We start from the raw sequence: 57671 nt of genomic DNA, 5'->3' as shown, positions 1-57671 counted from the left end.
ACGTCAACGCCATCATGGAGGTCCCGTGACCGTGGATGAGTGGCTCGCCGCGCTCTCGGCCGAGCTGCGTCGCCGCCAGGTCGACCCGTCGGGCCCGGTCGGCGAGGCCGCGGTCCATCTGCGGGACAGTGGACAGGCGCCGTTGTCCGTCTTCGGCCCACCCGCCGCGTACGCCCTGGCCGTCGTGGAGAGCCTGCGCGGCACGACCGCCGCGGCCCGGCGCCGACCGCGCAGCGACGTGCGGCTCGAGGCCCGCGGTATCACCAAGAAGTACGGCCGCAGAACCGTGCTCAACGGCGTCGATCTCAGCGTGCACGCCGGCGAAGTGGTCGCGATGATCGGTGCCAACGGCTGCGGCAAGAGCACGATGCTGCGCATCTGCGCAGGGCTGACCAGGCCGAGCTCCGGCGAGGTCCGCATCCACGGCAGGGTGGGCTACTGCCCGCAGGCCGGCGGTACCTCCGACTACCTCACCGCCGACGAGCACTTCGTCCTCGTCGGGGCCGGACGCGGCGTTCCGCGCACCGCGGCGAGGGCGGAAGGTCGTGCCCGGGCGGCAGCTCTCGACTGGCCGCACGTCGCGCGCGACGGTCAGGCTCGGCACCTGTCCGGCGGTACCCGGCAGAAGCTCAATCTCGTCCTCGGTGGTCTCGGCGACCCGGACGTGCTGCTGCTCGACGAGCCGTATCAGGGCTTCGACAACGGCACCTACCTGGACTTCTGGCAACAGGTGTGGCGCTGGCGCGACGCCGGCAGTGCGATCGTCGTCGTCACCCACCTGCTCGGCGAGCTCGACCGGGTGGACACGGTGCTCGATCTGACTCCGAGGGGCGAACGGTGACGAAGACTCTGACGGTTGCCGAAGCGGCTCTGCGGGAGATCGCCCGGCGCCGCGGTGTGCTGCTCCTGTTGGCGCTGCTCCCGCTGGCGTTCTACTTCAGCCGTCGCGGTACGGAGTACTGGCAGTCGGTGCGGTTCGTCAGCCTGGGCATCGGGTGGACGCTGAGCACGGCAGCCTTGTTCGCCGGTAACGCGGCCCGCGGCATCGAGCCTCGCCTGCGGCTCTGCGGCTACGCCACCTACCAGCTGTACCTGGGCCGCCTCGCCGCGCTCTGGGCGGTGGGCTTCGCGCTGGCGACGCCCTACTTCCTGTTGATCCGCTTCGATCTGGACGACGTCCGCTACGACGGCATCGCGCTGATCCTGCTGCTGACCGTGGTGGTCGCTCCGCCGCTAGGGCTGGCGGTGAGCGCGGTCCTGCCCCGGGAGCTCGAGGGGATGCTCGTGCTGCTGACGATCGTCGCGATGCAGATGATGCTCGACCCGGACGAGGCGGTCGCGCACGCGCTGCCTTTCTGGTTCACCCGGGAGATCGGCGAGTACGCGATTCAGAGCAACGCCGGGGCGGATCACGTTGCTCGTGGCTTGGTGCACACGTCGGTCGTCCTTGCGGTCGTGCTCGCGCTGGGCGGATGCGCGGCGGCCGTGCGGCTCCGGCGCCAGGTGCCCCTGACGGCAAGTCCGAGCGGCCCGTCCGGTCCGACCATCTGACCGCCCGCTGGACAGGGCCTGACTGGACCGGCCCCAGCCGGATCGGGCCCAGCCGGCAGGGCCCGACCGAAGCGGGCCCTGCCGGAGCGGGAGAGCAGCGCCGGGTCGGGCGGGGTAGCGGCGCCGCAGCCAGTGGGAGTGGGTCAGAACGCCTTGCCGGTGGCGGCGGATCCGCGGCGGGCGAGTTCGATGAAGCCGTAGGTGCCTTTCTCGCGGAACTCGGCAGCTGCCTCGACCACCGCGCCGATCGCTGCGAACGCGAAGCTGCCCCCGATCGAGACCCGGCTGACGCCGAGTTCGGCGAGCTCCGCTACCGGCGGCGCGCCGCGGTACGCGAGGACGTTGACCGGCCGATCGACCGACGAGACGACCGCGCGGATGTCCTCGGCGCTGGTCAGCCCCGGCGCGTAGAGCACGTCGGCCCCGGCCTCCTGGTACGCCTGCAGCCGGGCGATCGTGTCGGCGAGATCGGTGCGCCCGTACAGGTAGTTCTCGGCGCGCGCGGTCAGCACCACGCGCGTCGGTCCGGCGTGGGCGGCCTCCGCGGCGGCGGCGATCCGGTCGGTAGCCGCGGCGAGGTCGTAGATCGGGTCGTCGTCGCGTCCGGTGGAGTCCTCGATCGAGCAGCCGGCCAAGCCGCTGCCGGCCGCCGCTGTCACCAACTCGGCCACCGCGTCAGGGGCGTCGGCGAAGCCGTTCTCGAAGTCCGCGGAGACCGGCACGTCGGTCGCGGCAGCGATCGCGGCGGCGTGTGCGAGCGCCTCGTCCCGGGTCACGTGGCCGTCGTGCCGGCCGAGCGTGGCCGCGAACCCGCTGCTGGTCGTCGCCAGTGCGGAGAACCCCAGCGCGGCGAGCAGGGCGGCGGAACCGACATCCCAGGGATTCGGCAGGAGGAGCGGACGCTCGCTGTGGTGAAGGTCGAGGAAGTGCTGCGCCTTGGCAGCGGGGTTGGTGGTCGGCGACTCGCTCATGACGGCACCGTAGCGACGCCCACCGACAGAACTCGCGCGGGATGTCTTCCCGGAGGGGCGCGATGCGGTGTGACGGGCCGGGTTGCTTCCCGGACGGGTGTGCGGGGCATGGGTGGTTTCCCGAGATGGCGCCCGCAGCGTGCCGTAGTGGGATCACTTCCGGAAGGCATCCGTAACGTGCCGGGGGATTCTCGGGAATGGCGTGCATGCCCTTGCGGTGGCTTCGGGAGGCTTGTGTCGCGGTGTCGGACGGCGCGGTTTCCGAGAGGGCCATGCGCGACGTACCCGGTGGGGTGTTCCCAAGAGCGTTATCGAGCTGCTGTCGGCGTCGTCCTCCCAAATGGGTGTGCCTCGCACCCCGGGCGGGGCGGTTTTCCCGAAAGCGCGCGCCAGGCGCCCCGGTGGGGTTCTTGTCGAAAAGGCGCGCCAGAAGCCCCGGTGGGGGTGGTCTTCCCGAAAAGCGGCCTCGCGAGGCTCCCGTGGGGTGGCCTTCCGAAAATCGCGCCACCTGACGGCGCGTTCGTCGAAGAATCCACACGCGACACGGGAAAGCCCACTCATTCCAACGAGTTGGGTAGTGTTGGTGCATGGCCCGCACCGAATACCTCAACGACCCCGCAGCTCCGGCGCCCAACTCCATCGTGGTGGCCGCGACCGCCTTCGTCGCCGAGACCGACGGCCGGATCCTGCTGATCCAGCGAGCCGATACCGGCCGGTGGGCACTCCCCGGCGGGGTGCTGGGACTCGGCGAACGCGTGACCGACACCGCCGTCCGCGAGACCAGGGAGGAGACCGGCATCGACATCCTGATCACCGGCCTGATCGGCATCTACAGCAATCCTCGGCACGTGCTCGCGTTCAGCGACGGCACAGTCCGCCAGCAGTTCTCGCTCTGCTTCCGTGCCCATCCACTCGGCGGCTCACCGTCTCCCAGCGCGGAGTTCCTCGACGTCCGGTGGGTCGACCCGGGGACGCTCCGCGAACTGGACATCCATCCGGACATGCTGGTGCGCATCGGGCACGCGCTGTCCAACCGACCGCTGCCCTACCTCGGGTGACGCCCACCCTCGGCAGACGTCGGGGCCACCGGGGTGCGAGGCTTCAACCCGAAACGCTGACCTCGACGAAGGGTGGCCGGGAGTGGCCGAGCAGATTCGGGCGGCGCGGCCCGCTGGCGACAGTTGGATCGACTCCGCCGAGCACCGGGCCTGGCTGGACGTCGAGCGCGACCGGTTGTTCGACTTCGCGGCCGGGTCGCGCCACCCGGCGGGGTTCGGCTGGCTCACCGACGACGGGACGCTCGACGCGGAGCGTCCGCTCGACCTGTGGCTCACCTGCCGGATGACCTATGTGTTCGCGCTCGCGACGCTGCTCGGTCGCCCCGGGTCCGCGGAGCTGACCGACCACGGCCTGGCGGCGCTTACCGACCGCTTCCGCGACCAGGAGCACGACGGGTGGTTCTCGTCGATCACCGCGGACGGCCCCGTCGACGACGGGAAAGCCGCCTATCCGCACGCGTTCGTCGTGCTCGCGGCCTCGTCGGCGGTCGCGGCCGGGCGTCCGGGGGCTGAAGCGCTGCTCACCGACGCGCTGGCCGTGAACGAGCAGTGGTTCTGGCGCGAGGACGACGGCATGGTCGTCGACGCGTGGGACCGGCGATGGTCGACGCTCGACCCGTACCGCGGCGTCAACGCGAACATGCACACGGTGGAGGCCTACCTCGCGGCAGCCGACGCGACCGGTGACCTGGTGTGGCAAGCGCGGGCCGACCGGATCACCCGCCGAGTGCTGGGCTGGGCCGGCGCGAACGATTGGCGGATCCCGGAACACTTCGACGAGGGCTGGAATCCGCTGCTGGAGCATCACCACGACCAGCCACGCCACCAGTTCCAGCCGTACGGAGCGACGATCGGTCACGGTCTGGAGTGGTCACGACTCTGCCTGCACCTGGCGGAGGCGTTGGCGGCGGCCGACCCGTCCGCGGACGTCACCGCCCTGCGCGATGGCGCGGTCGCGCTGTACGACCGGGCGGTGGCCGACGGGTGGGCGGCCGACGGTGCGGTCGGCTTCGTCTACACCACGGACTGGTCCGGGCGGCCGGTCGTCCGGGACCGGCTGCACTGGGTCGTCAACGAGGCCACGAACGCGGCGGCCGCGCTCTGGGTCGCTACCGGCGACCGCCGGTATGAAGCGCCGTACCGCCAGTGGTGGGACTACGCCGAGCAGTACCTGATCGACCGCGAGCGCGGCTCGTGGCGCCACGAGCTGGACGAGCGGAACGCACCGTCCGCGTCGGTGTGGAGTGGCAAGCCGGACGCGTACCACGCGGTGCAGGCGACGCTGATCCCGCAGTTGCCGCTGGCACCGTCGCTGGCCGCCGCGCTCGCCCGGGGCTGAGGCTCGTTCGAAGTGCGGCCCGCTCGGGGCGGGGCTCGCTCGGGGCGGGGCTCGCTCGGGGCGGGGCTCGCTCGGGGTTGAGGCTCGCCCCGGGCTGACGTGTGCCCGCCCTCAGCTCTCGTCGAGGCCGCCCGTGGGTGACCAGGCCGCGCGGCTGAGCGCCCACGCCGCTGCCTGCTCGTACACGGCCGCGGCCAACCAGGCGACGACGAAGCGTCGGCCCTCGTCGTCGGCGAGTCGGCCGAACGTGTCGCGGCGGCCCGGTCGCGCGGCGGCGTTGAGCGCGGTGAGCAAGTCGGCCCCGGTCTCCCAGCGGGTCGTCCGCAGGAGCTGCTGGTCGGAGCGGGCGAACGCCTGAACCGCCCGGCCCCCCTCGACCGTGCGATCGAGGTGCCGTCGGAGCAGGCGCAGAACCGGGTCGCCGGTGAGCGGCGCGGGGTCGCCCGAGGCGGGCGCCGGGTTGTCGGGCGCGGTCGCCGGGGCGTCCGAGGTCGGCGCGGGGTCGGCCGGGTACGGCCCGGCGGCCCCGGTTCCCGCGCTGGTGATCATGCTGCGGTGCAGGCGGTCGTAGCCCAGGTCGACGTGGCCGCCCCAGGCGGCCGGTAGCCGGATTTCCGGTGTGTCGAGTACGAAGTCGGCAGCCTCCGCCGGATCGGACGCGGCGACTGCGGCGCTCACGGCGGCGCGGTGCGGCGCCACCGCGAGGGCGTGCAGCAGCCCTGGCCGGGCCGGATCCGGCCGGCCGATCACGTCGAGCTGGACGCCGCTTGCGTCCGCGAGCACCCGCAGGTTGTCGCGGTAAGCCAACTCCGGGCTGTCGATCGTGATCGCGAGCGTGACCAGCTGCCCGTCGGAGGTGAGCGCGAGCACGCCGTCGGCCGCCGAACCGACGATCTCTGCCCGGAGGAACAGCAGGTCGGCACCGGCCGGCCGGTCCTGAACCGGAAGCTCCAGCGCGGCGAACGCCCGGTCGAGCTGGGCGTCGATCGGCTCGTCCCAGAGCTCGGCGAGCGGCGCCTCGTGCCAGGCGGCTCCGCCGGCCCGCACCGCACGGACGCTGCGGCCGGCCCCGAGCTGCCGGGATTCACTCGCGGTGGCTCCGGTGACCAGCAGCCCCGCGCGGGCCAGTTCCCGGTGGCTCAGCAGTCCGCCGCCGAGCGGGATGCCGGCCTGGGCGGTAGCCGCCGCGCGCCGGACGTCGCCGGGGTAGATGTCGGCGACCAGCCACAGAACACCGTCCCGGTCGGCCACGTAGGTGGCGGTGCCCGCGTGACCGGAGCCGGCCAGCACCGGCACGGCGCAGAGGCCGACGAGCCGCAGACTGCCCCGTGCGGTGTACTCGCGACGGGCGGTGCCGAGCAGAGGTGCCACGTCGCCGTTCGGGAGCGCGGGATCGCGGAGCCGATGGGCGAGCAGGAGCAGGGCGCGCAGGTCGTCGGTCACCGTGCCCAGCCGGTAGTGGGGAGCGTCGGACCGGGCGTCCTGCAGATGGGTGGCCACTTGGCGCGCACCGGCGGCCAGGTGGTGAAGGCCGTGCGCGCGGGCATCGTGGGCGGCCCGCAGGAGCGAGGCGCGGAGCACGACGCCGCTGCCGGTGACGCCTGCCGTGAGGACGGCGCCGGCCGCCTTCCAGACGGCGTCCGCCGCGGCGCGCTGGACCGCGGTCAGACCCGGAGTCGGCTCCGCGGCCGACCCGGTCGAAGCGCGCCCGGTCTCCGCTGGCGTGGCGTCGGCAGGCCCGGTTGAAGGCCGCCCTGCTTCGGCTGGCGCGGCTTCAGCCGGCGTCGTTTCGGCTAGCCCAACCTCGGTAGGGCCCTCCTCGGCCGGGCCGACTTCGTCGACGGGGGCCGCCACCGGGGCGGCCGACAGCACGGCGGCACGGTGCAGACAGGCCGGGGCGAGCAGGCACGTGCACCGCGCGTCGGTCGCCGCGCGCACCACACCGTCGACCGTGTGCAGGGTGACGGCCGTCGACTCGTCGACGGTCACCGTCCACTCCGGCCCGTCGGCGTCCACCGCCCAGCCGGACACCTTCGCCACCGCCGCGTCCAGCCGCTTCCGGAGCCGTCCGGGCAGCGCGTCGACGGCGTCGACCAGGACCAGCGCGTCGACCGGGGGTAGTGAGCCGCTCATCGGACGTGCTCTCCGACCCACCGCGCCAGCTCCAGCGGGCTGAGCGCGGCGACCGGCATACCGGCGGCGACCAGCCGCTCGGCGATCGGTACCGAGTACCGCGGCTTTCCGGCGTCGTCCAGGCTCGCGCAGCCCAGCAGCGTGCAGCCCGACTCCGCCAGGGCCCGCACCTCCGACAGCAGGCCACCCACGCCGAACCCCTCCTCGAAGTCACTGATCACCGCGACCAACGTGCGGGTCGGCACGGTGACCAGCGAGCGGGCGTACCGCAGTCCGGCGGCGATGTGCGTGCCGCCGCCGACCCGCACCTCGAGCAGCAGACCGAGCGGGTCGTCCACCCGGTCGGACAGGTCGATGACGTCGGTCGAGAACGCGACGAAATGCGTGGTCAACGCCGGGACGCCGGCGAGCACGGACGCGGTCAGCGCCGACCAGACCACCGAGGCCTCCATCGAGCCGGACACGTCGACGACCAGCACGAGACGCCAGTCGACGCTGCGCCGGGCCCTGGTCCGGAACACCGGCCGCTCCGGGACGACGACCACCCGGCCGTCGTCGGCGCGGTGGGTGGTGGCCAGGTTCGCCCGGAGCGTCCGGGGTAGGTCGAGCGGCCCGCCCGGCCGGTACGTCGGGCGCGGGGACGCCAAGCCGGTCAGCGCGGGCCGAATCCGGGTCGCGAGCTGCTGCGTCAGCTCGGCCACCAGCCGGGCGACGAGCGGCCGCAGCCGGGCGAGCGTCCCCTCCGGAACACCGCCGACCAGCGACAGCACGGTCTGCAACAACTCGACGGAGGGCCGCACTGAGCCCGGGTCGAGTTCCAGCGCCGCGTCGGTCCGGCCGGCCTCGACCGCCCGCCCGAGCACCTCCTCCCGGACGCCCGGCCCGAACAGCGCCGCGAGTTCCTCGGACCACTCCCGGGCGGTGGGGTAGGACGCCTGGCGGCCGGCGCGCGCGTCGGCGTCGTCCTGGGCGCCTTCGCCGCGGCCCGCGCCGTACAGCTCGTCGAGCGCACTCGCATACCGTGCCGCCCGGGCGCCTCGGACTCCGGGCCGGCCCAGCACCAGCCGCCACCGGTCGAGCGGGTCGAGGTCACCCTCGACGCCTCGCGCGGCCGCCGAACCAAGCCCCGCCGGCGAGGGCTCCGCCGACGGGGATCCACCCGACGAGACTCCCGCCGACGAAAGCCCCGCCGAAGCGGGCCCCGAGGGCGTGGACTCGGCCGCTGGGGCACCGCCGCCGAGCGGCAGGTGAAACCGCGTCACCGCCGCGCGACCGGCGCGATCCGCGAGGAGGCGATGCAGCAACGCCTCGGGGTCGGGCACGACGTCGATATCGGCCGACGGCTCACCGAGCCGGTCGGTCACCACCGTGAGCAGCCGATCGCGGCCGGCCGGGCTCAGCACCGAGAAGCCGCCCCGCAGCGCCGGCAGCCGGTCGAGGAACTCCTCGTCGGCGAGCGACTCGATCCGCGCGAGCAGCGTGTCCAGCACCGCGCCGCCGGTCTCCAGCAGCGGGCTGGACGCCGCCAGCAGGCCGGTCAGCCGTCCCTGCAGCACTCGGCGCCGATCCGCGTCGGTCGCGTTGTCGACCCAGGACGCGATCCGCTCGCCGAGCCATGGTGGCTCCTTGCTGCCGAGGAGCACCTGCGTGACGCTCGCGGCGGCGGCGATCAGCGGACTGCCGTCGACCGCCAACCGCTCCAGGGCGTCGGCCAGCCGTAGTCCGGCGTCGTTGCGCAGCGCGAGGGCGACCAGGGCCCGGGCGTCGGCGACGTCCGTGGAGCCGGCGAGGCCGTCGAGCTGACGTACCGCGGCGGCTCGCACCACCTCGGCCGTCCCGTCGAGGTCGCCGGGCCGGGGAAGGGCCGACGGCGCAAGCCCGGGTACGTGGCCGAGACGGACCTGGTCGATCGTGGCCAGCGCGTCGAGCAGTTCCGGGAGCGTGCCGGTGGCCGGTGCCACCAGCGCCAGCGTTGCCAACCGCTCGGCTGCCAAACCGACCAGCGCGCACCCGGCCGCGGTGGCGAACGCCTCGACCACCTCGGCCGCGGTCGGCCCGCCGGCGTCGACCTGGCGGCGCAGCCGGAGTCGCAGCGCGCCCTCGGCGGCCTGTGCCGGCGTGACGCCCTGGACACCGGCGACGTCCAGGGACGCCTCCGTGGACGGGGTCCACCCGGCGGTCCACCGCGTGGTCAGCCCGGCGAGACCACCGACACCGGTGACCTCCGCCTCGGTCGCATAAGGCACCCGGCACACGGTGAGCCGCCGCAGCGTGATCTCCCGGCGGCGGTCGAGATCGGAGCGCAGCGGGTCGAGCCGCAGGTCGCGGGCGGGCTCGCCCGGCCCGGGTAGCCGAAGAGCAGCCAGTTCCCGTTCGACCGCGGACCGCAGCCCCGAGCGCGGCGCCGCCGGTGCCACCCGGCCGCGACGCTCTCCGACCAGTACCCGCTCCATCGCCCGGGCCACCACCCGTCCGCGCCCCAGGACCTCACCCTGCGCGAGGACGCTCTGCACCGCCTCGACCAGCTCGCCGCGGCCGGGCGCCGGGAGGTCGCGGAGCCGGGCCAGCCCTGTCGCCAGTTGGACCGCCTCCCGTGCTTCCCCCGGACCGGCCGGGTGGCCGGCGGCGCGGACCTCGGCGGTGATGCCGACCAGAGCGGCGATCGCGGCGTCCTGAACGGCTGCGGCGTCGCCCCCGGCGGCGAGAACCTCCTGCTGCCACTGCGGATCGCGGATGCCGGCCGGATAGCCGGACCGCTCGTCGAGCAGCGCGAATGTGTACGGCACGAGCGACGTGACGATCTCGCTGCCGGGCGCCGGCTCGGTGGTGGGCGGTGGAGACGCAGGTGCGTCTGGATCCAGGTGCAGGGCGGGGGCGTGGAACGCGCCGACGACGGCCGCGATCCGACACGGCCCGGACGCCAGCGCCTCGGCCACGCAGCGCCGCATCCACTCTTCGCGGCGTAGGTCGATCGGGTCGACGCCGCCCCCGCGCCGCGCGTCCGTGCGGAACGCCCAGCCCACCAGCAGCGCGGCCCGCCGCACCGCTTCCGGTGTCGAGCCGGGGGCCCTGGCCTCGACGGCCCGGTCCCAGAGATCGTCGTCGGAGCGTCCGCTGTTGCCTGCCCGCAGCGCGTCGGCCAGCAACGGACCGCCGACCGGCCCGATCTCCTCGACTGGCCCGGCCTCCTCGCTCGGGGAGTCCGGCGCGAACCCGCGCTGGTGCCAGCCGCGATCGACCAGCGGGAGGTCGCAGGCGACGACCCGGACGCCGTTCCGCGCCGCCCACCGCACCGCTGCGAGCTCCGGCGAGAAGTCGGCGAACGGGTAGAACGCCAGGGCCCCGTCGCCGCCGTCGGCACCGGCCAGCGCCACCGGCGCGACGGTCTCCGGATCGGCCAGCCACGGCAACCACTCGGCGAACTCCGCCGGAAGCTCGACCAACACGACGTCCGGCCGCGCCTCGTCGAGCAGGTGGGGCACCACCGCGGCGAGTGCGGGGGAGTGGTGCCGTACCCCGATCAGGTAGGGCACGGTCTGCGCCGCGAGAGCGGAGACCGCCCCCGCTGGGTCAACCGACGGCATTCCGCAGTTCCCAGAGCTGCCGCCAGAGCCGCGACCCCTCCTCCGCACGCCGTCGGACGGCACCGTCCCAGTAGCCGAGCAGCGTGGCGGCGTCCGCCGGGTCGTCCTTGGCCGCCACCCCACGGAGGTGACCCGGCAGGAGCGACAGCACGTCCCGGTCGCCGGGGAAGTAAGCCGCGGCCAGCGCGAGCGAGGTCGCTACCGCCACCGCTTCGGCCGTGCTCATCACCGTGGACGGGCGCTGGACCTGCCAGCCCTCCACCGACTCGCCGGACCGCAGGTCGCGGAACGCGGTCACCAGAGCCTCCAGCACCGCGTCGTCGACGCCGAACGACGCTCCCGACCGCGCGACGGTGGTGGTCGCCTGGCGCTTCACCAGGGCGATCTCGTCCGCGAGTGTCGGGATCGGACCCACCGTCTCGACGTTGAACCGCCGCTTGAGCGCCGCCGACATCTCCGAGACACCACGGTCGCGGATGTTCGCGGTCGCGATGACCGTGAAGCCGGGCGCCGCGGCCACGCTCGAGTGTGCGGTCGCAGCCAGCTCCGGCACCGCGATCCGCCGGTCGGAGAGGATCGAGACCAGCGCGTCCTGGACCTCGGGGAGACACCGGGTCAGCTCCTCGATCCGCACGACCGCGCCGGTGCGCATTCCGCTCAGGACCGGGGACGGCACCAGCGCTTCCGGGCTGGGCCCGTTCGCCAGGAGCAACGCGTAGTTCCAGCCGTAGCGGAAGTGGTCCTCCGTCGTTCCGGCGGTGCCCTGGACGACGAGCTCGCTGGTGCCGCTCACCGCCGCGGCGAGCAGCTCGGACAGCATCGACTTCGCGGTGCCGGGCTCGCCGACGAGCAGCAGGCCGCGCTCTCCGGCGAGCGTCACCACGCAGCGCTCCACCAGCGCCCGGTCACCGACGAACTTCGCGCTGATGACCAGGCGATCCGAGCCGACGCGAAGGGCGTCGCCGCCGCTGCCCAGTACGAACGTCACCACCGCGCGCGGCGTCAGCCGCCAGCCCGGCGGCCGAGGGCCGCCGTCGTAGCGGGCGAGGAACGCCAGCTCTTCGGCGTAGGTGTACTCCGCCGGGTCGACCTGCCGGGCGGCGCCGGATACGGGGTCGGTCGCGGTGCTCATCGGCGCCTTCCGGTCTGCAGCGTTTCGAAGCGCGGTTCGTCGCCGCCACGCACCCGGGCCCAGGCGGCGGCGAACAGGGCGGGAACCGGGTGGAGGGGGACCACTCGGCTGAGGGTCGGCACCCCGTTCGGCAGGCCGAACAGCGGGCTCTTCCACGCCTCGATCGGCGGCAGCGGCGACTTCAGCGCCAGCCAGCCACCTGGCAGGAACAGCGTCCGCCCGGCCCGTGCCCGCTTGGCCTCGGTGACCAGCGGTGTCGCGGCCAGCTCGGCCCGGGCCTTCTTGAGCCGAGCGGGCTTCCACCCGGTCCAGCGGGCGACGTTCCGGTCGGTGGGGTCGGGCAACGCGAGCAGCTGAAGGTAGAGCGTGGCCGCGTCGGCGCTCAGGCCGAGCGCCGTCGCGACCTCGGTGACCAAGTCGGGCACCGAGCGGCTCGGGTCCTGCGGTGGTCCGGCGGCCGGGTCGATCGCGGCCGCTCCGTCGAGCAGCACGGGCAGCCAGTCGGAGAGCAACACCCGGAGGGCAGCGATCTCGTCGCAGTGCTGGGCGCGGGCCTCGTACGCCCGGAGCGCCGGGTCGTCCGGGCCGGTGATCAGCGCCGGCCGCAGGCGCACTCGCCGGCCGTCGGCCAGGTCGGGCGTGACGAAGGGCCCGAGTTCGACCCGATCGTCGTTCGGAGCGCTCCGATCGACCGGCGAAGTTCCCAGGTCGTCGGCGAGCGCAGCCCAGTCTTTCTCGTCCAGGTACTGGAGCGAGACCTCGTACTCCGGCTCGGACAGCCGAGCGCGGTAGAGCCGGAGCACCTCGGGCAGCGCCTGCCGGAACCCGTCGTCGACCGGGACGTGGTAGGCCAGCCAGGGCAGGGCCTTGGCCAGCACCGTGACGACGTCGGCAGCGGTGGGGTTGCGGAAGTCCTCTGCGGATTCGATCTGCCCGGCGGCGTCCCGACGGGTCGGCGCGATCCATCCGCACGCCTCCGGCGATCGGAGGCCGTTCACGACGTCGAGGGGGCGTGGTCGCCAGGTCAGCCCCGCCTTGCTGAAGGCGACGAGCACCTCGTCGGAGACGGGCGTGCGCCGACCGCGTGCCCGGTACCACTCGGCCACACCGCCGAGAGCCGGGCCGTCGTCCCAGATCCGGCTCGGGTCGGCGGGCAGCAGGCTGCCCACCAGCGCGGCCCGCCGATTGTTGCCGTGGCCCCAGGCGTCGTTCACGATCTCGAGAGCCGCGACCGGTATGCCGATCTCCTCGGCGGCGGCGCGCACCGGCTCGCCGGGCTGAACGAGGCCGAACAGCAGCAGGAGCGCCTCGGCGCGGCTGAGCCCGGCGGCGCGGGACAGCTCGTCGACCAGCTCCGGACGCCACTCGATCGGCCCGCGCTCCCGCGCCGCCGCCACGTAGGACCGCACCGTCTCGGCGTCGAACCCGGCGAGCAACGAATGGTCGTAGGAGATCTGGACGCCCGGCACCGGCGCGAACTCGCCGTCCGGCTGGTACTCCAGCAGGCAGACGCTCCACTGGGTCTGCCCGAGGAAGGTCTGCTCGTTCTCGCTCAGCCGCAGCACCCGGCCGCCGTTTCCGTTCGCGTGCAGACGGTCCGGGCCCGGCTCGGTCTCGGTCGTCCCGATGATGCGGCGCAGCCGACCGCCCGGGGCCAGCAGCCCCAGATCGGCGAGCAGTTCCGCGAACTCGAGCAGCGCCTCACGCTCCGAGACCGCGACCGGCAGCACGAGCGAGCGGTACAGCGGGGACACCGCGCGGTAGAGCGCGGCCGGGAAGACGTCGAGCGCCTTGAACCAGTCATGGTCGCCCTCCAGGTCCCCCGCGTGCGGAGGGACCCCGTCCACCAGGGCGCGCCCGACGGTCGTCAGCAGCCGGACCGCCTCGTTGCCGCGGTTGTAACAACGGGGGATCAGCAGCGCGAGGCCGTCCATCAGCGGTCCATCGGCGGGCTTGCCCTCGGCGGCCGCTGCCGAGGCCCGCGGCTCCCCGTCCGTCGCAGACGCGAGTCCGGCGCTGAGCCCGGCGAGCAGCGCGGCCCGCTCGGCGGCCTTCGCCACCACGCCGACCACGCCGTTGACCAGATCGGGATGGGTGAGGGCCGGAAGCACGTCCGCGATCGCCGCCCGGATCGCCCCGGGGCACTCCTCGACGACCCCGGCTTGTCCCGCGAGCTGGGCTTGTCCGGCGGCCAGGGCTTGCCCGGCGATCAGGGCCGGCCTCGCCACCAGCGCTCGTTCCGCGGCCAGGGCCTGCTGTGCAGCCTCGTGGTCGCGGGCACCGGCGGCGAGCAGCACCGCGGCCTGCTGGTCGGTGAGCGCGCGGAGCGCGGCCGACCCGGAGAGGTCCCGGGGGCGCAGATGATGCCAGCCGTGCAGGTCAGGCATGAGCGGCGTGCCCGCCGCGAACGTGTCGCGGAACTCGCCGACGCCTACCACCGAGACCACGAAGCCGTCCCGGTCCAGAATCGTCAGCGTGTGGTCGCGCCACGCCTGCCTACTGACCACACCGAACACGGCGTCCGAGCCCGGGAAGCGCACCGCGCCGGTCAGCGAGCCCTCCTCCGGCGTCCGGAGCCGGATCGATCGTCCGTCGATGCCGGTGCCGACGGACTCGCCGTTGTCCGTGGTGCGTACCCGCCAGCCCACCAGACCGTCGGCGCGCCCCATCGGGCTGACGCCGCCGCCGGGCGGCGCGATCCGCAGCCTGCTCGCGGAGGCATCGAGCCGCTCCCCGTCGACCGCATCCGCCTCGAAGAACGCCGGCAGCGATGCCCGGCCGCGCTCGCCGGTGGCCGGGTCGTACTCGAACACAGTGCTGTTGCCCTGGTCGTCCTCGCCGAGGACCCAGTACGACCGGCCGTCGGTGAACACCCGCCCACCTACGTCCTGGGACCGGTCACCCACGTGCAGCGGCCTGCCCCCCGCGGTGCGGCCACCGCCGGGCAGCGGTAGCGAGCCGTCGGCCGGCTGCCACGCCGCGAACGGGAGCTTGGTGATCACGTCGCCGGGCGTCCCGCTCCAGTACGCCGACCGGTCGGGTCCGGTGTCCCACGACACCAGGAGCTGGCCGTCGACGTAGCGGAACGCGGTGAGCCAGAGATAGCCGCGCTGATCGGACGGGATCCGGAGCGTGTGGCGCAGCACCACGCCGTCGGTGTCGAGCACCGCGACCTGGGCGCCGTGCCGCAGGACGAAGTGCGGCCACTGGCCGTACTGGTTGATCTGCTCGTCGTCGTCGGACCGAGGCGGCGGCACCGACTCGGTGACGTACTGCTCGAGCGCGGGCCAGCCGTACTCGTCGACCAGCCCGGACCGGAGCGTCCGGCCGAGCACCGGCGCCAGGTCATGGGCCCGGATCCGCGCGGCGGCGGCCGGGTTCAGCGCGAGCAGACGCCCGTCGACGACCTTGTCGAGCCGCTGGAACTGTCCCTCCAGCGTCGGCAGGCCTTGCCGCTCGATCGCGTCGGCCAGGTCGTCGAGGAAGTGGGTGAGTGCGACCCGGAGCCCGGGGGACCCGAGGACCTGCTCCACCACCGCGGGTGAGGGCCGCCGCGGCAGCCCGTTCTCCGCCGCGGCCACCAGCGCGCCGAGGAAGCGGGGGTCGGCGGCGAAAGCGGCCAGGTCTCGCCGCCCGTCGCTCTCGTCAGCGAGCCACTGGTGGACGTTCACCTGGAAGTCGTCGCTCGGGTCGGCCACCGGCAGCCCGAGCGCGAGCGCGGTGTCGTAGAGGTCGAGATCGGACTGCCAGTCCTGCTCCAGCCGCAGCGGAACACCGTCCGCCCGGATCCGGTCGGCGGCCCGCTCGAGCAGCGCGTAGAGCGCGGTGGACCGGTTGGTCGCCCGCCAGCGACGCGAATTGCGGTGCTTGGCGAACCGGTGGAACCACTCGGCGACCCCGTCGGTGGGCTCGGCGGCCGGGTCGCCGCTGCCCGCCGGTGCCACCAGCGCCTCGGTCGCACCGGCCGCGGTCAGCAGGTCGATCCAGGCGTCGGTGTCGAGGTGCTCGGGGAAGAACGTGAGCAGCCGCCCGCGGACCACCGCGTCGTCGGCCGCCAGCCGGATCAGCGCCGGTCGATAGGCCTTCCAGAACGCCTCCGGTGCCTTCGGCAGCGTCGGCGCGTCGAGCAGATCGCGGAGCACCGCGCCGTCGGCGTCGGCCTGGTTGAGGCCGGCCGCCTTCGCCAGCCGACGCAGATCGGCGACCATCCCCGCGTACGGGGCCAACCCACCGAGCGTGCGCTCCACGCAGAGACGCCGGAAGCGCTCGTACGCCGCGGCGGGTTCGCTGCGCGCCGCCAGGGTGCGGGCGTGCGCGGTGAGCGCCTTCGCGGTGAGCGCGCCGGCGAGTGCGAACTCCAGGAACACCGCGTGCTCCCGGTCCTCGTCGATCGCGAGGGCGTAGGACTGCTCGGCCTCGCGGGCCTTGCCGAACATCATCGCGGCGTAGGAGGGGCTCTCCGCGGCGATGAAGGCCCGCCCGGCCTCCTCGTAGTAGGTCGGCAGGAAGTGTGGCACGGCCGCGGCCAACCGCCGGCCGAGCTCGTCGAAGCCCTCTTTCGCCGGGCCGACGCGGGACTTCGCGATCCGGGCCAGCCGCTCGATCTCCTTGACCAGCGCCAGCGCGTGGTGGCCGTTGGCCGGGTCGTGGACCAGCGCCCACGCAGGGAACCCGAGAGCCTGCCTGCGGACCGTGCCGACCTCGACCGACCGCTCCGGCGTCGCGAAGCCGAGGAACTCCATCGAGAGATCTTCGGCGGCGTGCAGCGTGCCCGGCACGAGCCGGACCACCCTGCGGTCGTCCAGCACCGGGTGCCGGTAGGCGCGCGTGAACAGCGCGTCCACCGTGTCGGACTGCGCGACCGGAGTGCCGGCCGGTAGGACCGCGCCCGCGTCGAGCAGCGCGTCGACGGGCGCGCTCATGCTGCGGCCTCCTTCTCCACGACGCGGCCGGCGTAGAGGCCGGCGGCCATGCGATTGCCTTCCGACCAGGCCACCGGGCCCACCTCACCGAGCGGCAGCGCGACCCCGTCGGGCCGGGTGAAGATGAGGTCGCCGGTCTCGGTCGGGTAGTACGGATCGTCCGAACCGACCCACGAACGTGCCTCGACGACCGCACCGTTCTCGAACACGCGGCACACGGAGTACCCGCCACGGACGCGGTAGCCGGCCTGGGCGGCCCGGGCGGTGAGGTGGCGCAGCTCCTCGTAGTGGCCGCCGGAGTAGGTGGAGACCCGCGTCGTGGCCGGGTCGAGGTCGGCCGGGCGGGCCCAGACGTCGCGGAACAGCTGGTCGATGGCTTGGGTGAACTCCAGCTCGGCGGCGAACTCACGGAGGTCGTCGATGTCGTCGAGCAGGACCGGGTGCGGGATCAGGAGCTGCTCCGCGTCGAGCCGGACGGTTTCCCCGTCGAGGTCGACGATGCCGATGCCCTTCTCGCCCGCGTCGCGGAGGAAACCGACCTGGTCACCGTCGGGCGTGGTGACCACGAGGTTGCGGGCGGCGGACGCCCACGCGTCGTCGGCCCAGACCTCGGCCAGCAGCGCGGCGGGCACCAGGAGCGAACGCACCATCCAGCGTTCGACGTCGGCCCGGCACTGCGTTTCGTGCCGGCTCAGCCACTCGGTGAGTTGTTTCAGGCCCTGGACAACGGGATCTTCGCGGACCGCCTTCGGTACCGAACGCAGCGTCTTCCCCGCCGCGTTCCGGCAGACGAGGGTGTCGCCGTCCAGCGTCACCTCGTAGCCGCCCGCCACCGCTAACCAAGCCATCCAGCAACTCCCCTCCACGACGGAACGGCTGGAGGCTAGCGAGCCGGTGCGACAGTTCGGTGACCGGATCCGGCGCCGTCCAGAATCGACGGCTCCCGCCCCGCTACGGTGAGGCGCATGTCGGAACCGAACGCGGCGCGGGCGCTCGGTAGCGCCGATCAGCCGAACGCAGCCCGGATGTACGACTACTTCCTCGGCGGCTCGCACAATTTCGCCGCCGACCGGGCCGCCGCGGACGGGCTGCTGGCGGTCGCGCCGGACGCGCGATCCAACGCCAGGGAGAACCGCGCGTTCCTCCGCCGGGTGGTCGGCTACCTGCTCGACCAGGGTGTCCGGCAGTTCCTCGACCTCGGGTCCGGCATCCCGACCGCGGGTAACGTCCACGAGATCGCCCACGCCAGGGACCCGCAGGCGCGCGTCGTCTACGTCGACGTCGAGCCGATCGCGGTGGAGACCAGTCGCCGGCTGCTCGCCGGCAACCCGTGCGCCGAGGTGGTCCACGCCGATCTGCGGAACCCGGCCGCCGTCCGGGACCTCGCCACGCTGCTCGACCCGGCCGAGCCGATCGCCGTGCTGGCGATCTCGGTGCTGCACTTCGTTCCGGAGAGCGACGCCCCGGCCGACGTCCTCGGCGCCTACCTGAAGCCCCTGGTCGACGGGAGCTACCTGGCGCTCTCGCACGTCGTCGTCGATGCCGTGCCGCCGGCCGAGACCGAGGACGGCTTGGCCGTCTACGCCCGCACCGCCACCCCCGTCACGCTGCGCGACTCGGCGCAGGTCACCGCGTTCTTCCACGGGCATCCCCTGGTCGAGCCCGGGTTGGTGCCGGTGTCCCGGTGGCGGGCCGAGGCCGAGGCCGAGCCGTCCGCGATCCACGGAGCGGTCGCGCGTGTCACGCGGTGACGAGGTCACCTGCTGATGGCAACTAGGGAAACCCCTGATTTCCCTAGTTAACCGCTATGTTTTGTGTCTCAACCTCGTGACAATCATTGACCGCCTGCCCGGGCGGTGTTTCGCTGAATATGTGCGGCCTTACCAGCGCGTCCGCTGTCACGTGAACCTCCCGTGGCGAGTTCGCGCTGTCCGCTCCGCGGGTAGCCCTCTCCCGAGCCGGCCGCGAGAGGAACCGTCATGACAGCCGCCACCGACCGTCCGGTCGAGCACGTGACCGCAGACGTCCTGGTGGTCGGCGGCGGCGCGGCGGGAACCTGGGCCGCACTCGCGGCGTCCCGGGCGGGCCGGTCGGTGGTGCTCGCGGACAAGGCCTACACCGGCACCAGCGGTGCCGCAGCGGCCGGCAACGCGGACGTGTGGGACGCGGCGGCGGACTGGGACGCGCAGGAGACCGAGGTCGGGCGCCGGGAGAGCCTCGGCGACGGCCTGGCCGACCGGGTCTGGCTGGAGCGGGTGGTCGAGGAGGTCCGCGCCCGCCTGGGCGAGTGGGAACAGGTCTCCGGAGAACGCACCCTCCCGGGATCGGCCCACCTGCGGTGGCAGCGGTCGCGCCTGCAGCGCCGTGGCGTCCGCATCCTCGACGACAGCCCGGTGCTCGAACTGCTGGTGGACGCGGACGGCGCGGTAGCCGGCGCGCGCGGCGTGCACCGTCGGAACGGCGGCGGCTACGAGGTACGCGCCGGAGCGGTCGTGTTGGCCACCGGCGGCTGCGGGTTCGAGGCGCGCTCGGTGGGGTGCGACGTGAACTCCGGCGACGGGGCCTTGTTCGCCGTCGAGGTCGGCGCGGACCTGTCCGGGACGGAGTTCACCGCGGTCCACCCGGTGACGTCCGAGCCCAACCCGGTGCTGGCCACGGCGTTCTCCCGATGGGCCCGGTTCTACCGGGCCGACGGCTCGCCGGTGCCGGGTACGACCGGCGTCCGCGGCCGGTCGGTGCTGGCCAAAGCCGCACTGACCGAACCGGTGTACTGCCGCCTCGACCGCGCCGACCCACGGATGCGGACGGCTCTGCGGCTGGCACAGCCCGCGTTCTTCGCTCCCTTCGACGCCGACGGCCTCAACCCGTTCGAGGACCTGTTCGAGGCCCCGGTGATCCTCGAAGGCACGGTCCGGAGCAGCGGCGGAGTGCTGGTGCGCGGCGACGACTGCGCGACCGGCGTCCCCGGCCTGTACGTGGCGGGCGACGTGGCAGCGCGGGACCACGTGTTCGGCGCGACGCCGGGAACCGGCGCGGAGAACGCGGCCTGGGCGATCGCGTCCGGCAGCTGGGCCGGAGCCGGAGCTGCTGCGTTCGCGGCCCGGCAGGGTGACCTGCACGCCTCCCGGACGGTCCGCCCGACCGGGACGGCCGGGCTGCGCCCGACCGGTACCCCCGGGGCGGCCGACGACTACCGCGACGTGATCCGGACCGTACAAGCCGAGGTCCTGCCCTACGATGTCGGTCACCTGCGGGACGGCGACCGGCTCAGCGCCTCCCTGGCCGAGTTGGACGCCACCTGGGCGCGCGTCCGCGCGTCGCTCGACGGGGTCGGGGCCGACGCCGTCCGGGCGCGCCGGGCCGCCGCGCTGCTCGCCGCGGCCCGTTGGCTGCACGGCGCGGCGCTGGCCCGCACCGAGAGCAGAGGCGTGCACCAGCGGTCCGACTTCCGGGCGCTGGACCCGGCGCAGGCACACCGGATCAGCGTCGGCGGACTCGACCAGATCTGGACGCGCTCGGGCACGGCGCAACCCCTGCGTACCGTCACCACCCGCCTGCCGGTGTTAGCCGCAGCCGCTCAGCGGCTGTAGTCGTAGAAGCCGCGGCCGGACTTCTTCCCCAGCAACCCGGCGTCGACCATGCGCAGCAGCAGCGGCGGCGGGGAGTACAGCGGCTCCTTGAACTCCTCGTACATCGACTCGGCGACCGACTTCGTAGTGTCTAGGCCGATCAAGTCGATCAGCCGCAACGGGCCCATCGGGTGGTTCGCGCCGAGCACCATGCCGTTGTCGATGTCGTCGGCCGACGCGAAGCCGGACTCGAACATCCGGATCGCCGACAGCAGGTACGGGATCAGCAGCGCGTTGACGACGAAACCGGCCCGGTCCTGGGACCGGACCACGGTCTTGCCCAGCCGCTCGGTGGCCAGCTCCTCCACCCGCTCCCGGGTCTCGTCCGAGGAGAGCAGCGACGGGATGATCTCGACCAGCTTGAGCACCGGCGCCGGGTTGAAGAAGTGCACGCCGATGACCTGGGTCGGCCGGGCGGTCGCCATCGCGAGCTTCATGATCGGGATCGAGGACGTGTTCGACGCGAAGATCGCGTCCGGCCGCGTCACGATCTTGTCCAGCTGCGCGAAGATGTCGATCTTCAACGGCTCGACCTCGGCCACCGCCTCGACCACCAGGTCACGATCGGCGAAATCGTCGATCGACGTGGTGTAGCGGATCCGGCCGGCGGAGGCCTCCCGGTCGGCGGCGGTCAGCTTGCCCGCCTTCACTCCCCGGTCGAGCGAGTGCTCGATCCGGCGCTGCCCGGCCTCGAGTGCCCCGGCGTCCACCTCGGCGACGACGACGTCGAGGCCGGCTCGTGCGCACACCTCGGCGATGCCCGAGCCCATCAGCCCGGCGCCGACGACGCCCACCCGCTCGATCCCGCTCATATTTGCTCCTTCCGGTTGCCTCAAGACCTATCACGCTGGTGGCAACTGGCTTACCGACGGCGGCTCTGTGTACTGAGTCGTAACGCCCGCCCGGACTCGTTGGGGCGTGTACTCTCGTAACTCGCCGCTACTCGCGCCGCATCGCTGCGGAGTCGGGTCCGTGCGGCGGTAGCGGTGTCGACGAGTGGGGCCCGATGGGTGGGTTCGTGAGCGTGCCCGACGTGTCGGGCGGTCGATCGACGCCCTCCGGGGTGTCGACCGGAATGCCCGAGGTGCCCGGCCTGGTGCTCCTCGGTGAGCTCGGCCGTGGCAACGACACCGTCGTCTACCGTGCCCGCCGGGAGAACTCCGGCGGCCCCGCCACTCCCGACTACGCGGTGAAGGTGCTCGGCATCGCCGCGAGCGTCGGCGCACACGCCCGGCAGCGGTTCCGGCGCGAAGCCGCGGTGCTGGCCTGCGTCGACCATCCCGGGGTGGTCCGGGTCCACGCCGTGGGTGAGGTCGACGGCCGCCCGTACCTGGTGATGGAGCTGGTCGAGGGCCGGTCGCTGGCCGAGGTGCTGCACGGCGGCGTGCTGTCGCAGGCCGAGGCCGCGTCGTTGGGCGCGGCGATGGCCGACGCGCTCTCCGCGGCGCACCGCGTCGGTCTGGTCCATCGCGACGTCAAGCCGCACAACATCATGGTCCGGCCGGACGGCCAACCGATGCTGATCGATTTCGGCCTGATCGACTTCGGGGTCGGCGACGTGACGAGCGACCCCGACGGGTACTCCGGCCTCGCGGCCCGTCCGTCCGGGTCGGTGGCGGGCACCCTCGCCTACAGCTCGCCGGAGCAGTGCGGGCTGCTGCACCGTCCGGTGGACGGTCGCTCCGATCTGTACTCGCTCGGGGTCGTGCTCTACGAGTGCGTCACCGGTCGGCCTCCGTTCGTGGCCGCGGACGTCGGCGAGCTGATGCACCTGCACGCGACCGCGCCGCCGCCCGACCCGCGGGTGGTCCGGCCGGATCTCTCCGCCGGATATGCGGCGGTGGTGGCCCGCCTCCTCGCCAAGGACCCGGACGACCGGTACCCGAGCGCCGGAACGGTCGCCGACGACCTGCGGCGGCTGCTGCCGAACGTTCCCGCCCGTGCGGGCGCCGTTCCGGCCGGGATCGACGCGCGGTCGCCGCTACCGCTGGTCGGCCGGGAGCGGGAGCTGACGACGCTGCTGGGGCACTGGGACCGGGCGGCGCGCGGCACACCCACGGCCGTGGTGATCGACGGGGCGCCCGGCATCGGTAAGTCCCGGCTGGCCGAGGAGCTGGTCGTGGCGGTCCGGTCGCAGGCCGCCGGGCGACCCGGTCCGGCCGTGCTCACCGCCAGGGCCACCGACGGCGCGGCACCGCTGGCCGGTCTCCGGGCCGCGGTGGAGCAGCACGTCCGCGCGGTGGAGCGACTTCCGCGCGCGGTCCGCACCGAGGCCAGGCAGTGGCTGGCCACCGCGGCGGCTCCGGTCGCGACGCTGTTGCGACCGCTCTCGCCGGCCCTGGCCGCGCTGCTACGACTGCCGGAGCCGATCGAGGAGTCGGGCCCGCACCAGTTCCCGGCCGCGGTCGCCACGTTCCTGACCGAGTTGGCCCGGTGCGCGGGCGGCCTCGTGGTGCGGGTGGAGGACGCGCACGTGCTGGACTCCGGCAGCGTCCGGGTGCTGGCCCAGATGCTGACCGAACCGGCCCGCACCCCGGTGCTGATGGTCGCGACGTCCCGCGGTACGTCCGCCGCCACCAGCCTCCTGGCGTCCCAGGAGATGCAGGCCCTGATCGACGAACGCATCTCGCTCGGGCCGCTGGACCCCACCGCGGTCGCCGAACTGGTGGAGCGGCTCTCCGGCCGGATGGACCTCGGCCCCGAGTTCGCGGCCCGCGTGGCCACCGCCGGTGCCGGTAACCCGCTGGCGGTCCTGCAGTACTTCCAGGCGGCGGTGGAGAGCGGTCTGATCCGGCCGTCCTGGGGGCGCTGGCTGGTCGATCTCGACGGCCTGGCGAACGTACGGCTGCCCACCGACGTGATGGGGTTCCTCGTCGCTCGGCTGGAGCAGCTGAGCGGCCCGGTGCGGGCGATACTGGCCGCGGCCGCCACGCTCGGCGTCCGCTTCGATCCGGACCTGCTGAGCGCGGTCAGCGGTGCGCCGCCCGACGACGTCCGGGCCACGCTGGACGAAGCCGGACGCTTGCGGGTGGTGGAGCGGCGGGGCGGCGGGGACTACGGGTTCGTGCACGCCGGGATCCGGCTCGCGCTGTTGCGCGGCACCGACCCGCTCGCCCTGCGTGGCGTGCACCAGCGCGCCGCCGACCTGCTCACCCCGGCCGAGGCGTCCGGACGCGGCGCGGATCCCGGCCGGATCTACGCACTGGCCAGACACCGGCTCCAGGGTGAGGTCGAGCGCAATCCCGGAGCGGTCGTGCACGCCTGCGTGGACGCGGCACAACAGGCGCTCGCGGACTACTCGGCGATAGACGCCGTCGCCTACTGCGACTCCGCGGAGCGGACCGCCAACGCCTACCGAATCCCGCTCCCGCCCGGATTCGACGAGACGTTCGGCGTCGCACTGCACCAGAGCGGACGCTACGCCGAAGCGCTCGACCGGCTGGCGACGGCGGTCGACCGGGCGGGAGATCGGCTGGAGCGGGCGCGGGTGCTGATCGGCGTCGGGCAGGTGCACCTGAGCCGGTGGGATCCGTCCGCCGCGGACGACGCGTTCGGACGGGCGCTCGCGGCACTGGGCCATCCGCTGCCGCAGAAGCGCACCGCGCTCGCGGTGTCCAGCGGCTGGTCGGCGATCACCGGCCTCGCGCGGCTGCGCAGCGGGGTGGGTGCGGGCACCGCGACGGGTACGGACCGGGAACGGCACCGCCTGATCGCCCGTGCCCTGGTCGGGCTGGCGAACAGCTGCCTGTTCGGCATGCGTCCACAGCAGATGCCCGACTACGCGTTGCGGGCGCTGCTGCCCGCCGCCCGGGTCGGCCCCACGCCGGAGTACGTGACCGTCTGTGGCCTGATCGGTGTGGTCAGCGCGGCGGCCGGCCATCGCCGCTCCGCGCGCCGCGCGTTCGCCCGAGCGCGCGCCGCCGCCGACCGGCTCGCCGATCCGCAGCTGGCGGTACAGACCGCGATGCACGAGTACGAGGCCCGGTACCTTCTCGGCGAGAGCGCGTCGGACCGGTCCGCCGCACTGCTCGGCGAGCGCGGGCACTGGCTGGACCTGTTCTCCTTCCTCAACGGCGTGGCGGTGTTCTGCTGGCAGCGCCTGGTCCGCGGCGACGTCGTCACCGCCTCGGCCGCCTACCGCCGCGGCGCGCACCGGCTCACCTTGAGCGACGAGGACGATGCTGCGTTCCTGCTGGTGGGCGCGTCGGTGACCGCGGCTTGCGGCCGACTGACCGACGCTTACGAGCAGCTGACCCAGGTCCGCGAGGTGGTCGCCGCGCGCGAGGGCGACGCGCCTGGCCTCCGGGTCAACGTGGTGCTGACCGAGCTGCAGATCGCGGTCGAATCCGGGGACCTCGGCGAGCATTTCGACGCCACGCTCGGCTGGTTCGCCGAACTCGGGCTGTCCGCCGACGCGTTGCTCCCGGTCCAGCGCCTGATCTATGTCTACCAGGCCTACGGGCGGCTCGAGCAGTGCCGGCGCGCTCGGCAGCGCAGCCGGGTCGGGCGTCCGTCCGGCGGCGGCGCGCGGCCGGACGTCGCCCTGCCGGTGCAGTACCCCGACGGGGCTGTACCCGACGGGATGGGGGACGCCGCGCTCGGCGCGGCACGACGCGCCGTGGCCGAGCTGGCGGCCGTCGGAGGCGGTCGCGGTCTGCGGGTGCACGCCCTGGTCGCGGGCGCTGAGCTGCTCCGGCTGGCGGGTGACCCGGCCGCCGCGCTGAAGGCCGTGTTCGCGGCGGCGGGTCCGATCCGGGAAGCCTCGTCGGCGCTGGCCGAGTACGAGGCGGCGCGGGTCCGCGCCCGGGCGTTGATCCAGCTGGGCGATCCGGGCGCGGCCCGCCGCGCGGCGCGGGACGCGGTCGACCTGGCGACCGAGCACGGCTGGCCGCACCGGGCCGACTGGGTACGACTGGAGTTCGAGCTGGTCGCCGAGTCCCCGGTGGGCACTCACGATCCGGACTGGGACCTGTCGCGCTCGGCCGTCGAGCGGGAGCGACTGGCGGCGCTGGAGCAGGTCAGCAAGGCCGCCGCTCGGGTTCTCGATCCGCGGGAGCTGGCGCGGGTCGGGCTGGACGAGTCGGTGCGCATCCTGCGGGCCGAGCGCGGGCTGCTGTTCCTGACCAACGAGGAGACCGGTCAGCTGGAGCTGTGGCTCGGACGAACCTCGCGGCGGGAAGACCTGCTCGAGCCGGCCGGCTACGCGAGGTCACTGGTCGACCGGGTCCGGCAGACCCGCAGCGAACTCGTGATCACCGGCACCGAGGACGGCGCTGCGCTGGGCTCGGCGAGCGTGCTGGAGCACGGGCTGCGCAGCGTCGTGGTGGCGCCGCTGGAGCTCGACGGCCGGCTGCTCGGCGTCGTCTATCTGGACAGTCGGCTGGCGACCGGCGTGTTCCGGCCGCGCGACGCGAGTATCCTCACCGCGATCTGTGCGCACGTGGCGGCCGCGCTGGAGACCGCGCGCGCCGCGGAGCTGGCCGCGGAGGTGCGGGCCGTCCAGCAGGAGTACAAGGTCGCCGACCTGCTGCGGGTGGCGATGACCACGGTGTCCGGCACGCTCGACCCGACCGAGGTGCTCAATCGGCTGCACCGCGCGCTGGAGGCGATGCTGCCGAGCCAGGTGTCGTGGCTGGTCGAGCAGGACGACACCGGAACGCTACGGGTCTCCGGCGCGGCCGGTTTCGAGGTCGTGCGCCCGGAGACGCTGAAGCTGCTGCTCGCGGTCGACGTCCCGACCGTGGTGGCGTTCGACGGGCCGTCGAGCCTCCTGGTGGTGCCGCTGACCGTTCCGGAGTCGGCCGAGAGCCCGCAGACGCGGGTCGGCGTGGTGCTGCTGGCCGCCGACGGCACCGACGCGTACCGCGAGAGCCACCTCGGGCTGGCCGCCGCGCTGACCCACCACGGGATGGTCGCGTACCAGAACGCGGTGCTGTTCCAGCAGGTCACCGAACTCGCGACGATCGACGGGCTGACCGGCGTCGCGAACCGGCGGCACTTCTACGAGCAGGCGACCGCGATCACCGCGGCGGGCGGACCGGTGGCGGCGATCATGGTCGACATCGACCACTTCAAGCAGGTCAACGACACGTACGGGCACCGGGCGGGCGACCAGGTGATCGCCGAGGTCGCGTCCCGCCTCCGACGCGTGTTCGCCGAGTCGTCCGATTGGCTGGGCTCCTCCGACGAGTTCGGGGCGCCCGGCGTGCTCGGGCGGTACGGCGGTGAAGAGTTCGCGATCGTGCTGGACGGCGCCGCAGCCGGACGCGCGGCACAGGTGGCGGCGGAGCTGCACGCCGCGGTCGCTGCGCATCCGGTGCAGACCGACGCCGGCCCGCTGCCGGTCACGGTCAGCGTCGGCGTGCACTGCACGGAATCCACCGGAGATGCCGGCGTCGACCTCGGGACGCTGCTCGGCATCGCCGACGAGGCGCTCTACGCGGCGAAGCGGGCCGGCCGGAACCGGGTCGTGGTGGGCGGCCCCAGCCGTGCACGTTCCGCAGGGGTCTGAACGCTCGGAACGTGCACGGCACGGCACGGACGGGTCAGAGGACCGGCCGGCCGAGTCCGCTCGGGTCGGCCTCCGCGCCGCCCCCTCCGGCCCGTTGGTCTCCGCCCGAGGGAGTGGCGGCGGGCGGCTCCTCAACGAGGGGTGCCGGGCGGCCGACCTCCTCGGCGAGGCGTTCGCCGACCTCGTGCTCGGTGAGCGCGGGCAGCATCGTGTCGACCTTGGCGTCGGCGGCGAGCTCGGCGTACGTCTCGCGTACCTCGTGCTCGATCTTCTCCCGGTCGACCGCGCCGTCGTAGCGGTCGTCGAATCGATCGGTGATCCGGTCGAGTACCCGGTCCTCGTCCTCGAACGGGTTCTGCGTCGTCACGGCCGTCTCCCTCCACAGGCTGTCTGTCCCCGCCCCTACCCGGGCCGATCGGACGGGTAACTGTCCGCCAGGTGAACACTCAGGGGCCGAACGTGATCCCGGTCGCGTAGGCGTTCGTGACGAACGTCAGCTGGCTCCGGCTCGTGATCAGCGTCGACCCGCCGTTGAACCGCAGCCCACGGAAGTCGACGTGGTGGAGCAGCCCGTTCGGATTGCCGGCGACCACCGTCGGCAGTGCCCGCGGCGAACCGGCGAACGTCACGTCGGTGACGTTGACGTCGGTCAGCGTCCCGGGCCCGGTCACCTCGAAGCCGAGGTACCGCTCCTGGCACTCCTCGACCCGGATGTCGGTGTAGTTGATGTCGCTCACGTCGCCGTCGTCACGGACGAAGATCGAGATCGCGTCCCGGGCGTACGGGTCGCTGCGGGCGAGCTTGTGGATCACGTCGATGTCCTCGTACGCGACGCCGCTGATCGGGGCGCCGGTCTCGCGTCCGATCTCCAGCGCGTTGCCGGCCCGCCCGTTGAAGACCACCGAGTCGTGGACGTAGATCTGGCTGGTGGGACCGAGCCACGTGTCGTCGGACATGCTGCTCTTGATCGCGATGCCGTCGTCGTAACTACGGACGAACACCCGGTCGATCTCGACGTTGCGGGACGCCACCACGTCGATGCCGTCCGGCGTGCCGGTGCCGTCGTCGTCGCGCCAGTTGATCACCTTGATGTTCCGCAGCGTGACCTGCTCGGACCGGCGGCTCACCACGCCCCAGTGCTTCTGGCCGAGGAAGATCGGGCCGTCGATCGTGACCCCGGCCGAGTTGTTGATCCGCAGCGGGCGGCCGTGGTCGACGACCGCGGTCGAGTCGACGATGCCACGCCCGGTGACCGCGGTCCCGTCCGCGCCGGGGCCGCCCTCGCTGTCCGAGCCGATGCGGATCTTGCCGCGCAGGATCGCGCCTCCGGCCAGGTGCAGCCGGGTGCCGGGCGCCAGCGAGTAGGTGCCGCCGGGGCCGGAGGCTCCGGGCACGATCTGACCGGCGGCGTCGACGGTCCAGTAACCGGGCCCGACGTAACGGATGGTCGACGTGCTGCCGGTCGGGGCGTTCGCCTCGAGCGGGTTGGCGAAGAGGAACAGCGGCGGGTAGGCGTCGGTGTCCGGGTCGATCTCGAAGCTGTACGACCCGGGCACCGGGATCGTGAAGCGGAACGTGCGGGGCGCCAGGCGGGTCACCCGGACCGCCGCGTCCCGCGGACGCAGGACCGGAGCGAACGAGTCCTTGCTGGTCGTCACCGTGACGGTGACCGGGCCGCCGCCGAACGAGAAGTTCGTGAACGCGCCGAGTCCGGTGGGGTGGACGAACGAGGTGCGCCCGGCGATCGAGACGGCGTACTGGCCGGTCGTCGGCGCGCCCGGTGGAGCCGGGTAGGTGACGACGGTAGCGGCGGACGCCGGTGCGGCACCCCAGCCGAGCAACGTCACGGTGCCGGCGAGCAACGCGCCGGCGAAGAGCGCAGAACAGAAGCGACGCAATAAGGTCATACCCCGCGGAACGAGATGGCTGATTCCACAGTGATGAGACGGGAGCCACCGGCGACCGGTCGGCCACACAGGACTGGACCGTCCGTCACTCGGTGTTGCCCGTCCGGTGGCGGGCGCCGTCCGGAGCGCTCATCACGGCGGTTCGGTCACCGTCACCGTGGTTGCCGCAGTGCGGGTGAGTATCCGCTTCCCGCCAACGATCGGGCGACGAGGGGGGTCTGATCCCCCGAAGGGCGTAGCTACCCGTCGACTGTCCAGTTCGAGTCGGAAAGCGACTACTGCGCATTCTGGCTTCGGGGTGCCAAGAATGTCGTGGCGGGGGTGAACCATCCTCCGCGTATTTCCGTGGTGACGATGCGCTATGGGTCACGCGGCGTACTTCCGCGCCGGTGCGGAGGGCACGCCGGGACGAGTACGCAGCGTTGCCGGAACTCAAGCGTTGCCGCAAACGCAGCGTTGCCGAAGACGCAGCGGGGAGAGGGGCGTACCGGATGCCTGCGGGGCCGAAACGTGCGAGAGGCCGAGGGCTCCGCACGGCCGCGATGCTCGCCGTCGCTGCCCTGGGGTACGCGACGCTCGGCGGCCCGGCCGCAGCGGAGCCACCTCCGTCCGGCGGCGCGACCTGCCCGCCGGGTGAGGATTGCGAGGTCCGCGCCGAGCGTCCCGGGGCCGGGCCGCGACCACGCCCGGATCCCGGGAACCCGGATCCGGGGCCCGGCCCGACGGGTCCGCCGGAGCGGCAATGCAACATCGCGGCGCTCTGTCCACCCGGCGAGGTGGAGGCCGAGCCGGAGGGGGAGACGGCCGAGCAGGTCGCGCTGCGCGAGTTCGCGAAGATCCCGATCAAGGGCCCCGAGATCGGGATCGCGCCGGGGCCCGCCGACGAGGGTTTCACCGGCCTGGTCGGGCTGCCGGTCTGGCTCTGGACCGCGGTGAAACCGGAGACCTGGGGCCCGTTCACCGCCACCGCCGCGGTGCCCGGCCTGACCGTCACCGCGACCGCGACCGCGACCCGCATCACCTGGAACATGGGCGACGGCAGGCAGGTCGTCTGTGACGACCCCGGCACGCCGTACGCCGCGTCGTTCGGCAACGCGGCGTCACCGACTTGCGGATACCGGTACGCGCGCTCGAGCCGCTCGGCGCCCCGGGGTGTCTACACGATCACCGGCACGACCAACTGGGTCGTCAACTGGGCCGGTGGCGGGCAGAGCGGCACGATCCAGCAGACCCGGCAGACCCAAACCACGATCAAGATCGACGAGCTTCAGGTGGTGACGCAGTGAGCCGCAGCGCGACGGGAACACCGACACCGGCACCGGTCACGTCCGGGCCGGTGCCGGCGCCCCGGGTGGTCGGCCAACGCCGGGTCCGGACCGGACACCTCGGCCTCGCGGTCGCGCTGGTCGCGATCGGCGGGCTGCTCGCCGCGTTCGCGTTCTACGCCGCGACTCGGACCGGCGACTTCCTCGCGGTGGCCCGCCCGGTCGCCGCGGGCGCGACGATCACCGCGGAGGACCTCACGGTCGTCCAGGTGAACAGCACCGTCGGACTCACTCCGCTGCCCGCCTCCGAGCGTGGCGCGGTGGTGGGCCAGCGGGCGAAGGTCTCGCTGGTCCCGGGAACACTGCTGACGAAGGACCAGCTCACCGACGTCGAGCTGGTGGGCCCCGGCCAGCAGCAGGTGGGCATCGGCCTCAAGCCGGAACGGATGCCGGCGAAGCGGCTGAGCCCCGGGGACAAGGTCCAGCTGGTGGCCACGGCCGCGCCGAACTCGACCGAAGAGGACCCCGACTCGGCGGAGACGTTCGCGGCGACCGTCGTCGACACCTCGCCGCGCACGGACAACGACGCCACCACCGTGCTCTACGTCGCGGTGTCGGCGAACGACGCCCCGCGCGTGGTCGAGCTGGCCGCTGGGGAGCGCCTCGGCGTCGTCCTGACCGGGGCGCGCTGAGATGGCGCTCGTCGCGCTGGCGTCGGCGAAGGGGTCGCCCGGCGTCACGACGACCGGCTTGGCGTTCACGTTCGCCTGGGCGGCACGCACGGTGCTGGCCGAGTGCGATCCGGCCGGAGGCTCGGTGCTCGCCGGCTACCTGCAGGGCCAGGTCGACGCCGGTCGAGGGCTGATGCCGCTGGCCGTCGCCGACCTGCGGCACTCCGGCGCGAACGACCGGCTGGAGAGCGAGTTCTGGGCGCAGCTGGTCGACCTGGCGCCGCCGAACCGCCAGCGGTTGCTGCTGCCCGGGCTCACTGACCCGGCGCAGTCCGGCACGCTCGCGCCGCTCTGGAACCGGTTCGCGGGGTTCTTCGCCCAGTTGGAGTTCAGCGACCCCGGTTACGACGTTCTCGTCGACTGCGGACGGCTGGCCGCTCCCGCCACCCCGTGGCCGCTGCTGTGGGCGGCCGACGCGGTGCTGCTCGTGGTGCGTCCGACGCTGCCGTCGGTGTCGGCTGCGGTGCCGACCCTCGGTGCGATCCGCGCGCAGTTGTCCGAGCGCACGGCCAGCCTCTCGTCGCTCGGGTTGCTGCTGGTGGGGGAGGGGCCGTACTCCGCCTCCGAGGTCTCGGGCCAGCTCGGTGCGCCGGTCGTCGCGTCGCTGCCGGACGACCGGAAGACCGCTGACGTCCTCAGCACCGGCGGTGACGTGCGGCTGGCGCGTCCGCTGCTGCGGGCCGCCGCGAACGCCGAGTCGCGCGTGCGCGCGTTGATCGCCGATCACCGTCAGCAGGTGCCGCGGCGCGCAGTGCGGAGGGAGGTGGCGGCAGGCCATGCCCATCCGTTCTGAGAACTGGGGACCTTCCGATCCGCCGACCGACGCGAACCGGGAGCCGGTGCCCGGCAGTGCGCCGGTCGATCCGCTGGCGGTGGCCGATTACGACGCGCCGCCTGCCGCGACCGGCTACCCCCGGCCGCCCGAGGCGTCGCCCGTGTCCGGAGCAGCACCCACGTCGGGAGGCCCGCTGTCGTCCGGAGGCTCGCCGTCGTCCGGAGGCTCGCCGTCGTCCGGGGGCCAGCCCGTGTCCGGGGGGCCCGTGCCGTCCGGTAGCCCGCTGCCTGCCGGTAGCTCGCCGCCTGCCGGAGATCCGGTGCAGGTCTCGTCGGGGACGACCGTGTTCCCGGCGACGCCGACCGGTTACGCCGGGGCCGCCCGGGTCGGGTCGGTTGCCGCGGGCTACCCGTCCTCGGCGACCGGGATGCCGTCGAGCGCGCTCCACTCGGCGGTGCCGCCGGCGCCGCGTCGGCCACCCGAGGCGGCGGCCCCCGGTGGCGGACCGGTCGCCTCCGCTGCGGACCGGGTCATGTTCCTGCCGCCGTCGGTCGTCGACGCCATGCCCCGGTCAGCAGGGTCCCAGCAGTTACCGGGGTCCCATCCGTCGTCGGGCCCCCGGCCGTTACCGGGGCCTCCGCCTGGTCCACCGCGGGCGTCGGGTCCGGCCGCGGGGCCGCGGCACGCGGCACCGGCCGCGGTGGATTACGCGGCGGTGCGGTTGCTGGGGCGGCAGATCAGCGAGCGGTTGTCGTTGTGGCTGCGTAATCATGCCGACGCGTCGGAGGACGATCGTCGTCGGGAGCGTGACCGGGTAGCCGGTACGCAGGTCGCGGAGTGGGTGGACGCGCAGCGGCGGGCCGGGGTGCCGTTGGGTGCGGCGGACGAGCGGGCGCTGCTGGAGGCGGTGATCGCGGATCTGGTCGGGCTGGGTCGCTTGCAGGCGTTGCTGGCGGATCCGACGATCGAGGAAGTGCACATCCTCGGGTGTGACCGGGTGCGGATCACTCGCCGGTCCGGGGCGGTGGAGGTCGGGTCGCCGATCGCGGAGTCCGACGACGAGATGGTGGAGATCCTGCAGACCGCGGCGCGGCGGGCGGGATCGACGGAGCGGTCGCTCTCGACGTCGCGTCCGGTGCTGGATCTGCAGTTGCCGGACGGGTCGCGGCTGGCGGCGGTGTACCAGGTGTCGCACCGGCCGTACGCGGTGATCCGGCGGCACTCCACGTTGGACGTGACGTTGCCGGATCTGGCCGGTGGGCGCGGGGATCTGGCGGAGATGATCGATCCGCTGATGGGGGAGTTCCTGTCCGCGGCGATGCGGGCCGGGCTGAACATCATGGTCGCCGGTCTGGCCGGGGCAGGGAAGACGACGCTGCTGCGGGCGCTGGCCGCCGAGATCCCGCGGCAGGAAGCGTTCGTCGTGCTGGAGGAGTCGCGGGAACTCGGGTTGCACGCGTCGCCGCGGCATCCGTGGGCGATGTCGTTCGAGGCGCGGGAGGGGCACGGCGAGCGGGACTTCTCGGGGCGTCCGGCGGGTGAGGTGACGATCGCGGACCTGATCCCGCTGTCGCTGCGGCTGGGTGTGCTGCGGGTGATCGTCGGTGAGGTGCGGTCGCGGGAGATCGTGCCGATGCTGCAGGCGATGACGACCTCACGCGGGTCGATGTGCACGATCCACGCGCGGACGCCGCAGGCGGTGACCGAGCGGATCATCGAGTTGTCGCTCTCGCACGGCAAGGACATGACCGTCGAGCTGGCCCGGCGGATGGCCGGTAACGCCCTCGACCTGGTCGTTTACGTCACGGTTCAGGACGAGACCGCGATCGGCGGGCGCAAGCACCGATTCGTCTCCCACATCGAGGAGATCGACGGGGTCACCGGCGACCGGGTCGCGACCACGACCGTGTTCGGTCCGGGAACGGACGGTCGTGGGGTGCCCAGGCACCTACCGGGGCGGACCCGGGAGCAACTGCTGCGGGTCGGGTACGACGCCCGCGCGCTGTCCGGCTGGATCGAGGCCGGGCACGGCGCCTGGCGTCAGCCGCTCCAGAGCCTGCTCAACCGGACACCGACGACGACGGCGGGGGTGATGGTGTGAACCTGCGGCTGATCGCCGGCCTCGGCGGGGCGCTCGTCGTCGCGGGGGTCGCACTGGGCGTCTTCGCGCTGATCGGCACCGCGCGTCCGGCGCGTCCGACGTCGCCCGCCGTGCTGTGGTGGCGGCGGGTGTGGAACGGCGACGGGTTGAGCGCCCACGACCAGCGGATCCGTCGTGCGCTGCTGCTCGGCGCCCTGGCCGCCGGTGTGCTCGCCTGGCTGTTCACCCGGATGCCGATCGCCGGTCTGCTGGCCGCCCTGGCCGTCCCCGGCGTGCCGTGGTTGTTCACGGTCGGGAACAGCGAGAAGCGCGCGATCCTGCGGATCGAGGCGGTAGGGGAGTGGGCACGTCGGCTGAAGGACATCTCCGGCACCGGCGTGGGGTTGCAGCAGGCGATCGTCTCGTCCACCGCGACCGCGCCGACCGCGATCGCCGGTGAGATCGGGACGCTCGCCGCCCGGCTGCAAGCCGGGTGGAACGGCCGGATCGCGCTGCTCAAGTTCGCCGACGAGATCGCTGACCCGGTCTGCGACCAGGTGGTGGCCGCGCTGATCCTGCACCTGTCCGATCGCGGTGAGCACTTGGGTGACGTCCTCAACTCGATCGCGTCCGCGGCGGCGGCCGAGGTCGCGACGCGCCGCGAGGTCGAGGCAAAGCGGACCCAGCCCCGGTTCGCGGTCCGCTTCCTCACCGGGCTGACGCTGTTGGTGCTGGTCTACGGCGCGAGCCGTCCGGACTACATGGCGCCGTACGGAACCTCGACCGGGCAACTGGTGATGGCGGGGCTCGGCGGTGTGTTCATCGGGTTACTGGCGTGGGTGCGCGCGATGAGCCTGCCGCCCAAGGCGCCCCGCTTCCTCTCGGCTCCCGGGGAGGTCGAAGCGTGATCGCGTCCTGGCAGTTACCGGCCGCCGTGCTCGGCGGCGCCGCGGTGGGCGGCGGATGTTTCCTCCTGGTCCGCGAGGCCCTGCCCGCGGTGCCGGCGCTGGGGCCGGCCCTGCGTCGGCTGCACGAGCCCGTGGCGACGAACGCGGTGCCGCCGTCGACGTCTCTGCTCTCCGGCGTCGCGCGGCGGATCCGCGTCCCGCAGCGCGATCTGACGCTGCTCGGCCGGACGCGCGAGCAGTACCTGATCTCACTGCTGCTCTCCGCGCTGATCGGGTTGGCGACGCCCCCGGTGGCCGCCTTCATCTTCGCGGCGGCGGGCATCCGTCTGCCGGTCGCCATCCCGGTCGGTGCCGGGCTCGTCTGCGCCGTGCTCTTCGTCGTCGTCGCGCACCGGGACGTCATCGAGAAGGCGGCCGCCGCCCGGGCCGAGTTCGTGCGGGCGGTCTGTACCTATCTGGACCTGGTGGCGCTCCAGCTCGCCGCCGCCCACGGACCGGTGCAGGCGCTGGAGCAGGCGGCCGCGGTCTGCGACGGCTGGGTCTTCCAGCGGATCCGGGAGGCCCTGCTCCGCGCGCAGCTGCAGATGCGCTTCCCCTGGGCGGAGCTGCGGCTGATGAGCCAGGAGATCGGCGTGGCGGAGCTGGGCGACGTCGGCGCCATCATGCAGTCCTCGGGCACCGAGGGCGCCCAGGTCCAGCACACGTTACGCGAGCAGGCCGACTCGCTGCGGGACCAGATCCGGACCACGGACCTGGCCAGGGCCGAGTCGATCACGTCGCGGCTCGACATTCCCGGGGCGGCGCTGGTCTTCGTCCTCGTCCTCTTCGTGCTCTACCCGTTCATGACGCGTATCTGAGGGAGTCTCATGAAACTCTGGCTCACGCTGTACCTGCGGGTGCAGGAACTGACCCGGGAGCGGGACCGGGGTGACGGGCCGGTGCCGACCTCGATCATCATCGCCGGGCTCGCGGTGCTGGCGGCGGCGGTGGTGGCATGGGCCACCACCAAGGCCAACAACGCGATGAACTCGGCGCCCTGAGCCGTGAGCGCCGACCACCTCCGGGACCGGGGTTCCTCCCCGGTCGAACTCGCGATCCTCGCTCCGGCGGTGCTGCTCGCGTTGTTCGCGTCGATCCAGGTCGCTGCCGTGTTCATGGCGCGGTCGGTGGCGCTCTCCGCGGCGCAGGAAGCGTCCACGGCCGAGCGGGCGTACACCGCGCCGCCCGGAGCGGGTGAGGACCGTGGCCGGTCGTTCCTGGCCCGGGCCGGCGACTGGCTCTCCGACGGCGAGGTGACCGTCGAGCGCGACGGACAGCAGGTCACGACGACCGTGACCGGCCAGGCGATCTCGCTGATCCCGGGCTTCACGTTCACGGTGTCGCAGACGTCGCGCGGTGAGGTCGAGCGCTTCACCACCGACGAGGAAGCCGGTGGACCATGAGCGACCGTGGCGAACAGGGCTCGATCGCCGTGGAGTTCGCGATCCTGGTGCCGGCGTTCGTGCTGCTGATCGCGGTGGCCGCGGTGGTCGGCCGGCAGACGGTGGCGCAGACCGCCATCGAGGGGGCGGCGCACGACGCGGCGCGGGCGGCGTCGATCTCCCGGACGGCGGCCGCCGCACAGGCCCGCGGCGCCGACGCGGCCCGCAGCGTCCTGGACGAGCAGGGCCTGCACTGCGACCCGGTCACGATCACCGTCGACACCAGCCAGTTCGGCCGCCCGGTCGGGCAGGCCGCCGCCGTCACCGCCACGGTGTCGTGCTCGGTGGCGTTCTCCGACATCGCCGTACCCGGCATGCCGGGCAACCGCACCATCTCCGCAACGTTCACCAGCCCGCTCGACATCTACCGGAGCCGGTCGTGACCGAGGACCGGGGCCGGGTCAGCGTCTTCCTGGCGATCGCACTCGCGGGTGTGCTGATCCTGATCGGGATGGTCGCCGACGGTGGTGCGCGGCTGCGCGCGATGCAGCGCGCGGACAACGTCGCAGCGGAGGCCGCCCGCGCCGCCGGGCAGGGTATCGACGGGACGACGGCGATTCCGGGTCTCGACAAGCGGCTCGATCCGGAGCTGGCGGTCCAGGCCGCACAGCGGTACCTCGCCGAAGCCGATGTGCCCGGCACGGTGACGGTCAACGACGACCTGACGCAGGTGGTGGTCGAGGTTCGCCTCACCCGTCCGACCGCGATGCTCGGCCTGATCGGGATCGACACGATCCAGGTCACCGGTCGCGCCACCGCGGTGCTCGTCACCGATGAGAACCAGCCGAATCAGTGAGACGGAGGCTGCGATGAGTTCCACGTCCACGAGCCGGGGCGGTGCTCGGAGGGGTACTCGGCCCGGTTCGGGAGGCCGTCGGAGCAGGCCGCGGCAGATCCTGTCCGGGCTCGCCGCGCTCGTGGTGCTGCTCGGAGCGTTCGCCGGTGTTCCGGTACTGCTGGCCGTTCTGGGCGGCAATCCGCTACCGGACCACGTGCCGTCGGCGTCGGAGATCGGGAACGCGCTGACCTCGCCGGACGACGGAACGCTGTTCCTGCGGGTGCTGACGGTCGTGGGGTGGCTCGGGTGGGCGACGTTCGCGCTGTCCGTACTCGTCGAGGTGCCTGCTGCGCTGCTGCGTCGGCCCGCGCCGCGGCTGCCCGGCCTGCGTGCTCAGCAGCGGATGGCGGCGACGTTGATCGCGGCGGTGGCGCTGATCGCGGGCTCGTCCAGCATGGCGAGCGCGGCGACGGCGCCGCCGGGCATGATCGCGCCGGTGTCGGCGTCGATGGTTGGGGTGTCGGCGGCGGAGTCGCCAGGCCTCGGGTCGGTTCCGGTGACCGAGGCGGGGTCGCCCGGCACGGGGTCGCCCGGCACGGGGTACACCGGTACGGGGTACACCGGTACGGGGTACACCGGTACCGCGTCGTGGTCGTCCGCCGTTTCGCGGGACTCCTTAACACCGGTGGACCCTTCGCCGCGAGTGGACCCGGTGCCGCGAGTGGACCCGTCGCCGCGAGTGGACCCGTCGCCGCGAGTGGACCCGGTGCCGCGAGTGGACCCGGCGCCGGGGGCGGACCAGTTGCCGCCGCTGCCGGTGCGGTCGGCGTCGCACCTACCGGCGGACACCGCCGGCCTGCCGGGCAGCGCGATCCGGCCGGTGGCCGGAGGCAACACGTACGTGGTTGCGCCGGGGGACCGGCTCGCGGACATCACGGCCCGGTTCCTGGGCGACCCGGATCGGTACCCGGAGCTGGCCGCCGCCAACGGACTGTCCGATGCCGACGAGATCGAGCCCGGTCAGCGGATCGTGCTGCCGCCGGAGGCGCGCGACCGCGGCGCGTCGCAGTACGCGGCGGGTCCCGTTCAGGAGCCGTCCGGGAGTTACGTGGTGGCGCCGGGGGACCGGCTCTCCGACGTCGCCGAGCGTTTCCTCGGTGACGCGGATCGGTATCCGGAGCTGGCGACCGGCAGCGGGGTGGACGATCCGGATGAGATCCGTCCTGGACAGCGGATCACGCTGCCGCCGGAGGCGCGAGACCGCGGACCCGACCCCCACGCCTCCGGCCAGGTAGACGACGGCGTGCCGGCCGACAAGACCCCCGACGGCAAGGCTCCGGACAGCAAGGCTCCGGACAGCAAGGCACCCGATGGCAAGGCCCCGGACAGCAAGGCCCCGGACAGCAAGGCTCCGGACGGCAAGGCGCCTGATTCCAAGGCGCCCGGCGACAAAGCCCCGGACAGCAAGCCTCCCGCGGAGCCGACGCCGGGAGGCAAGCCGGCGCCGGGAGGCAAGCCGGCGCCGGTGCCGAGCCCGGACGCCACCCGCCCCCCGGACCGCGAGCCCCTCCCGCCGGCGCCGGGTGGCGTCCCGCAGACCGACGAGGAGCCAGGGTCCGGCCTACCTCCCGGCGCCAGCGGCGGCTCCGACCCCTCACCCGACACCGCGCAGAGCACACCCAGCACCCCAAAGGGCGCACCCAGCCCGAAAGGCGCGCCCGGCACTCCGGAGATCCCACCCGACACCCCGGAAACCCGGCCCGCATCGCACAGCGAGGGCATGCCACTCCTCCCGGTCGGTGTGCCGCTCGCCGGCGCCGGACTGCTCGCCGCCCTGATGCTCGCCCGCGGCCGCCGCCAGGACGCGTTCGTCGGCCGCCACCGTCGGCACCGGGGCCACCGCAAACCCGCCCCGAAGACCCCACGCCCGCTGGTCGCGCGCGACGGGTTCATCGCCGCACCACCGCGTCCCACGCCGGGGATTCCACCGCGGCTCCGTCCGGACGTCGACCTGGGCAGGGCGGCCACCGGCACGGGGCCGCGTACGGATCTCCCACCGACCTCTGCCGCTCTGCCGGACGCGAACGCCCGCCTCGATCGGGCGCTCCGTGCGCTGGCCACCGCACTCGTCGACCGCTCTCCGGACGAGATGCCGGACGTCCTGGGCGCCTGGGTGGAGCCAGACGCCGTCCGCCTGGTCCTCGGCCGTCCGTGCCCCGACCCGCCCGCTCCGTGGACCGCCACCGAACTGTTCTGGGAACTCCCGGTCGACGCGGTCCTGCCGGAGACGACGGGCATCCCTGCGCCCCTACCGATGCTGGTCACCGTCGGTACCCGGCACTCGGCCCCGCTGCTGCTCGACGTCGAGCGTCTCGGCGTGCTTACGCTGACCGGCGACGCCTGGCGCGCCGACGACCTACTCCGCCACATCGGCGCCGAACTCGCCGGCAATCCGTGGAGCGACGACGTCGAGATCCTCGTCGCGGGCTTCGACTCCGAGCAGACCAACCATCTCGCGATGATCGGCGACGGCCGGATCGAGCCGGTACCGACGATCGCGGACGGCATCGGACGGATGCGGCGGCGGGTCTCGCAGGCGCTGGGCGAGGAGCCGAGCGCGTCCGGACGCCACGCGGCCAAGGACGACGAGGAGGACGACGAGTGGGCGCCGACCATCTTGCTCGCGGCCGATCCCGACCTGGAGGAGACGATCGCGCTCGGTGAACTCGACGCGGACCTGACGACGACGGGTCGATGTGGGGTCGGCGTGATCGCGTCGCTCCGCGGTGACCTCGGACGATGGCCTCTGCCCGTCACCGAGGACGGTGCGATGTCGGCCGCTTTCCTCGGCATCACCGAACCGGACCTGCTCGCGGCCCGGCTCTCGCCGCCGCGGCTGGGCAGCCTCGCCGAGTTGTTCGTCGACTCCGCTCTTGACCTCAACCGCGGTTGAGCATGGACGGTGGGGGCATGGTCTTCACCGATGCGGAACGCACCTACCTGTCCAGTCAGCGACTCGGCCGTTTGGCGACCGTCGATGCCGACGGGATGCCGCAGAACAGCCCGGTCGGATTCCGAGTGGATCCGGAGAGCGGCACGATCGACATCAGCGGCTGGAAGATGGGCGCCAGCCGGAAGTTCCGGAACGTCCAGCGCGGAAGCGGCGTCGCGTTGGTCGTCGACGACATCGCATCCGTCGATCCTTGGCGGGTGCGCGGCGTCGAGATTCGTGGCGTGGCGGAAGCGCTCACCGACCAGCCGCGCACCAACGATTACGTCAGTGGCGAGGTCATCCGAATCCATCCGCGCTGGATCTTCAGCTGGGGTATCGACCCCGACCAGTCAGCGGGTTCGAGGCGCCGCGTCTGAACCCATCCTCCGAATGCGCGGCCGACGTCGGGCACGTGCACGAAGCGCGCGCCACGTCCGGCCGGGTGACCGCGCAACCGTGCGACGATCCGGCCCCGTGAAGCAGGATGCGTACACAAGAGGGTGGTCGGCGTGGTGCTGAAGGTCGACGTCCCGCCCGACCTCGTCCGCGGTGACGTCGACGAGGGCTACGGTCCGGTCGCGGACGCGTTCCGGCGCAACTTCGCCGAGCGCGGGGAGATCGGTGCGGCCTGCGCGGCCTACCGCGACGGCCGCAAAGTCGTCGACCTGTGGGGTGGCTACGCCGACGGCCTCCGCCGGTCGCCCTGGCAGGAGAACACGTTGGTGACGATGTTCTCCACCACCAAGGGCGTGGCGTCGTTGGCGTTGGCGCTCGCGCACTCGAAGCGGCTGCTCGACTACGACGAACCGGTCGCCACCTACTGGCCGGAGTTCGCCGAGGCCGGCAAGCAGAACGTCACCGTCCGCCAGTTGCTCTCCCACCAAGCCGGCCTCGCGGCGATCGACCGCCCGCTCGGCCTCGAGCACCTCGCTGACCTCGACGCGCTCGCGGATGCGCTGGCCGTCCAAGCCCCCGCATGGACGCCCGGCACCCGACACGGCTATCACGGGATCTCCCTCGGCTGGTACGAGGGCGAGCTGCTGCGCCGGATCGATCCGCAGCACCGGTCACTAGGCCGGTACTTCGCTGAGGAGATCGCCGCGCCACTCGACCTCGACTTCTTCATCGGGCTACCGGACGACGTCGACGCGGATCGCCTCGCCACCGTCCACGGCTTCAAGCCGGCCGAGATGGCGCTGCACACCCACGAGATGCCGTGGCGGTTCGTGCTCGCGTTCCTCAATCCGCGGAGCCTTTCCGCGCGGTCGTTCGGCAACCCGAAGCTGCTCGGGGTGATCGACAACTACAACCGGCGGGACGTGTTGCGCGTCGAACTGCCCGCCGCGAACGGGACCGGCGAGGTGCGCGCGGTCGCGCGTGCCTACTCCGCGGCGATCTCCGGGGAACTCGGCCTGAGCGACGACACGCTCGCCGCGCTCACCGAGACCGCACCGCCGCCCTCCGGTGGCGCCGACGACCTGGTGCTGCGAGTGGAGACCCGCTACTCCCTCGGATACGCGAAGCCGTTTCCGCGGTTCGTCTTCGGAAGCTCCGCGAACCAGGCGTTCGGCACGATGGGTACCGGAGGTTCGTTCGGGTTCGCGGATCCGGATACCGGCATCGGCTTCGCGTACGCCATGAACCGCACCGGCTTCCGACTCTGGGACGACCCGCGGGAGCACGCGCTTCGGCAGGCGCTCTACGTCGACGTCCTCAAAGAGCGCCCGCAGCAGCCGTAACGCCCCCGCACGCACCCGTAACGCGTCCGCGCGCCCCCGGGGCGCGGCGGGATCGGGACGTTCCGGCATGCTGACAACGCGCCCGGCGTGTCCGGGTGGCCGCTGATGCCCGTGCGGGGTGATGGTGGCGGTGTTCGTGCGGACGGCGTGCAAGGGAGAGCCATGGGGCTGGTCGTAGGAGTCGACGTCGGCGGTGCGCGCATCGCGGCCGGCCTGGTCGACACCGACGGCCGGGTACTGATCCGGCAGACGGTCCCGACCCCGCCGCGCCCCACTGACCTGGTGCCGTGCGTCCACGCGCTGGTGAACGCGTTCCGCGGCGGGTACGCGATCTCCGCGGTCGGCCTGGGGATCGCCGGGTTCGTCGACCGCGATCGGTCGACGGTTCTCTTCTCCTCGCTCGCGGGCTGGGCCGACCAGCCGATCGGCGCCGAACTCGAGCAGCTCCTCGACCTTCCGGTCGTCGTGGAGAACTCCGGCAGCGCCGCCGCCTGGGCAGAGGTGCGCTACGGCGCGGGAATCGGCGAGACCAGCCTGGTCAGTTGCGTGATCGGCACCGGCCTCGGCGGTGGATTCGTCATCGATGGGCAGCCGTATCGCGGTCGGTTCGGCATCGCCGCGGAGTACGGGCACATTCCGGTGGTCCCGGGCGGTCTGCTCTGCGGCTGCGGCAACCGCGGGTGCTGGCAGATGTACGCGTCCGGCGCAGCGCTCGCCCGTGAGGCCAAGCAACTCGCCGCCTCCGGGTCGGAGGATGCGAAGCCACTGCTCGCGCGGGCCGGCGGGAACGGCGAAGAGATCGGGTACCGGGTGGTGGCGGCGGTGGCGCGGGACGGTGATCCGGCCGCTCTCGCGCTCGTCGAGAACTTGGGTCGCTGGCTGGGGACCGGCATCGCGACCGTCGCGTCCGTGCTCGATCCCGGCTGTGTCGTGATCGGCGGTGGGCTGCTCGCGGCGCTGGTCGGCGTCGCGGCCGGCCCCGACAGCGACGGCGTCGACCTGCTGCTCGAGCCGGCCCGGGACGAGTTCCGGCGCAGCTTGCCAGGGCGTGGCTACCGGCGTGAGGCCACCATCGAACCGTCCCGGCTCGGTACCGACGCCGGGCTGATCGGCGCCGCCGACCTCGCCCGATCGCGTCGCTGAGCCACGCGCCGAGGTAGCCGAGCCGCCCACCGCAGCCGTCTCGTTCCGGTCCGGTGACCGACTTCCTGGTCCTCTCGGGTACGACCGTACGAGGGCCGCGTGTCCCCCATTCGGCCCTCAGGGCGGGGGCACTTCGTTGCGGAGCCGCGTTCCGAGGCATTTCGGGGCGGTAGGGGTGCCCCCCTTTCTGCCATGGTGTAGCCGTGTTCGGGTGCCCTCGCGGACGTCAGTCCGTTCTCGACGGTCGCGGTGACCTGTACGGCGGTTGTCCGGATGCGGCCCTCGCCCTACTCGGGATGCCGTGACGTTCTCGCCAGGCTCCGGCGACAGACGTGCGGTCAACCACGACGGCGCGCTCCCTGGGCCTGTCGTCGAATTGGCCGAACACACCGAGTACCAGCGCCGCACAGCCGCGTTCGTCGCGCACCGGAAGGCGGTCTGCCGCGACGAGCTGTGCCGGCTGTCCGCGGTGTGCGGTCTGGTCTGGCTGGTCCTCTACCAGTCGTTCGCGTGGGCGGCCGGCGGTACCTGGGCCGCGCCGCTGGTCACCGATGCGCTGTATCTCCTCCCGATCGCCGCCGCGACGTTCCTCGGAGTTCTCGCGGTACGTCGCAGTACCGGCCGCATCAGAGTGGTCTGGATCTGGCTCGCCGCCTCGCACGCCTGCTGGCTGGCCGGGGAGCTGACATGGAGCGTCTGGGGCGTCTGGCTGGCGCCCGACCGGACCGCGGCGGTCGCCGAGACCGACCTGGCGGTGCCGCTCGCCGAGGTCGGCTATACGGCCTCCTACGCGTTGCTGGTCCCGGCCGCGTGGTTCGGGTTCGTCGAGACGCGCAAGCTGTGGCGGGCCCGCGCGCTGCTGGACGCCGCTTTGGTGGTCCTCGCGGTCGGATCCGTGGCCTGGCGTCTCCTCGGTGGCTCGGATCCGGTCCGGGCGGACATCGCCGCGGATCTGGCCTACCCCGCCGTCGGCCTGGTGTTCGTCGTCGCCCTCGTCGGAGCCGGTCTCGCCGGGCACCGGGGGATCCCCTGCTCGATCCTGCTCTCGATCGGCGGGTACCTGTTCGGCATCGTCGCCGATGCCGGTTACGCGTTCGCGGACGCGAACGACACCTACTCCGACACCAGCCTGGTGAACCTCGGGTGGCAAACCCAGGCGGTGCTGCTCACGCTCGGCGGGCTGGCCGCCGTCCGGCACCCCGACGTCGAGCCTCCGGTGGAACGGTTCGACCACGACCGAGCGTTCGGTGCGGTGCTGGTCTCCGGACTCGTGGTGGCGCTCCTGGTCTGTGTGGACCAGATCCGCAACCAGAAGGTCGAAACGGTCTGGCTCGCGGTGACCGGCCTGGTACTTACTGGACTGCTCGCTCGCCAGGTACTCACGACCCGGGAACGGACCAGGCTCGCTCAAGAGTTGGACCGTGCGCTGCAGGAGCAGCGACGGACCGCGGTCACCGACGGCCTGACCGGCCTCTACAACCGGCCGTTCTTCCAGGCGCTGTTAGGAGTCGAGGCGCAGCGGGCTCTGCACGGCAACGGCCGCGCCGGTCTGATCCTCGTTGATCTCGACTCGTTCGCCGAGATCAACGACCACCACGGCTGGGCGGCCGGTGACGCGGTGCTGGTGCAGGTCGCCGACCGCCTGCGCATCGCCGCGCGCCCCGGCGACGTGCTGGCCCGGTACGGCGGCGTGGAGTTCGCCTGCTTGCTGCCGCAGACCGACGAGGAGGCGGCGATGGAGGTCGCCGAGCGGTTCCGGCAGGCGCTTCGGCGGACGTCGATCGTCGTCGGAAGTGGTGCGTCGGTCGCGGTGACCGGGTCCTTCGGCGTCGCGACCGCGGCCGGACACCTCACCGAGCCGGCGGCCGACGGCGCGTCGGAACTCGTCGTCGACATGGAACGCCTGGTTCGGGACGCCGACCGGGCGCTCAGCGATGCGAAGGAGCGCGGCGGAGACCGCGTCGTGGTCGCCGGCCGTGCCGACCGTCGGACGCTCGCCGACGACACGGACGTCCCGGCGGAGCTGGCGTGGCTCGCCGACCGGGTCGACCGTGTGCTCAGCGACCACGAGCACAGCACCGCGGTGGCGCGGTGGTGCCTGCTCGTCGGTAGCTACCTGGCGCTCGACCACATCGAGCTGCGGCAGGTCGTCGCCGCTGGACGGTTGCACGACATCGGAAAGTTCGGTCTGGGGGCGGCGATCCTCCGTAAGACCGATCCGCTCACCGAGGCCGAGTGGGGAGCATTGCGATGCCACCCGGCGGAAGGGGCTCGACTGCTCCGCGGCGTCGGCGATCATGCGGCGCTCGCCCCGTTGGTGGCGGCGCACCACGAGCGGTGGGACGGCCTCGGGTACCCCGAGGGCATCAAGGGTGAGGACATCCCGCTCGGCGCGCGGATCATTGCGGTCTGCGACAGCTGGGCGGCGATGCGCGTCGACAGGCCCTACGCGCCGGCACTCGACGCCCGCGCGGCCCGCGACGAGATCGAACGTGCTCGTGGCACCCAGTTCGACCCGATCGTCGTGGATGCGTTCCTTGCGCTGTTGGATCAGGACCTAATAGACGACCCCGCCCCTTTGTGAGCGGCCCGCCCAGAACGACGCTGACAGGCGAGCGCGACGACTAGAGACGCAAGGCAGATGTCGCGGCCCGAACGGATGCAGCCGCGTGCGCGCGCCTGTTCGCGACCGGTCACGACTGGGATTTGCGTCGCGCTCGACTGCCAGCGCCGCCCTGGGCGGGCTCCAGGTTTCAGGCAACTGCGCGCGCCTGGCGGCGCTTTGACAGCAACTGCATCAGGGCGACGCCGAGCGCGGCGGCGGTGGCCCCGAGCGTGTTCAGGAGGACGTCGTCGACGCTGGTCACGCGGCCGATCGCAAGGCCGTACTGCAGTAGCTCGACGGTGATCGAACCGGCGCACGCCAGCGCCGCCACCAGCGGTAGGCGGAGATCCCAGCGCAGCGGCGCGCAGAACCCGAACGCCGCGAACACCAAGAGGTTGCCGCCGATCTGCTCGACCGCGACCGCCGGGTCGCCGGTGAGCTGCGCGTACAGCCCGACCAGCGGGACCGCCTCCACCGACCGTCCCGATCCTCGCGGGGTCAGGATCATCCAGAGCCACGGCGCGGTGCCGACAACGAGCCCGACCTCGGCGAACGACCACCGCCACGGATGCGCAGCACCGCGCCGGGCCCGCCGTCGTGCCAGCGCGATCGCGACGCCCGCAGCGGGAACGAGCGCTGCGGCTGCGACCACGACGACGCCGTACCAGGTTGATCCGACCACGCGCGCATCGTGCCATCCCCGGGCGCCTCGGGAATGGTTGACACGTCATCTACATTGTAGAAGTGGTCAAGTGCGCCACACCCTGGGAGGTTCCGATGCCTGCGATCACCGTCGACAATCCGCTCGCCCTGCCGAGGCTCGCGCCGATCGACCCCGTCGTCGACCGTCCGCGCGTGGTGACCAGCCTCACCACCGCGCCGCAGGGGTACGAGGGCGAGGGGTTCCCGGTCCGGAGGGCGTTCGCCGGGGTGGATCTCCGCGCACTCGACCCGTTCATCCACCTGGACCAAATGGGTGAAGTCGAGTACGGCGCCGGGGAGCCGAAGGGAACGCCGTGGCACCCCCATCGGGGCTTCGAGACCGTGACCTACATGATCGACGGCGAGATGGCCCACCAGGACTCGAACGGCGGCGGTGGGCTGATCACCAACGGTGACACGCAGTGGATGACCGCGGGCGGTGGCATCCTGCACATCGAGACGCCGCCCGAGCACCTCGTGGCCAGCGGGGGTCTCTTCCACGGGCTGCAGCTCTGGGTCAATCTGCCGCGCGCGTCGAAGTTCGCGTCGCCGCGGTACCAGGACATCCGGGGTAACAAGGTCGCGCTGCTCAGCTCACCGGACGGCGGGGCGCTGCTCCGCGTGATCGCCGGTGAGCTGGACGGCCACGCCGGGCCGGGCAGTACGTACACGCCGATCACGATCGTGCACGCGACCCTGAGCCCGGGGGCGAGCGTCACCGTGCCGTGGCGGGGGGACTTCAACGCGCTCGTGTACGTCCTCGGCGGAGCCGGCACCGTCGGCGCGAAGGGACGCCCGATCCGGACCGGGCAGCTGGCGGTCCTGGAGGATGGCAACACGATCACGGTCGCGGCGAACCCCACCCAGGAGTCGCGGACGCCGAACCTCGACGTCGTGCTGCTCGGTGGTCAGCCGATCCGGGAGCCGGTGGCTATGGCCGGGCCGTTCGTCATGAACACGCGGGCCGAGGTGGTGCAGGCGTTCGAGGACTTCCGCGCCGGTCGACTCGGCAGCATCCCGGCGGTGCACGCGGATGTGGCCGGCGAGACCGGTCAACCTTGAGCGGACGGTGGTGCGCCCCGTGCGGCGGGCATGCCGGTGCGCCGCGTGCGGCGGGCATGCCGGTGACCGGGCTCCCGTGGGGCCCGGTGACCGTCGTGCGGTGGTCCGCTCAGAAGGGCGGTGGGTCGTCGTCCACGTCCGAGGTGGCAACGGGTGCGGCGACGACTGAAGCCAGCGATGGGCTGACCGGATCGTCCCGGTCGGAGCAATCGAACGGCGACGTCTCGACGTCGTAGCCAGGTGCCTGGACCGTGTAGCTGTGACCGGCGGGGCTGATCCAGGTGCAGGTCCTCTGCTCGACGTCATGGTCGATCTGCCAGCCCGCTTCGTCCTTCGCGCGGTGATGGCGGCGGCAGAGCGGCACCAGGTTGGCCCGGCCGGTCGTGCCGCCGTCGATGCGCCGGACGTTGTGGTCGAGGTCGCAGCGGTAGGACGGCTGCGAGCAGCCGGGGAACATGCAGGTGGGGTAGTTGGCGCGCACCAGCGCCGCCAACGAGGTGGACGGGCGGTAGACCGAGCGGCCGAGGTCGGCGACGACGCCGCGCCGGTCGGCGAGCCACTTCTCCCAGCGTCCATCGCCGGCCAGCTCGCGGACGATCGAGGGCGGTACGGGGCCGTAGCCCGTGAGGTCTCCGGGTTCGTGGGTGCCCCGGAGCGCGGTGCTCAACGGCGCGACGAGGGCGACGCGCGGCGGGGCGGCGCGCCGGCCGGTCACGATCGCCCGGACGGCCCGCGCCCAGCGTCGCAGGAAGGCGTCGGACGCCGCGCCGGGATCAGGGTCGTCGGTGTCGGTGTCGGTGTCGGTGCCGGTCGGGTCGGCGCCGGGCGGGGGAGCGCCCGAAGCGTCGCTCGGTCGACCGTCCGGCGAGGTCGTCTCGGGTAGCCACGCGCGCTGATCGGCCGCGAGAAGGCCCAGTTCGGAGAGGGCGACGAGGGCATCGGCGCGGCGTTGGTCGATCGTGCGCTTGTCGCCGGCGAAGCGCGAGCGCCCGGCCAGCTGGTTGAGCGCGATCCGGATGCGGGCGGCACCCTCGGCGGGCAGGAAGGCGCGGAGTTCGGTCATGGCGTCGGGAAGAGGCAAGAAGTCGACGCGGCGGCCGGTCCGCGCGCGCTTGGCACGCTTGTCGGCTCCCTCCGGGTCGGCCTTGATGACTTCCTTGCGGGCGCGCGTGGCGGTCTGCGCGGGGGTCTTCTTCGAAGCGGCGTCGAGGAGACGGGCTTCGGCCTCGGCGGCGAGATCGTCGTCCTCGAGAGGCTGGAGGCCGTTGGCGATCTCGGCGGCGTGGCGATAGGTGATGCGCCCCTCGGCCAGGGCCCGGCCGGTGAGGAACCGGCGGCCGGACAGTGCCCGCGCCACGTCGATGCGGTCGGCGGCTCCGGCGTTGGACATGCGGAGCGCGGCGGCGACCTCTTCGCGGCCCCAGTCTTCCTCGTCGGCCTCGGCCGAGCGGCCGGCCACGTCGAGGATCGCCGCGTTCAATCGGGCGTCCGCCCAGGCGATCACGCGCTGCCAGGCCTGGGCGATCACGACCTGGTCGGCCGCGTCGGGCAATGCCTCGGGCAGACCGTTCGCGTCCAGCCCGGACCGGGGCATCGGGTCGAGCGCCGTGAGAACGCCGACCAGCTCGGGGCCTGGTCGGATGGTTCGCAGCTGCAAGAAGTCGAAGTCGGTGCCCATGGACGAAGATTAGAACTGACGTACGACCATTTCCTCGTTGTCCACAGCCCGATGACGGGGCGGAGGGAAAGTTTCCGGATCCGCCCCGGCATCGGAGAGCAGGTCAGCAGGTCAGCAGGTCAGCAGGTTCAGCCTTTGCCGACCGGTCCCGACGCCGGATCGGGCTCCCTCGCGGGCTCGGGCGTCGCCTCCCGCGTCGGTGCGACGAGTTCGTCGGCACCGATGCTGGTCTGCGCCGTGGAGGCGGCCGGCAGCACCGCTGGTGCCGGCGTCCCGTCCGGCCCGGGAACGGCCGCGGGCAGGAGCCGGGACGGCACGAATTGGGCCAGCCACTCGGTACGGACCACGGCCAGCGGCCCGATGATCGCCAGCACGAGCACGTATCCGGCTGCGAAAGCCGCGACCCGCGAGTCGAGCCCGGCACCGATCGCCAGCGTGCCGAGCACGATCGAGAACTCGCCCCGGGTCAGCACGGTCACCGCGACGTTGGTCCCAGCGCGCCGGTCGAACCCGTACAGGCGCGCGGCTCCCAGTCCTGCCACCAGGTTCAGCCCGATCGTGAGGACGACCGCCACCGCGATCGGGCCCGCCACCGACACCACGTCACCCGGGTCGATCGTCAACCCGAACGTGAAGAAGAACAGCGCCGCGAACGCGTCCCGCAGGGGGTGGACCAACGTGGTCACCCGCTCCGCGTGGGGCGTCGACCCGATCACGAGGCCGATCATGAAGGCCCCGATCGCGTCCGACACCCCGAGCTCCTCGGCGGCTCCGGCAGCCACGACCGCCAGCCCGACGAACATCACGACCAGCAGCTCGTCCGCCCGGACGTCGAGCAGCCGGGACACCAAGCGGGTACCCCACCGCGCCAGCCCGAACAGCAGCGCGAGGAACGCGAACGCGACGCCGAACTGGAGCGCCGCGGCGGCGAGGCTGTCGGCGTCCCCCAGAACCGGCTGGAGCGCCGCCAGGTAGAAGGCCAGGAACACGTCCTCGACCACGATGATGCCGAGGATCAACCGGGACTCCGGGTTGCGCAGCCGCCCGAGTTCGATCAGCAGCTTGCTCACGATCGCCGAGGACGAGATACCGACGATCCCGGCCAGCACGAGCGCCTCCCGGGCGCCCCAGCCGAGCGCGAACCCGAAGGCCAGGCCGCCGCCGATGTTGAGCAGTAGGTATCCCAGACCGGCGACGGCGAGCTTGCGCCCGCCGCTGACCAGATCGTCCAGATGGAACTCCAGGCCCAGGTAGAAGAGCAGGAAGATCAGGCCGAGCGTGGACAGCAGCGCGAAGTGCGACGGGTCCTCGATCAGGGCGAGCCCCGGCGTGTGCGGACCGAGCAGCACCCCGGCCAGGACGAACACCGGAATCGTCGGGAGTCCGATCCGGGCGCCCAGCCGGGCGAGTATTCCGGCGGCGAGGAACGCGCCACCGAGCGCGAGCAGGATCTCAGCGGTGTGCATCAGACCACCGCCCCGCTGTCGGCGCGGACGGGCCGTTTCTTGCCCGTCTTCGGCCCGCCGGCCTTCGACCCGGCACCGCGGATCCGACCGGGCCAGCGATTCTCCAGCAGCACGGCCATCGGCGTCGCGGTCAGCGCCGAGGACGCCGTACCGACGATCACGCCGACCAGCAGCGCGATCGCGAAGTCGGTCAGCGAGTCACCTCCGAGCACCGCCAGCGCGGTCAGGATGAACAGCGCGCCCAGACCGGTGTTCACCGTGCGCGGCACGGTCTGCAGCACCGCTTCGTTCGCGACGTCCGCGAAAGGTGCCCTACGGTTCGCGCCGCGCCAGCGTTCCCGGATCCGGTCGAAGATCACTACCGAGTCGTTCACCGAGTACCCGATCACGGTGAGCAGGGCGGCCAGGAACACCCCGTCCAGGCTCTTGCCGAGCCACGCGAACAGCCCGACGACGATCAGGACGTCGTGCATCATCGCCGCGACCGACGCGACCGCGAACGTCCAGCGGAACCGCAGCGCCAGGTAGGCGGCTTGCGCAGCCAGAGCGATCGCGAGCCCGATCAGCGCTTTCGTCCGTAGTTCGCTGCCCAGCGACGGCCCGATCTGCTCGTCCCGGATCCGCTCGACCGATCCGCCGGACGCGTCGGCGAGCGCAGTCCGAATCCGCTGCTCTTCGGCGTCGGAGATCCGTTCGGTCCGGACGCTCAGGTCCTCGTCACCGGACTCCACCACCACCGCACGGGGGAAGCCGGCGTGAGCGACGGCCTGCCGGGCGTCGCGGACGGCGATCGACCGATCGGTCGTGTACTCCATCAGCCTGCCGCCGGTGAACTCGACGCCGAGGTTGAGGCCGCGGATACCGATCCCGGCCAGCGCCACCACGACCAGCACGGCCGAGCCCGCCAGGAACACCTTGCGGTGACGCATCAGGTCGATGCCTCGCCCGGTGATCCAGCGCTGCACGCGGCCGGGCCCGGCCAGCCCGGTCCATGCCGGATGACGTCGCACCCAGGGCAATGCGATCAGCAACTCCATCAAGATCCGGGTGAACAGCAGCGCGCTCACCATCGAGGCGAGTACACCGATCGACAGCGTCACGCCGAATCCGCGGACCGGGCCGGACGCCAGGAAGAACAGCAATCCGGCGGCGAGCAGCGTCGTGACGTTGGAGTCCGCGATCGCCGAGAACGCGTTGCGGAAGCCGCTGCCGACGGCGGTCGGCAAGCTACGGGCTCCTCCGGCGAAGTCCTCCCGGGAACGCTCGAAGATCAGCACGCATCCGTCGATCGCCATGCCGATCGCGAGCACGAACCCGGCCAGGCCGGGCAGCGTCAGCGTCGCCCCGAGCGCAGTCAGCGCCCCGTAGGCCAGCGCTCCGTACCCGGCCAGCGCGAACGCGGCGACCAGCCCGGACAGCCGGTAGACGAGCAGCAGGAACCCGACGGTCAGCGCGATGCCGATCGCCGCGGCCTCGGCGCTCGCCCGGATCGCGGCCGCGCCGAGCGTCGGGCCGACGGTCCGCTGCTCGACGTTCTCCACCGGCACCGGCAGCGCGCCCGCCTTGACGAGCAGTGCGAGGTCGTTCGCCTCGGCCTTGGTGAACGAGCCGGTGATCTGCGTAGACCCGCCGACGATGCCGACGTCGCACCGTACGTCCTCGCCGACCTGCGGAGCCGACACGATCTCCTGGTCGAGCACGATCGCGACGCGGCGGCGCGGATCGCCGGACGGCGAGCACGCCGCGGTTCCGGTCACGGTCTCCCACGCCCGCTCGCCGGAGCCGCGGAAGTCCACGGTGACGAACCAGCCGAGTCCGCTCGTGGCGTCGAACGACGCCGCCGCGTCGGCGATCCCCTCCCCGGTCAGCGCGGCCGGACCGAGGCGGAGCGGAATTCCCGCATCATCGGTCAGCGTGACCTCCGCCGCCGGGTCGGCCGGCGCCGCCCCGGTCGCGTCGGCCGGAGCCCCGCCGGTCGCGTCGGGGGTGGCGTCCGGGCTCGCGTCGGGAGTCGGTGTCGCGGCGGCGGCCTCGGCGGGCCCGAGGACCGGCCGCACGGTGAGCTGGGCGGTGCGCCCGATCACGGCGGCGGCCTCGGCCGGATCTTGGACGCCGGGCAGTTCGACGATGATCCGGTTCTCACCGGAGCGGGTGATCGTCGGCTCGGTCACGCCGAGCGCGTCGATCCGGCGGCGGAGCACTTCCACCGTGCGGTCGGTCGCTTCGGCGTCGGCTCGGGTCGTTGAGGTGTTCTTGGTTTCGAGCACGATCTGGGTCCCGCCCCGCAGGTCGAGGCCCAGCCTCGGGCTGGCGGTGACGGTGAGGTAGACGGAGACGGCGATGACGGCGCACGCGAACAACGCGCGCGCCAGGCTGGCGCGTTTCATGAATGGTCCTCCGGACGAGAGGCGGTTACCGGCGCGCGCTCGGGAATGCGGCGGGCGCCGGACGGCTCAGGAGCGTCCGGAGGCGGGTGGTGCGCGGGTGTCGGGAAGGCCGGCCGGTGCCGGCGGGGCTCGGCTGGGCGCGTCGGTCAGCGTGCGGCCGGCGGGGAGCAGCGGCTCGGCGAGCCCAATCCGCCCCACCGTCGTGCCGGCCGGGAGCACGTCCGCGTGGATTCGCTGGGCGGTCGTGAACGCAGGCTTGGAGTTCTCCTGCTGCCTCTGCGGACGGGCGCGGCTCGCGGTGCCACGCGCCGACGCGTGCGTAGCCGCGCGGACCGTGGCGGGCGTCGCTCCCACCACGAAGCCGGAGCCGCTGCCGGACCCGGCTGCACCCAGGCCGCTGGTACTCGGGCCGGGTGTACCCCAGCCCGGGGCGCCGAGTGCCGTCGCGACCGCGGGTACGGCGACCGCGCCGAGGCCTCCGGCAGCGATCAACGCCGTGCACAGCGCCATCGCGAGCCGCGCGACGGCCCGTCGTGCTCGCACGCCGACGGTCGGCCCCAGGGGCCGCGCTCCGGTGGCGTGTGTCATCGGCGGACGAGACCCTCTCGACGGTGGCGGTAACCACCACCCTACGTGACGATGCGCCAAGACCCGGTTCGGCGAGTCACCCGGGGGAGCCGGGCGGAGGCAGACAGTCGCCCTCCACGCCGCGCTGGAGTGCGAGCACGCAGACGTCGTCCTCCAAGACTCCGTCGGCCAACATTCCGGACGTGACGCCGTCGATGACGTCGTCGACCGAGACCGGACCCGGGGCCGACACGATCTGGGACAGGAGCGTGGCGAGTTTCTCCTGACTGACCCGCAGGTCGGTGTACCGGCGCTCGATCAAGCCGTCCGTGTACAGGAGCAACGTGCCGCCCTCGGGCACCGCCAGCGTCCGGCTGGAGTACGTCCGGGTAGCGGACGCGCCGAGGATCGGGTCGGCGGTCCCCAGGACGGTCACGTGCGGACACGCCTCCGGCGCCGGGGCGGGGGCGAGCAGCGGGTACGGGTGGCCGGCGTTGGCCCACCGGAGCGAGCCGATGCCGGGGTCGTACACGCAGACGACGGCGCTGACCAGCGTTCCGGCCGGGTAGCCGAGGGTCAGCAACCGATTCAGCCGGGTGAGCACCCCACCCGGGTCCGGGTCCTCCAGCGCGTAACCGCGGTTGACCGAACGGATCTGGCCCATGATCGCTGCGGCGTGCTGGTCGTGACCGATGACGTCACCCACGGACAGCGCGATCCGGCCGTCCGGCAGCGGGAACGCGTCGTACCAGTCGCCGCCGACGTCGATCCGGTCGGCGACCGAGAGATAGTCGGCCTTCAGCGCTCCACCCGGTATGTCGGGCAGCGAGGTCGGCAGCATCGCCCGCTGGAAGAGTTCCAGCACCCGGCGTTCGGCCAGGATCTCCGCGCGTGCCTCGGCGACGTCCCGCTGTGCCGCGACCAGCTCGCCCTGCGCGGCGTACAGCTCGTCCTCGGTGGCCTTCGCGTCGGTGACGTCCTGCACGACACCCCAGAGACCGACGACCTCGGCCTCCGGGTCGTCGCCGGCACGCACCGCCTCGCCGTGCACCAGCATCTCCCGAACCGCACCGTCCGCACGAATCATCCGGGTCTCCACGGTGAACGGAGCGCCGGTCGCGATCGCCCGCGCCTGCATCGCGGTCAGGCGCTCGATCTCGTCCGGGTGGATGCGAGCGCGAACCTCGTCCTCCGTCGCCGGCGGCGAGTCCAGACCCATCAGCGTGCACAGCTCCTCCGACCAGATGCTGCGCTGGGCGGCGAGGTTGACCTCGAAACCGGCGAGCTGAGCGATCCGCTGCGACTCGAGCAGGCGGTGGCTGAGCCGTTCGGTCGCCTGCATCCGCTCGGCTTCGCGCTCCAGCTGCTCCATCCGGTATCGCTCGGTGAGGTCCGACACGACCGCGCCGACTCCGGTGATCGAGCCGCCCGGTCCACCCGACAGGCGGACCGGGAAGGCGTCCACCATCAGCTGCCGGGCGGTACCGGCTGGCGTCGTCACGGTGAGCAGCTGGTGCCGAAGGACCGTGCCCGCGGTGAGCACCGAGCGGAGCTGCGCGGCCAGTTCGGTGGAAACGTCCGGGATCACCTCGGCGAGCGTCCGCCCGAGGTGCGCCATCGGCGGTCGCCCACTCGTTCGGGCGAACGCCGCGTTCACCCGAACGAACCGAAGATCGCGGTCGAACAGCGCGATGCCGACCGGTGCCGCCTCGAACAACGGGTCCAGCACCGCGGTGGCGCGTCGAGCGGCGTCCCCGAGCAGGTTGTCGAGCCATATGACCGCGAGCGACGTGAGCAGGAGAAACACCGCCGCCCAGAGCCACTCGAGGCGGTCGTCGTCAGAAGTCCGCGGCTCGGGCAGGTCCACCGTCGCGATCAGCGCGGCGGTGGCCGTGACGGCGGCGAGCAGGCCGGGACCACGGCCACCGATCACGGTCGAGGCGACGACCGCGATCAAGAAGAGGAAGCCCGGGATCGCCTCGGCGGCCGGGGTGGTCGCGATTACCAACGCCGGGGCGAGCGGCAGCAGCACGCCGATTGCCCAACGGCCCGGTCCGGCGATCCAGACCCGACGTCTGCCCTGAACCGTCCGCCGAAGCAGGGTTCGCCTGGCGCGCTTCACCGCTGTCCGCTCCGTCCGCCTCGGGCCGACCGTTCCGCGACGAACGGTGGGGCGTCAGGAGACGGAGCCCGGACCGGGCGGCCCAGCATTCGCCAGCCAGAACGGTGTCATGACCGCGGACCCCGGACAACCCGGGACGCCGTGTCGTCCCAGGTTCGCCGGTTGCGGGTATGCGCGAGGCGCGGGCTGGAGGGTCAGCCGAGCTGACGGAGGCAGACCGTCTCCGGCATCGCCTCGAGCGCGGCGAGGACCTCGTCGGAGAGCACGCCCGGCACGTCGGTGACGACGTAGCCGAGCTCGCCGCGGGTGTTGAGCAGCTGGCCCTCGATGTTGACGCCGTGCTCGGCCATGATCCGGTTGACGGTCGCGAGCACGCCCGGCGTGTTCCGGTGCAGGTGGGCCAGGCGGTGGGTGCCGGGCGTCGGCTCCAGGTTCAGCGGCGGCAGGTTGACGCTCAGCGTCGTGCTGCCGGTCTGTCGGTGTCGGCGCAGCTTGCCGGCGACGAACCGCCCGATGTCCTCCTGCGCCTCCTCGGTGGAGCCACCGATGTGCGGAGTCAGGATGACGTTCGGCAGGCCGCGCAGATCCGAGTGGAACTCGTCGCCGCGCCGCTTCGGCTCGTGCGGGAACACGTCGACGGCCGCGCCGGCGAGGTGGCCGCTGACGATGTGCGCGCGCAGCGCCTCGTGGTCCACGACGAAACCGCGGGAGAGGTTGAGGAAGATCGCGCCCTGACGCATCCGCGCGAACTGGGCGTCGCCGAACAGGCCCGCGTTGCCCGACCGGCCGTCGACGTGCAGCGTGACGACGTCGGCCCAGTCGAGCAGGTCGTCGAGGTTGCTGTAGCGGCGGGCGTTACCCAGCGCGAGCTTCTCGGCGGTGTCGTAGAAGCCGACGGACATACCGAGGGCCTCGGCGAGCACCGAGAGCTGGCTGCCGATGTTGCCGTAGCCGACGATGCCGAGCCGACGCCCGCGCACCTCGTGGCTGCCCTCGGCCGACTTGTCCCAGACACCGTCGTGCAGCGCCTTGTTCTTGTCGGTCAGGCGACGGGTGAGCGCGACGATCTCGGCCAGAGCGAGCTCGACGACACTGCGCGTGTTGGAGAACGGCGCGTTGAAGACAGCGATGCCGCGCCCGGCGGCGGAGACCAGGTCGATCTGATTGGTGCCGATGCAGAAGGCACCGATCGCCAGCAGGTCGGGCGCCTTCTCCAGCACCGTCTCAGTCACCTGGGTCTTCGACCGGATGCCGAGCAGGTGGACTCCGGACAGCGCATCGATGAGCTCCGACTCGTCGAGCGCGCCGGACCGCGCGTCGACCTCGACGCCGGCCGCGCTGAGGATCGCCTCGGCGTGGGGGTGCAGGTTCTCCAGCAGCAGTGCCTTCAGCATGCACCCATTGTCACCCGATCCCGCGCTGACCCGAAATCCGCGAGGTCGTGGCTCACCCTCGCGGAGCAGCGCGGCTGACGAACTGTGCGCAGGGTCACTGGATCGGTTACGCCACGTGGGTCGGCCGGGTGCGTCGGCCGGCGCGGGCCGCAGCCGCGGATCCGGGGTCTGGTCCCGGTCCGCTTAGTGGGCTTCGGGCTGGTCCGCGGGGACCGGTGCCGCGCCGTCCAGCGCGAACAGCAGGTCGAGCCCGACCGTCATCATCGCCTTGCGGACCATCGACGGGACCTGCTGCAGCGTCGTCATGCGGCCCTGCTCGGCGGCCACGTGGTGCAACCGGACCAGGAAACTCAGCGCCTGCGAACCGATGAACGTCACACCGCCGAGGTCGACGACGACGTCGGACGGCTGGGCCTCCGTGGCGGTGGTGAGCGCCGATTCCAGGGCCTCGTTGACCAGAAGGTCGATCTCACCGGTCAGCGTGATCGTCACCAGGCCCGGGGCCACGGTGCAGGTGACCCGGCTCTGCGAGGCCGGCCAACCGTTCTTCTCCATGGGGGTGGTCCTCCTGCGACGCGCCCTCGATGCGTGGACACCGAGAACCGCCGCGTCGAAACGCGTGGAGGCCGCCTGCTCGACCAGGAGTCACACAGGTGGCGTGACCCGGCGCCATCTTAGAGGTGGGTGTGAGAGGAGGTGTGACCGGTCCGGTGGATACGTGACGTTCGCACCGGAAGGAGTGAGGTTGCGGGGACGACAGGCGTAGCCGCTCGGCAGACGGGTAGGTCCTCTCTGACTCGGACACAGGCTCGCCGGACTTGGAGGGAACGATGACGGTCAGCGGTGGCGCAGGCGCCCTCGGCGTGGACCCGGAGCAGTTGCCCGACGACGACTTGCTGCGGGAGCTGCGACGTCTGCACGACACCCGCCACGAGACGCTCCGCCACGGCTCGGACGACGCCCTGGACACCCACTCGGTGCGCACCGCCGATCTCGAGGCGGAGTACCTGCGGCGGTGGCCGCAGCGCGAGGTCGACCCGGAGCGGCTGCGGTCCGGAG

At 72.8% G+C, this 57671-nt stretch carries 42 protein-coding genes (2 of these 42 running past the window's edge); 25 read left to right on the top strand and 17 right to left on the bottom strand.

Translation table 11 applies throughout. From position 1 onward, the window contains the following. The 3 genes in view from ABEB28_RS15520 to ABEB28_RS15510 are tightly spaced (each overlapping or abutting the next) and all read left to right on the top strand, a layout consistent with a single transcriptional unit that may run on beyond the window. A protein-coding gene (locus tag ABEB28_RS15520; RefSeq protein WP_345728793.1) for a PadR family transcriptional regulator crosses the window boundary here: on the top strand, positions 1–29 show its 3' end. It extends 295 nt beyond the left edge of the window; 29 of the gene's 324 nt are visible here — the last part of the coding sequence; its start codon lies off the left edge, out of view; it ends in the stop codon at positions 27–29. Next, entirely contained in the window at positions 26–841 is an 816-nt protein-coding gene (locus tag ABEB28_RS15515; protein ID WP_345728792.1) for an ATP-binding cassette domain-containing protein, read from the top strand. The genes ABEB28_RS15520 and ABEB28_RS15515 overlap by 4 nt, the downstream gene beginning before the upstream one ends. Next, on the top strand, positions 838–1551 hold the full coding sequence (locus tag ABEB28_RS15510) for a hypothetical protein (protein ID WP_345728791.1): 714 nt from the start codon (positions 838–840) through the stop codon (positions 1549–1551). The genes ABEB28_RS15515 and ABEB28_RS15510 overlap by 4 nt, the downstream gene beginning before the upstream one ends. 143 nt (positions 1552–1694) lie before the next feature. Here the strand turns inward: ABEB28_RS15510 and ABEB28_RS15505 are convergent, their stop codons facing one another. Continuing rightward, the gene (locus ABEB28_RS15505) at positions 1695–2522 is read right to left on the bottom strand and encodes an isocitrate lyase/PEP mutase family protein (protein WP_345728790.1); all 828 of its coding nucleotides are present in this window, start codon (positions 2520–2522) and stop codon (positions 1695–1697) included. Between the two features lie 587 nt (positions 2523–3109). On the opposite strand from ABEB28_RS15505, the gene ABEB28_RS15500 reads away from it, so the two are divergent. Next, complete coding sequence (locus tag ABEB28_RS15500; RefSeq protein ID WP_345728789.1) at positions 3110–3580, top strand: NUDIX hydrolase; 471 nt, start codon at positions 3110–3112, stop codon at positions 3578–3580. A gap of 82 nt (positions 3581–3662) precedes the next feature. Next, a complete protein-coding gene (locus tag ABEB28_RS15495) occupies positions 3663–4919 on the top strand; it encodes an AGE family epimerase/isomerase (protein WP_345728788.1) in 1257 nt (418 codons plus the stop codon). Between the two features lie 111 nt (positions 4920–5030). Here ABEB28_RS15495 and ABEB28_RS15490 read toward each other — a convergent pair whose 3' ends face one another. The 5 genes from ABEB28_RS15490 to ABEB28_RS15470 are packed head-to-tail and all read right to left on the bottom strand — an operon-like array spanning position 5031 to position 17538. Further along, the gene (locus ABEB28_RS15490) at positions 5031–7052 is read right to left on the bottom strand and encodes a hypothetical protein (protein ID WP_345728787.1); all 2022 of its coding nucleotides are present in this window, start codon (positions 7050–7052) and stop codon (positions 5031–5033) included. Then, positions 7049–10636 (bottom strand): DUF5682 family protein, encoded by a 3588-nt coding sequence (locus tag ABEB28_RS15485; RefSeq protein WP_345728786.1) that lies wholly within the window; start codon positions 10634–10636, stop codon positions 7049–7051. Before ABEB28_RS15485 ends, ABEB28_RS15490 begins: the two co-directional genes overlap by 4 nt. Continuing rightward, positions 10623–11768: an ATP-binding protein gene (locus ABEB28_RS15480; protein ID WP_345728785.1), complete on the bottom strand. Its 1146-nt coding sequence runs from the start codon at positions 11766–11768 to the stop codon at positions 10623–10625. The genes ABEB28_RS15485 and ABEB28_RS15480 overlap by 14 nt, the downstream gene beginning before the upstream one ends. Beyond that, the gene (locus ABEB28_RS15475; RefSeq protein WP_345728784.1) at positions 11765–16690 is read right to left on the bottom strand and encodes a hypothetical protein; all 4926 of its coding nucleotides are present in this window, start codon (positions 16688–16690) and stop codon (positions 11765–11767) included. The genes ABEB28_RS15480 and ABEB28_RS15475 overlap by 4 nt, the downstream gene beginning before the upstream one ends. After that, complete coding sequence (locus ABEB28_RS15470; protein ID WP_345728783.1) at positions 16687–17538, bottom strand: DUF4132 domain-containing protein; 852 nt, start codon at positions 17536–17538, stop codon at positions 16687–16689. The genes ABEB28_RS15475 and ABEB28_RS15470 overlap by 4 nt, the downstream gene beginning before the upstream one ends. A gap of 117 nt (positions 17539–17655) precedes the next feature. Here ABEB28_RS15470 and ABEB28_RS15465 point away from each other — a divergent pair, with 117 nt between their 5' ends. Together ABEB28_RS15465 and ABEB28_RS15460 are read left to right on the top strand one after the other, a co-directional pair. Next, positions 17656–18441, top strand: coding sequence for an SAM-dependent methyltransferase (locus ABEB28_RS15465; protein ID WP_345728782.1), 786 nt, complete (start codon positions 17656–17658; stop codon positions 18439–18441). A 228-nt stretch (positions 18442–18669) separates the two neighbouring features. Continuing rightward, complete coding sequence (locus tag ABEB28_RS15460) at positions 18670–20280, top strand: FAD-binding protein (RefSeq protein WP_345728781.1); 1611 nt, start codon at positions 18670–18672, stop codon at positions 20278–20280. Here ABEB28_RS15460 and ABEB28_RS15455 read toward each other — a convergent pair. Continuing rightward, the gene (locus ABEB28_RS15455) at positions 20268–21131 is read right to left on the bottom strand and encodes a 3-hydroxybutyryl-CoA dehydrogenase (RefSeq protein WP_345728780.1); all 864 of its coding nucleotides are present in this window, start codon (positions 21129–21131) and stop codon (positions 20268–20270) included. The two genes, ABEB28_RS15460 and ABEB28_RS15455, sit on opposite strands and share 13 nt — an antisense overlap. Positions 21132–21337: 206 nt before the next feature. Between ABEB28_RS15455 and ABEB28_RS15450 the strand changes: the two genes are divergently transcribed. Beyond that, entirely contained in the window at positions 21338–26830 is a 5493-nt protein-coding gene (locus tag ABEB28_RS15450) for a diguanylate cyclase (protein ID WP_345728779.1), read from the top strand. A 34-nt stretch (positions 26831–26864) separates the two neighbouring features. Here the strand turns inward: ABEB28_RS15450 and ABEB28_RS15445 are convergent, their stop codons facing one another. Then, positions 26865–27197: a three-helix bundle dimerization domain-containing protein gene (locus ABEB28_RS15445; protein ID WP_345728778.1), complete on the bottom strand. Its 333-nt coding sequence runs from the start codon at positions 27195–27197 to the stop codon at positions 26865–26867. Positions 27198–27276: 79 nt separating this feature from the next. Beyond that, entirely contained in the window at positions 27277–28737 is a 1461-nt protein-coding gene (locus tag ABEB28_RS15440) for a glycosyl hydrolase family 28 protein (RefSeq protein ID WP_345728777.1), read from the bottom strand. 542 nt (positions 28738–29279) lie between these two features. Between ABEB28_RS15440 and ABEB28_RS15435 the strand changes: the two genes are divergently transcribed. From ABEB28_RS15435 to ABEB28_RS15365, 15 genes are all read left to right on the top strand, one after another. Continuing rightward, entirely contained in the window at positions 29280–30023 is a 744-nt protein-coding gene (locus ABEB28_RS15435; protein WP_345728776.1) for a hypothetical protein, read from the top strand. Then, complete coding sequence (locus ABEB28_RS15430) at positions 30020–30694, top strand: SAF domain-containing protein (protein ID WP_345728775.1); 675 nt, start codon at positions 30020–30022, stop codon at positions 30692–30694. Before ABEB28_RS15435 ends, ABEB28_RS15430 begins: the two co-directional genes overlap by 4 nt. Before the next feature lies 1 nt (position 30695). Then, complete coding sequence (locus ABEB28_RS15425) at positions 30696–31526, top strand: CpaE/TadZ family protein (RefSeq protein ID WP_345728774.1); 831 nt, start codon at positions 30696–30698, stop codon at positions 31524–31526. A 544-nt stretch (positions 31527–32070) separates the two neighbouring features. Further along, the gene (locus ABEB28_RS15420) at positions 32071–33609 is read left to right on the top strand and encodes a TadA family conjugal transfer-associated ATPase (protein ID WP_376980853.1); all 1539 of its coding nucleotides are present in this window, start codon (positions 32071–32073) and stop codon (positions 33607–33609) included. Beyond that, positions 33543–34496 (top strand): type II secretion system F family protein, encoded by a 954-nt coding sequence (locus tag ABEB28_RS15415; protein ID WP_376980855.1) that lies wholly within the window; start codon positions 33543–33545, stop codon positions 34494–34496. The genes ABEB28_RS15420 and ABEB28_RS15415 overlap by 67 nt, the downstream gene beginning before the upstream one ends. Further along, complete coding sequence (locus ABEB28_RS15410; RefSeq protein WP_345728820.1) at positions 34496–35353, top strand: type II secretion system F family protein; 858 nt, start codon at positions 34496–34498, stop codon at positions 35351–35353. Before ABEB28_RS15415 ends, ABEB28_RS15410 begins: the two co-directional genes overlap by 1 nt. Positions 35354–35362: 9 nt before the next feature. After that, a complete protein-coding gene (locus tag ABEB28_RS15405; protein WP_178379983.1) occupies positions 35363–35536 on the top strand; it encodes a hypothetical protein in 174 nt (57 codons plus the stop codon). Between the two features lie 3 nt (positions 35537–35539). Beyond that, positions 35540–35938: a TadE family protein gene (locus ABEB28_RS15400; protein ID WP_345728772.1), complete on the top strand. Its 399-nt coding sequence runs from the start codon at positions 35540–35542 to the stop codon at positions 35936–35938. Continuing rightward, positions 35935–36360: a TadE family protein gene (locus ABEB28_RS15395; protein ID WP_345728771.1), complete on the top strand. Its 426-nt coding sequence runs from the start codon at positions 35935–35937 to the stop codon at positions 36358–36360. Before ABEB28_RS15400 ends, ABEB28_RS15395 begins: the two co-directional genes overlap by 4 nt. Continuing rightward, positions 36357–36773 carry a hypothetical protein gene (locus ABEB28_RS15390; RefSeq protein ID WP_345728770.1) on the top strand — a complete coding sequence of 139 codons (417 nt, stop codon included), beginning with the start codon at positions 36357–36359 and terminating at the stop codon, positions 36771–36773. Before ABEB28_RS15395 ends, ABEB28_RS15390 begins: the two co-directional genes overlap by 4 nt. A gap of 13 nt (positions 36774–36786) precedes the next feature. After that, positions 36787–39708, top strand: a complete 2922-nt coding sequence (locus ABEB28_RS15385; protein WP_345728769.1) for a LysM peptidoglycan-binding domain-containing protein — start codon at positions 36787–36789, stop codon at positions 39706–39708. A 17-nt stretch (positions 39709–39725) separates the two neighbouring features. Continuing rightward, on the top strand, positions 39726–40124 hold the full coding sequence (locus ABEB28_RS15380) for a PPOX class F420-dependent oxidoreductase (protein ID WP_345728768.1): 399 nt from the start codon (positions 39726–39728) through the stop codon (positions 40122–40124). Positions 40125–40256: 132 nt separating this feature from the next. Then, a complete protein-coding gene (locus ABEB28_RS15375; protein WP_345728767.1) occupies positions 40257–41486 on the top strand; it encodes a serine hydrolase domain-containing protein in 1230 nt (409 codons plus the stop codon). 162 nt (positions 41487–41648) lie between these two features. Beyond that, positions 41649–42629: an ROK family protein gene (locus tag ABEB28_RS15370; protein ID WP_345728766.1), complete on the top strand. Its 981-nt coding sequence runs from the start codon at positions 41649–41651 to the stop codon at positions 42627–42629. Positions 42630–42930: 301 nt separating this feature from the next. After that, the gene (locus ABEB28_RS15365) at positions 42931–45213 is read left to right on the top strand and encodes a bifunctional diguanylate cyclase/phosphohydrolase (RefSeq protein ID WP_345728765.1); all 2283 of its coding nucleotides are present in this window, start codon (positions 42931–42933) and stop codon (positions 45211–45213) included. Positions 45214–45382: 169 nt separating this feature from the next. On the opposite strand, the gene ABEB28_RS15360 is transcribed toward ABEB28_RS15365, so the two are convergent. Next, a complete protein-coding gene (locus tag ABEB28_RS15360) occupies positions 45383–45916 on the bottom strand; it encodes a VanZ family protein (protein ID WP_345728764.1) in 534 nt (177 codons plus the stop codon). 95 nt (positions 45917–46011) lie between these two features. Here ABEB28_RS15360 and ABEB28_RS15355 point away from each other — a divergent pair, with 95 nt between their 5' ends. Continuing rightward, positions 46012–46998: a pirin family protein gene (locus ABEB28_RS15355; protein WP_345728763.1), complete on the top strand. Its 987-nt coding sequence runs from the start codon at positions 46012–46014 to the stop codon at positions 46996–46998. Between the two features lie 109 nt (positions 46999–47107). Here ABEB28_RS15355 and ABEB28_RS15350 read toward each other — a convergent pair whose 3' ends face one another. The 7 genes from ABEB28_RS15350 to ABEB28_RS15320 all read right to left on the bottom strand — a co-directional run bounded on the left by ABEB28_RS15350 (position 47108) and on the right by ABEB28_RS15320 (position 57167). After that, on the bottom strand, positions 47108–48676 hold the full coding sequence (locus ABEB28_RS15350) for an HNH endonuclease signature motif containing protein (protein WP_345728762.1): 1569 nt from the start codon (positions 48674–48676) through the stop codon (positions 47108–47110). A 128-nt stretch (positions 48677–48804) separates the two neighbouring features. Beyond that, the gene (locus tag ABEB28_RS15345; protein ID WP_345728761.1) at positions 48805–50142 is read right to left on the bottom strand and encodes a cation:proton antiporter; all 1338 of its coding nucleotides are present in this window, start codon (positions 50140–50142) and stop codon (positions 48805–48807) included. Continuing rightward, positions 50142–52529, bottom strand: a complete 2388-nt coding sequence (gene secD, locus ABEB28_RS15340) for a protein translocase subunit SecD (RefSeq protein WP_345728760.1) — start codon at positions 52527–52529, stop codon at positions 50142–50144. The genes ABEB28_RS15345 and secD overlap by 1 nt, the downstream gene beginning before the upstream one ends. 66 nt (positions 52530–52595) lie before the next feature. Beyond that, positions 52596–53117 (bottom strand): hypothetical protein, encoded by a 522-nt coding sequence (locus ABEB28_RS15335; RefSeq protein ID WP_345728759.1) that lies wholly within the window; start codon positions 53115–53117, stop codon positions 52596–52598. Positions 53118–53193: 76 nt separating this feature from the next. Then, positions 53194–55128: a SpoIIE family protein phosphatase gene (locus ABEB28_RS15330; RefSeq protein WP_345728758.1), complete on the bottom strand. Its 1935-nt coding sequence runs from the start codon at positions 55126–55128 to the stop codon at positions 53194–53196. A gap of 284 nt (positions 55129–55412) precedes the next feature. Further along, positions 55413–56612, bottom strand: a complete 1200-nt coding sequence (gene serA, locus ABEB28_RS15325) for a phosphoglycerate dehydrogenase (RefSeq protein ID WP_345728757.1) — start codon at positions 56610–56612, stop codon at positions 55413–55415. Between the two features lie 183 nt (positions 56613–56795). Then, positions 56796–57167 carry an STAS domain-containing protein gene (locus ABEB28_RS15320; RefSeq protein WP_345728756.1) on the bottom strand — a complete coding sequence of 124 codons (372 nt, stop codon included), beginning with the start codon at positions 57165–57167 and terminating at the stop codon, positions 56796–56798. 275 nt (positions 57168–57442) lie between these two features. On the opposite strand from ABEB28_RS15320, the gene ABEB28_RS15315 reads away from it, so the two are divergent. Then, positions 57443–57671 carry the 5' portion of a DUF6158 family protein gene (locus ABEB28_RS15315; protein ID WP_345728755.1) on the top strand. It continues 17 nt past the right edge of the window, so 229 of the gene's 246 nt are visible here — the first part of the coding sequence; its start codon is at positions 57443–57445; its stop codon lies beyond the right edge, outside the window.

Origin of the sequence: Cryptosporangium minutisporangium, from assembly GCF_039536245.1 — a bacterium.
In the GTDB taxonomy this organism is placed as follows: domain Bacteria; phylum Actinomycetota; class Actinomycetes; order Mycobacteriales; family Cryptosporangiaceae; genus Cryptosporangium; species Cryptosporangium minutisporangium.
Note: the sequence above shows the minus strand (reverse complement) of the source record. Positions and strands in the feature narration are given on the sequence as shown.

Excerpts from the sequence above, each read along its gene's own strand:
- ABEB28_RS15505 (WP_345728790.1), bottom strand. The coding sequence starts at position 2,522 with ATGAGCGAGTCGCCGACCACCAACCCCGCTGCCAAGGCGCAGCACTTC.
- ABEB28_RS15500 (WP_345728789.1), top strand. The coding sequence starts at position 3,110 with ATGGCCCGCACCGAATACCTCAACGACCCCGCAGCTCCGGCGCCCAAC.
- ABEB28_RS15490 (WP_345728787.1), bottom strand. The coding sequence starts at position 7,052 with ATGAGCGGCTCACTACCCCCGGTCGACGCGCTGGTCCTGGTCGACGCC.
- ABEB28_RS15485 (WP_345728786.1), bottom strand. The coding sequence starts at position 10,636 with ATGCCGTCGGTTGACCCAGCGGGGGCGGTCTCCGCTCTCGCGGCGCAG.
- ABEB28_RS15480 (WP_345728785.1), bottom strand. The coding sequence starts at position 11,768 with ATGAGCACCGCGACCGACCCCGTATCCGGCGCCGCCCGGCAGGTCGAC.
- ABEB28_RS15475 (WP_345728784.1), bottom strand. The coding sequence starts at position 16,690 with ATGAGCGCGCCCGTCGACGCGCTGCTCGACGCGGGCGCGGTCCTACCG.
- ABEB28_RS15470 (WP_345728783.1), bottom strand. The coding sequence starts at position 17,538 with ATGGCTTGGTTAGCGGTGGCGGGCGGCTACGAGGTGACGCTGGACGGC.
- ABEB28_RS15465 (WP_345728782.1), top strand. The coding sequence starts at position 17,656 with ATGTCGGAACCGAACGCGGCGCGGGCGCTCGGTAGCGCCGATCAGCCG.
- ABEB28_RS15460 (WP_345728781.1), top strand. The coding sequence starts at position 18,670 with ATGACAGCCGCCACCGACCGTCCGGTCGAGCACGTGACCGCAGACGTC.
- ABEB28_RS15455 (WP_345728780.1), bottom strand. The coding sequence starts at position 21,131 with ATGAGCGGGATCGAGCGGGTGGGCGTCGTCGGCGCCGGGCTGATGGGC.
- ABEB28_RS15440 (WP_345728777.1), bottom strand. The coding sequence starts at position 28,737 with ATGACCTTATTGCGTCGCTTCTGTTCTGCGCTCTTCGCCGGCGCGTTG.
- ABEB28_RS15435 (WP_345728776.1), top strand. The coding sequence starts at position 29,280 with ATGCTCGCCGTCGCTGCCCTGGGGTACGCGACGCTCGGCGGCCCGGCC.
- ABEB28_RS15425 (WP_345728774.1), top strand. The coding sequence starts at position 30,696 with ATGGCGCTCGTCGCGCTGGCGTCGGCGAAGGGGTCGCCCGGCGTCACG.
- ABEB28_RS15420 (WP_376980853.1), top strand. The coding sequence starts at position 32,071 with ATGCCCCGGTCAGCAGGGTCCCAGCAGTTACCGGGGTCCCATCCGTCG.
- ABEB28_RS15405 (WP_178379983.1), top strand. The coding sequence starts at position 35,363 with ATGAAACTCTGGCTCACGCTGTACCTGCGGGTGCAGGAACTGACCCGG.
- ABEB28_RS15395 (WP_345728771.1), top strand. The coding sequence starts at position 35,935 with ATGAGCGACCGTGGCGAACAGGGCTCGATCGCCGTGGAGTTCGCGATC.
- ABEB28_RS15385 (WP_345728769.1), top strand. The coding sequence starts at position 36,787 with ATGAGTTCCACGTCCACGAGCCGGGGCGGTGCTCGGAGGGGTACTCGG.
- ABEB28_RS15380 (WP_345728768.1), top strand. The coding sequence starts at position 39,726 with ATGGTCTTCACCGATGCGGAACGCACCTACCTGTCCAGTCAGCGACTC.
- ABEB28_RS15370 (WP_345728766.1), top strand. The coding sequence starts at position 41,649 with ATGGGGCTGGTCGTAGGAGTCGACGTCGGCGGTGCGCGCATCGCGGCC.
- ABEB28_RS15355 (WP_345728763.1), top strand. The coding sequence starts at position 46,012 with ATGCCTGCGATCACCGTCGACAATCCGCTCGCCCTGCCGAGGCTCGCG.
- ABEB28_RS15350 (WP_345728762.1), bottom strand. The coding sequence starts at position 48,676 with ATGGGCACCGACTTCGACTTCTTGCAGCTGCGAACCATCCGACCAGGC.
- ABEB28_RS15345 (WP_345728761.1), bottom strand. The coding sequence starts at position 50,142 with ATGCACACCGCTGAGATCCTGCTCGCGCTCGGTGGCGCGTTCCTCGCC.
- secD (WP_345728760.1), bottom strand. The coding sequence starts at position 52,529 with ATGAAACGCGCCAGCCTGGCGCGCGCGTTGTTCGCGTGCGCCGTCATC.
- ABEB28_RS15335 (WP_345728759.1), bottom strand. The coding sequence starts at position 53,117 with ATGACACACGCCACCGGAGCGCGGCCCCTGGGGCCGACCGTCGGCGTG.
- serA (WP_345728757.1), bottom strand. The coding sequence starts at position 56,612 with ATGCTGAAGGCACTGCTGCTGGAGAACCTGCACCCCCACGCCGAGGCG.
- ABEB28_RS15320 (WP_345728756.1), bottom strand. The coding sequence starts at position 57,167 with ATGGAGAAGAACGGTTGGCCGGCCTCGCAGAGCCGGGTCACCTGCACC.